The sequence below is a fragment of the Mycobacterium sp. ZZG genome, assembly GCF_054786995.1.
Window position 1 is genome coordinate 57,672 of record NZ_JBTBFV010000011.1, and the last position, 57,671, is coordinate 115,342.

48 protein-coding genes and 3 tRNA genes (2 of these 51 cut by a window edge) are annotated in these 57,671 nt (G+C 68.7%); 29 read left to right on the forward strand and 22 right to left on the reverse strand.

From position 1 onward, the window contains the following. Window positions 1-353, reverse strand: the start of a protein-coding gene (locus ACXMYJ_RS09285; protein WP_260757947.1) for a M15 family metallopeptidase. The gene continues 370 nt to the left of window position 1, outside the view; only the first 353 of its 723 coding nucleotides appear in the window; its start codon is at window positions 351-353; its stop codon lies beyond the left edge, outside the window. Window positions 354-527: 174 nt separating this feature from the next. Here ACXMYJ_RS09285 and ACXMYJ_RS09290 point away from each other — a divergent pair, with 174 nt between their 5' ends. Then, the gene (locus tag ACXMYJ_RS09290) at window positions 528-749 is read left to right on the forward strand and encodes a hypothetical protein (protein ID WP_260757142.1); all 222 of its coding nucleotides are present in this window, start codon (window positions 528-530) and stop codon (window positions 747-749) included. Between the two features lie 7 nt (window positions 750-756). Here the strand turns inward: ACXMYJ_RS09290 and ACXMYJ_RS09295 are convergent, their stop codons facing one another. The 9 genes from ACXMYJ_RS09295 to ACXMYJ_RS09335 form a co-directional block, all read right to left on the reverse strand. After that, window positions 757-1,947 (reverse strand): SfnB family sulfur acquisition oxidoreductase, encoded by a 1,191-nt coding sequence (locus tag ACXMYJ_RS09295; protein ID WP_260757143.1) that lies wholly within the window; start codon window positions 1,945-1,947, stop codon window positions 757-759. After that, window positions 1,944-3,119: an LLM class flavin-dependent oxidoreductase gene (locus ACXMYJ_RS09300; RefSeq protein ID WP_260757144.1), complete on the reverse strand. Its 1,176-nt coding sequence runs from the start codon at window positions 3,117-3,119 to the stop codon at window positions 1,944-1,946. Before ACXMYJ_RS09300 ends, ACXMYJ_RS09295 begins: the two co-directional genes overlap by 4 nt. A gap of 85 nt (window positions 3,120-3,204) precedes the next feature. Next, entirely contained in the window at window positions 3,205-5,925 is a 2,721-nt protein-coding gene (locus ACXMYJ_RS09305) for a cation-translocating P-type ATPase (RefSeq protein ID WP_260757145.1), read from the reverse strand. 51 nt (window positions 5,926-5,976) lie between these two features. Beyond that, on the reverse strand, window positions 5,977-8,364 hold the full coding sequence (locus ACXMYJ_RS09310; RefSeq protein WP_260757146.1) for a lysylphosphatidylglycerol synthase transmembrane domain-containing protein: 2,388 nt from the start codon (window positions 8,362-8,364) through the stop codon (window positions 5,977-5,979). A gap of 95 nt (window positions 8,365-8,459) precedes the next feature. Beyond that, window positions 8,460-8,771 carry a hypothetical protein gene (locus tag ACXMYJ_RS09315; RefSeq protein ID WP_260757147.1) on the reverse strand — a complete coding sequence of 104 codons (312 nt, stop codon included), beginning with the start codon at window positions 8,769-8,771 and terminating at the stop codon, window positions 8,460-8,462. A 165-nt stretch (window positions 8,772-8,936) separates the two neighbouring features. Continuing rightward, window positions 8,937-10,592 (reverse strand): exodeoxyribonuclease V subunit alpha, encoded by a 1,656-nt coding sequence (gene recD / locus ACXMYJ_RS09320; protein WP_260757148.1) that lies wholly within the window; start codon window positions 10,590-10,592, stop codon window positions 8,937-8,939. Beyond that, window positions 10,589-13,903 (reverse strand): exodeoxyribonuclease V subunit beta, encoded by a 3,315-nt coding sequence (recB, locus tag ACXMYJ_RS09325; protein WP_460355618.1) that lies wholly within the window; start codon window positions 13,901-13,903, stop codon window positions 10,589-10,591. Before recB ends, recD begins: the two co-directional genes overlap by 4 nt. After that, the gene (gene recC / locus ACXMYJ_RS09330; protein WP_460355620.1) at window positions 13,900-17,163 is read right to left on the reverse strand and encodes an exodeoxyribonuclease V subunit gamma; all 3,264 of its coding nucleotides are present in this window, start codon (window positions 17,161-17,163) and stop codon (window positions 13,900-13,902) included. The genes recB and recC overlap by 4 nt, the downstream gene beginning before the upstream one ends. 55 nt (window positions 17,164-17,218) lie before the next feature. Beyond that, entirely contained in the window at window positions 17,219-17,878 is a 660-nt protein-coding gene (locus ACXMYJ_RS09335; protein WP_460355623.1) for a DUF3060 domain-containing protein, read from the reverse strand. 42 nt (window positions 17,879-17,920) lie between these two features. On the opposite strand from ACXMYJ_RS09335, the gene ACXMYJ_RS09340 reads away from it, so the two are divergent. Next, window positions 17,921-19,042, forward strand: a complete 1,122-nt coding sequence (locus ACXMYJ_RS09340) for an NAD(P)/FAD-dependent oxidoreductase (protein ID WP_460355626.1) — start codon at window positions 17,921-17,923, stop codon at window positions 19,040-19,042. A 1-nt stretch (window position 19,043) separates the two neighbouring features. Here ACXMYJ_RS09340 and ACXMYJ_RS09345 read toward each other — a convergent pair whose 3' ends face one another. Then, window positions 19,044-19,745 carry a crotonase/enoyl-CoA hydratase family protein gene (locus tag ACXMYJ_RS09345; protein WP_460355628.1) on the reverse strand — a complete coding sequence of 234 codons (702 nt, stop codon included), beginning with the start codon at window positions 19,743-19,745 and terminating at the stop codon, window positions 19,044-19,046. A 167-nt stretch (window positions 19,746-19,912) separates the two neighbouring features. Here ACXMYJ_RS09345 and ACXMYJ_RS09350 point away from each other — a divergent pair, with 167 nt between their 5' ends. Continuing rightward, window positions 19,913-20,047 (forward strand): hypothetical protein, encoded by a 135-nt coding sequence (locus tag ACXMYJ_RS09350; RefSeq protein WP_460355631.1) that lies wholly within the window; start codon window positions 19,913-19,915, stop codon window positions 20,045-20,047. 23 nt (window positions 20,048-20,070) lie between these two features. On the opposite strand, the gene ACXMYJ_RS09355 is transcribed toward ACXMYJ_RS09350, so the two are convergent. Then, window positions 20,071-20,796, reverse strand: a complete 726-nt coding sequence (locus ACXMYJ_RS09355; protein ID WP_443187356.1) for an MBL fold metallo-hydrolase — start codon at window positions 20,794-20,796, stop codon at window positions 20,071-20,073. A 142-nt stretch (window positions 20,797-20,938) separates the two neighbouring features. Here ACXMYJ_RS09355 and ACXMYJ_RS09360 point away from each other — a divergent pair. The 11 genes from ACXMYJ_RS09360 (at window position 20,939) to rplA (ending at window position 25,647) form a co-directional block, all read left to right on the forward strand. Continuing rightward, window positions 20,939-21,011, forward strand: a tRNA-Thr gene (locus ACXMYJ_RS09360). A 49-nt stretch (window positions 21,012-21,060) separates the two neighbouring features. Then, window positions 21,061-21,134: transfer RNA gene (locus tag ACXMYJ_RS09365), tRNA-Met, on the forward strand. Window positions 21,135-21,172: 38 nt separating this feature from the next. Further along, window positions 21,173-21,340 (forward strand): 50S ribosomal protein L33, encoded by a 168-nt coding sequence (gene rpmG, locus ACXMYJ_RS09370; protein WP_003929651.1) that lies wholly within the window; start codon window positions 21,173-21,175, stop codon window positions 21,338-21,340. A 16-nt stretch (window positions 21,341-21,356) separates the two neighbouring features. Continuing rightward, window positions 21,357-21,836: a (3R)-hydroxyacyl-ACP dehydratase subunit HadA gene (hadA, locus tag ACXMYJ_RS09375; RefSeq protein WP_460355635.1), complete on the forward strand. Its 480-nt coding sequence runs from the start codon at window positions 21,357-21,359 to the stop codon at window positions 21,834-21,836. After that, complete coding sequence (gene hadB / locus ACXMYJ_RS09380; RefSeq protein WP_460355637.1) at window positions 21,823-22,251, forward strand: (3R)-hydroxyacyl-ACP dehydratase subunit HadB; 429 nt, start codon at window positions 21,823-21,825, stop codon at window positions 22,249-22,251. The genes hadA and hadB overlap by 14 nt, the downstream gene beginning before the upstream one ends. A 14-nt stretch (window positions 22,252-22,265) precedes the next feature. Next, entirely contained in the window at window positions 22,266-22,793 is a 528-nt protein-coding gene (hadC, locus tag ACXMYJ_RS09385) for a (3R)-hydroxyacyl-ACP dehydratase subunit HadC (RefSeq protein ID WP_260757170.1), read from the forward strand. Between the two features lie 125 nt (window positions 22,794-22,918). After that, window positions 22,919-22,991 (forward strand) — tRNA-Trp (locus tag ACXMYJ_RS09390). Between the two features lie 62 nt (window positions 22,992-23,053). After that, window positions 23,054-23,539, forward strand: a complete 486-nt coding sequence (secE, locus tag ACXMYJ_RS09395) for a preprotein translocase subunit SecE (protein WP_460355641.1) — start codon at window positions 23,054-23,056, stop codon at window positions 23,537-23,539. Between the two features lie 37 nt (window positions 23,540-23,576). After that, entirely contained in the window at window positions 23,577-24,392 is an 816-nt protein-coding gene (gene nusG / locus ACXMYJ_RS09400; protein ID WP_260757172.1) for a transcription termination/antitermination protein NusG, read from the forward strand. A gap of 54 nt (window positions 24,393-24,446) precedes the next feature. Continuing rightward, a complete protein-coding gene (gene rplK, locus ACXMYJ_RS09405; protein ID WP_260757173.1) occupies window positions 24,447-24,875 on the forward strand; it encodes a 50S ribosomal protein L11 in 429 nt (142 codons plus the stop codon). Between the two features lie 64 nt (window positions 24,876-24,939). Beyond that, entirely contained in the window at window positions 24,940-25,647 is a 708-nt protein-coding gene (gene rplA, locus ACXMYJ_RS09410; RefSeq protein WP_260757174.1) for a 50S ribosomal protein L1, read from the forward strand. A 413-nt stretch (window positions 25,648-26,060) separates the two neighbouring features. Here rplA and ACXMYJ_RS09415 read toward each other — a convergent pair whose 3' ends face one another. Next, the gene (locus ACXMYJ_RS09415; RefSeq protein ID WP_260757175.1) at window positions 26,061-26,360 is read right to left on the reverse strand and encodes a hypothetical protein; all 300 of its coding nucleotides are present in this window, start codon (window positions 26,358-26,360) and stop codon (window positions 26,061-26,063) included. A gap of 127 nt (window positions 26,361-26,487) precedes the next feature. Between ACXMYJ_RS09415 and ACXMYJ_RS09420 the strand changes: the two genes are divergently transcribed. Continuing rightward, complete coding sequence (locus ACXMYJ_RS09420) at window positions 26,488-28,062, forward strand: PE-PPE domain-containing protein (protein ID WP_460355646.1); 1,575 nt, start codon at window positions 26,488-26,490, stop codon at window positions 28,060-28,062. A gap of 69 nt (window positions 28,063-28,131) precedes the next feature. Here ACXMYJ_RS09420 and ACXMYJ_RS09425 read toward each other — a convergent pair whose 3' ends face one another. From ACXMYJ_RS09425 to ACXMYJ_RS09435, 3 genes are all read right to left on the reverse strand, one after another. Further along, the gene (locus tag ACXMYJ_RS09425; protein WP_443187353.1) at window positions 28,132-29,028 is read right to left on the reverse strand and encodes a cyclopropane mycolic acid synthase family methyltransferase; all 897 of its coding nucleotides are present in this window, start codon (window positions 29,026-29,028) and stop codon (window positions 28,132-28,134) included. 143 nt (window positions 29,029-29,171) lie between these two features. Next, window positions 29,172-30,041, reverse strand: a complete 870-nt coding sequence (locus tag ACXMYJ_RS09430; RefSeq protein WP_260757178.1) for a cyclopropane mycolic acid synthase family methyltransferase — start codon at window positions 30,039-30,041, stop codon at window positions 29,172-29,174. A gap of 107 nt (window positions 30,042-30,148) precedes the next feature. Next, complete coding sequence (locus ACXMYJ_RS09435; protein WP_443187352.1) at window positions 30,149-31,051, reverse strand: alpha/beta fold hydrolase; 903 nt, start codon at window positions 31,049-31,051, stop codon at window positions 30,149-30,151. 156 nt (window positions 31,052-31,207) lie between these two features. Between ACXMYJ_RS09435 and ACXMYJ_RS09440 the strand changes: the two genes are divergently transcribed. Next, on the forward strand, window positions 31,208-31,339 hold the full coding sequence (locus ACXMYJ_RS09440) for a hypothetical protein (RefSeq protein ID WP_460355650.1): 132 nt from the start codon (window positions 31,208-31,210) through the stop codon (window positions 31,337-31,339). A gap of 3 nt (window positions 31,340-31,342) precedes the next feature. Here ACXMYJ_RS09440 and ACXMYJ_RS09445 read toward each other — a convergent pair whose 3' ends face one another. From ACXMYJ_RS09445 to ACXMYJ_RS09455, 3 genes are all read right to left on the reverse strand, one after another. Continuing rightward, a complete protein-coding gene (locus ACXMYJ_RS09445; RefSeq protein ID WP_460355652.1) occupies window positions 31,343-32,698 on the reverse strand; it encodes an ABC1 kinase family protein in 1,356 nt (451 codons plus the stop codon). Window positions 32,699-32,772: 74 nt separating this feature from the next. Then, window positions 32,773-33,090 carry a hypothetical protein gene (locus tag ACXMYJ_RS09450; protein ID WP_260757181.1) on the reverse strand — a complete coding sequence of 106 codons (318 nt, stop codon included), beginning with the start codon at window positions 33,088-33,090 and terminating at the stop codon, window positions 32,773-32,775. Window positions 33,091-33,155: 65 nt separating this feature from the next. Next, window positions 33,156-34,166: an oxygenase MpaB family protein gene (locus ACXMYJ_RS09455; protein WP_460355655.1), complete on the reverse strand. Its 1,011-nt coding sequence runs from the start codon at window positions 34,164-34,166 to the stop codon at window positions 33,156-33,158. Between the two features lie 135 nt (window positions 34,167-34,301). Between ACXMYJ_RS09455 and ACXMYJ_RS09460 the strand changes: the two genes are divergently transcribed. Then, complete coding sequence (locus tag ACXMYJ_RS09460; RefSeq protein WP_443187417.1) at window positions 34,302-34,898, forward strand: TetR/AcrR family transcriptional regulator; 597 nt, start codon at window positions 34,302-34,304, stop codon at window positions 34,896-34,898. 90 nt (window positions 34,899-34,988) lie between these two features. Here ACXMYJ_RS09460 and ACXMYJ_RS09465 read toward each other — a convergent pair whose 3' ends face one another. Both ACXMYJ_RS09465 and ACXMYJ_RS09470 read right to left on the reverse strand, forming a co-directional pair. Continuing rightward, window positions 34,989-35,594: a DinB family protein gene (locus tag ACXMYJ_RS09465; RefSeq protein ID WP_260757183.1), complete on the reverse strand. Its 606-nt coding sequence runs from the start codon at window positions 35,592-35,594 to the stop codon at window positions 34,989-34,991. Between the two features lies 1 nt (window position 35,595). Continuing rightward, on the reverse strand, window positions 35,596-36,132 hold the full coding sequence (locus tag ACXMYJ_RS09470; protein WP_460355658.1) for a DinB family protein: 537 nt from the start codon (window positions 36,130-36,132) through the stop codon (window positions 35,596-35,598). A gap of 62 nt (window positions 36,133-36,194) precedes the next feature. Here ACXMYJ_RS09470 and ACXMYJ_RS09475 point away from each other — a divergent pair, with 62 nt between their 5' ends. Beyond that, a complete protein-coding gene (locus tag ACXMYJ_RS09475) occupies window positions 36,195-37,148 on the forward strand; it encodes a helix-turn-helix transcriptional regulator (RefSeq protein ID WP_460355660.1) in 954 nt (317 codons plus the stop codon). A 16-nt stretch (window positions 37,149-37,164) separates the two neighbouring features. On the opposite strand, the gene ACXMYJ_RS09480 is transcribed toward ACXMYJ_RS09475, so the two are convergent. Next, entirely contained in the window at window positions 37,165-37,515 is a 351-nt protein-coding gene (locus ACXMYJ_RS09480) for a hypothetical protein (protein ID WP_260757186.1), read from the reverse strand. Between the two features lie 161 nt (window positions 37,516-37,676). On the opposite strand from ACXMYJ_RS09480, the gene ACXMYJ_RS09485 reads away from it, so the two are divergent. The 11 genes from ACXMYJ_RS09485 to ACXMYJ_RS09535 all read left to right on the forward strand — a co-directional run. After that, window positions 37,677-41,801 (forward strand): glycoside hydrolase family 38 N-terminal domain-containing protein, encoded by a 4,125-nt coding sequence (locus ACXMYJ_RS09485; protein ID WP_460355662.1) that lies wholly within the window; start codon window positions 37,677-37,679, stop codon window positions 41,799-41,801. After that, complete coding sequence (locus tag ACXMYJ_RS09490; protein ID WP_460355665.1) at window positions 41,798-42,403, forward strand: DUF7158 domain-containing protein; 606 nt, start codon at window positions 41,798-41,800, stop codon at window positions 42,401-42,403. The genes ACXMYJ_RS09485 and ACXMYJ_RS09490 overlap by 4 nt, the downstream gene beginning before the upstream one ends. After that, complete coding sequence (locus tag ACXMYJ_RS09495) at window positions 42,403-43,326, forward strand: ROK family protein (protein ID WP_460355718.1); 924 nt, start codon at window positions 42,403-42,405, stop codon at window positions 43,324-43,326. Before ACXMYJ_RS09490 ends, ACXMYJ_RS09495 begins: the two co-directional genes overlap by 1 nt. A gap of 254 nt (window positions 43,327-43,580) precedes the next feature. After that, the gene (rplJ, locus tag ACXMYJ_RS09500; protein WP_260757190.1) at window positions 43,581-44,120 is read left to right on the forward strand and encodes a 50S ribosomal protein L10; all 540 of its coding nucleotides are present in this window, start codon (window positions 43,581-43,583) and stop codon (window positions 44,118-44,120) included. 40 nt (window positions 44,121-44,160) lie between these two features. Next, complete coding sequence (gene rplL, locus ACXMYJ_RS09505) at window positions 44,161-44,553, forward strand: 50S ribosomal protein L7/L12 (RefSeq protein ID WP_260757191.1); 393 nt, start codon at window positions 44,161-44,163, stop codon at window positions 44,551-44,553. A 188-nt stretch (window positions 44,554-44,741) separates the two neighbouring features. Beyond that, window positions 44,742-45,815, forward strand: coding sequence for an ABC transporter ATP-binding protein (locus ACXMYJ_RS09510; protein ID WP_460355668.1), 1,074 nt, complete (start codon window positions 44,742-44,744; stop codon window positions 45,813-45,815). A gap of 324 nt (window positions 45,816-46,139) precedes the next feature. Beyond that, window positions 46,140-47,819 carry an alpha/beta hydrolase gene (locus ACXMYJ_RS09515; RefSeq protein ID WP_460355671.1) on the forward strand — a complete coding sequence of 560 codons (1,680 nt, stop codon included), beginning with the start codon at window positions 46,140-46,142 and terminating at the stop codon, window positions 47,817-47,819. 70 nt (window positions 47,820-47,889) lie between these two features. Continuing rightward, window positions 47,890-49,530, forward strand: a complete 1,641-nt coding sequence (locus ACXMYJ_RS09520; protein ID WP_460355673.1) for a hypothetical protein — start codon at window positions 47,890-47,892, stop codon at window positions 49,528-49,530. 285 nt (window positions 49,531-49,815) lie between these two features. Beyond that, window positions 49,816-53,319 (forward strand): DNA-directed RNA polymerase subunit beta, encoded by a 3,504-nt coding sequence (rpoB, locus tag ACXMYJ_RS09525; RefSeq protein WP_460355676.1) that lies wholly within the window; start codon window positions 49,816-49,818, stop codon window positions 53,317-53,319. Window positions 53,320-53,384: 65 nt separating this feature from the next. Next, entirely contained in the window at window positions 53,385-57,335 is a 3,951-nt protein-coding gene (locus ACXMYJ_RS09530; RefSeq protein WP_460355679.1) for a DNA-directed RNA polymerase subunit beta', read from the forward strand. 128 nt (window positions 57,336-57,463) lie between these two features. Then, window positions 57,464-57,671, forward strand: partial view of a calcium/sodium antiporter gene (locus ACXMYJ_RS09535; protein WP_460355681.1) — the 5' portion only. The gene runs 779 nt beyond the window's last position; 208 of the gene's 987 nt are visible here — the first part of the coding sequence; the start codon lies at window positions 57,464-57,466; the stop codon falls past the right edge of the window.

The window sequence follows — 57,671 nt, forward strand, 5'->3', positions numbered from 1 at the left end:
TCGGCGAAGACGTCGATGACCGCCTGGGTGACGTCTCGGTGCACCACGAGCCGGCCGCGGTGTGTCTGCCCGTCGAAGCCCACGTAATCCAATTCGACACGGCGCAGGGCGTCGGGGTCCAACGGGCAGCCCGGGCGCCACGTCGCCCCGAGATCGGCGGCGGTGACCGGATGCACCTGGGCGGCGCGTGGCCGCGGCGGGGCCGCGGTGACGGTGCGGACGGTCTCCGGGGACAGCCGCGGGGACGCCGCGATGGACGACCCCGTGGCCGGGTCCCCTGACCGCGCCGGCGGCTCAGGCGCCGACGCGCACTGCACCAGCACCGCCGTCATGACCGCCAGCGCGGCCGGCATCGCGAACCTCACCGCCGACCAACCTACCCGAGCCGACGTCGCGGTTAGCAGCCCTAATCAGTTCCGTTGGTTGAGCTTTCGAATTTGACGGCTTGGTCACAACATCGCCGTCATTCATGTGATGTGCGTCATGCCTGGGCTATATTGTGGGCGTCATCACAGAAGGGCGTGGTCATGGTCGGAATGGGTGAGGGCGCGATGGTCCCACAGGGTGTCGAGTCGCACCGCGCATCGCACGCGTCCAGTTCGGTCAATTGGGCGCTCGTGCTGCTCATGGTGGCGCTTTTGATCGCAGCGATCGCCGGCGTAGTGGTTGCGCTGTACAGCGGGCTGCCGACCGTGGCGCTGGTGATCGCGCTGGTCACAGGCGCGGTGTTCGCCGGAGTCGCGTGCTGAGCACGCGTTAGATCTGGCCGTGTCGTGGCGGCCTGACCCCAGACAGGGTGTGGCGGCCGATGTGCTGCAGTTTCCACCGCGTCGGGTCGTGCAAGGTGTGCGTGCGCGCGTCGCGCCAGTACCGGGACAGGTTCGCCGCCGCTGACGCGCTGCGGGTGCCGCCGAGCTCGAACAGTACGTTCGACGCCTCCAGCGAGGCCCGCACCGCCGCGACCTTCGCGACGGCCGCCGCGATCGACGCGGCCGCCGCCGTCTCGTCGGTGAGGTTCTCGGTCGCGGCGTCCACCTGCCGCGCCGCGTCGGCCAGCAGCGCCTGTGCGCCGCGCACCGTGACCGTCGCCTCGCCGGCGAGATGGACCAGGGTCGGATCGTCGGCCGCCGCGTCGACCCCCGCCTCGAAGTGCGGCCGGGCCCGGCCGGCCTGGCGCACCCCCTCGGCGAGCGCCCCCGTGGCGATGCCGACGTCGATCGCGGCGTGCCAGAGCTGTGCCCGCGCGCCGTAGGTGGTCGGGCCCGAGAAGATCGGGGAGAACGGGACGACGTGCTCGCCGGGCACGGCGACGTCGGTGAGGGTCACGGTGCCCGAGGCGGTGGTGCGCTGGCCCATCCCGTCCCAGTCGTCGACGACCTCCAGGCCATCGGCGTCGCGTTGCACGAACGCCAGCGCCTTCGGCGTAGATGCGGTCGGGGTGTGGCCGGAGCCGTCGGCCAGTGACGCCCGCACGACGACCCAGTCGGCGAACAGCGCGCCGGTGGAGTAGAACTTGCGGCCCGCCAGCGTGTAGTCACCGCCGGGCCGGCGCACCAGCGTGGTGGTGTCCACGTCGACGGGGTGCGGCCCGCGTTCGGACTGGGCGTTGGCGAACAACGCGCCCTGGCGCACGTGGTCGTAGAAGCAGGCCTGCTGGGCCGCGGTGCCCTGCAGCCGCAGCGCCTCCAGGAACACGAAGTGCGAGTGCGGGATCTGGGCCAGCGACGGGTCGGCCTGGGCCAGCAGCCGGAACACCTCGGCCAGTACCGCGGCGGGCGCGTCGGGACCGCCCAGACTCCGCGGCACCGACAGCGTCAGCAGACCGGATGCCTTGAGCGCCTTGACCTGATCGTGGGGCAGGGTGCGGTCGGCGTCCCGCGCGGCCGCGTCGGCGGCGACGTCGGCGGCCAGGCGTTCCGCGACGGCGATCGCCTCGCCGGGTGTCACCGCGCCGCGCCGAGGAACGGAATCGAGCCCGGCGCAGCACTTTTCACGTCCGGCGCGAACAGCCCGCGCTCGCGCAGCAGCGGCACCACGCCCTCGCCGAGCCAGTACAGCTCCTCCAGATGCGGATAGCCCGAGAAGATGAACTCGTCGATACCGGCGTCGGCGTACTCGGCGATGCGGTCGGCCACCTCGGTGTGGCTGCCCACCAGCGCGGTGCCCGCGCCGCCGCGAACCAGACCGACGCCGGCCCACAGGTTGGGCGCTATCTCCAGTGTGCGGGCGTCGTGCCAGGTGCCGTCGGCGCGATGGGCCTCGTGCAGGGCCAGCATCCGCTTCTGGCCCTCGGACTCGCTGCGGCCCAGCCCGGCCTGGGCGCTGCGCACGGTCTCCTCGTCGAGCGCACCGATCAGCTTGTCCGCCTGTGTCCACGCCTCGTCCGCGGTGTCGCGGGTGATCACGTGCAAGCGGATCCCGAACCGCACCTGCCTACCCTGCTTGGCGGCGAGCCGGCGGATCCATGCGATCTTCTCGGCCACCGCGGCGGGCGGTTCGCCCCACGTCAGATACACGTTGGCATGGCGTGCCGCCACCGGGCCGGCGGCAGCGGAGCTGCCACCGAAATACAAGGGCGGCAACGGGTTCGGCAGCGTCGGGATGGTCGCGTCCTCGACCCGGATGTGTTCACCGTCGAGGGTCACCGTCTGCCCGTCCCACAGCCGGCGTACCACGTCGAGGAATTCGTCGGCGCGGGCGTACCGGCCGTCCTTGTCGAGATGGTCACCGAACGCGCGCTGTTCGTGGGCCTCGCCGCCGACCACGACGTTGAGCAGGATCCGGCCGGGCGCGTGCCGGGAGAACGTCGCCGCCATCTGCGCCGACAGCGTCGGGCTGACCAGGCCCGGCCGGAACGCCACCAGGAACGCCAGCGACGTCGTCTCCCGGGCCAGCAGCGCCGCCGTGATGAACGCGTCCTCGCACCACGCGCCGGTCGGGATCAGCGCACCGGTGAAACCGAACGTTTCGGCGGCGCGCACGATCGAGGCGAGGTAGTCGATCGACGCGTCGCGATCGCCGCGGGCCGCGCCGGCCGGCGTGCCGTGTCCTCCGCCGACGATCAGCCGGCTGTCTCCGTAGGTCGGAAGGAACCAGTGCAGTTTGATCGCAGAAGTCACCACGGGATGGTCCCCGCCGCGCGTCCGGCGCTCACGGGTTTACCTCACCGCGATTGGAAGCCCCCGAGGGAAAGGGGGCGGCGGGTCAGTAGCCGAGCCGCAGTCCGACGGCCTTGGCGGCTTCGACCATCAGGAAGATCATTACGGAGAAGAGCAGCGCGACGCCCCAGCCGAGCAGTGTGATCGGCGCCGAGTGGAACCACGCGTTCATGAACGGCGCGTAGATGAACACCAGCTGCAGCGCCAGCAGCGCGGCGGCCATCCGCCACACCCACGGGTTGCCCCGCAGGACGGCCGGACGCAAGCTCGATCGCGACACGAACCGGCAGTTGAACAGGTAGGCCAGCTGACCCATCGCCAGCATGTTCACCGCCGCGGTCTGCGCCACCGGCAGCGGATAGCCGTTGGCCCGGCCGATGAAGAAGATCGCCAGCGCCGCACCGGCGACGAGCACCGACACCAGCGCGATCATCGATACGTCGGCAAGCCGGACCACGGGCTGCGTGGCCGGCCGCGGCGGCCGGGTCATCAACCCGTCCTCGGCCTTCTCGAACACCAGCGCCAGTGCCAGCGTCACCCCGGTGACCAGGTTGACCCACAGGATCTGCACCGGCTGCAACGGTAGCGCGAAGCCGAACAGCACCGCCACCAGGATGACCAGAGACTGAGACCCGTTGGTCGGCAACAGGAACAGCACCGACTTGCGGATGTTGTCGTAGATCCGGCGGCCCTCTTCGACGGCGCGCTCGATGGTGGCGAAGTTGTCGTCGGCCAACACGATGCCGGCCGCCTCCTTGGTGGCCTCGGTGCCCTTGACCCCCATCGCGACGCCGATGTCTGCCCGGGTCAGCGCGGGCGCGTCGTTGACGCCGTCGCCGGTCATCGCGACCGCATCGCCCTCGGCCTGCAGCGCGCTGACGATTCGCAGCTTGTGCTCCGGACTGGTCCGGGCGAAGACGTCGACCTGGTTGACCACCTCCCGCAGTCGCGGCTGGCTCATGGCCTGCAGGTCGGCTCCGGTCAGCGCCGACGGCTCGCCCTCGGCGCCGATGCCCATCTCGCGTGCGATGGCCTTGGCGGTGCCGACGTGGTCACCGGTGATCATCTTCACCCGGATTCCGGCGCTGTGGCAGTTGGCGATCGCCTCGATGGCCTCCGGGCGGGGCGGGTCGACGATGCCAACGATGCCCAGAAACTCCAGCCCGCTGTCGACGTCCTCGATCGCGACGCCGTCGGCGGTGCCGGCGGGGCGCCGTGCCGCGGCGAGCACCCGCAGCCCCTGATGGCTGAGTTCGTCGACGCGCGCGTGCCAGAACGCGCTGTCCAGCGCTTCGGTCACACCGCCGCGAAGCTGTGTGGCCGCCCTTTCGAGCAGGCGGTCCGGAGCGCCCTTGACGTGCAGCCACCGTTCCCCGTCCGGTGCTTCGTCGAGGGTGACCATGAACTTGTGTGCCGACTCGAACGGGATCTCGGCCAGCCGGCGCATGGGGCGCCCGATACCGGCCTTGTGCGCGAGCGCGCGCAAAGCCCCTTCGGTCGGCTCACCGACCACCCGCCAGTGACCGTCGACCTCCACCAGCCGCGAGTCGTTGCACAGCGACATCGTGACGATCACCGCGTTCAGGTCGGGGTGCGCGGCCAGTCCTGCTGCGGCGCCGTCGAGTTCGAGATCGCCGTGCGGGGCGTAGCCGGCGCCGGTGACGGCATAGCGGTGGCGTGACGTGATGACGGTGCGCACCGTCATCTCGTTCTGGGTCAGGGTGCCGGTCTTGTCCGAACAGATCACGTTGACCGACCCGAGCGCTTCGACCGCGGGCAGCTTGCGGGTGATCGCGTTACGCCGCGCCATCTGCTGCACGCCGAGCGCCAGGGTCACCGTCACCACCGCCGGCAGTCCCTCCGGGATGGCCGCAACCGCGAAGCCGATCGCTGCGGAGATCAGGTCCTCGATGGAGAACTGATGGATGACCCTGCCGATGATCAGCATCACCGCGGCCATCGCGAGGATGAGCACCGACAGTTGGCGGCCGAACTGCTCCAGCTTGCGGGTCAGTGGCGTGTCGATGCCCTCGACCTCGGAGATCATCGTCTGGATGCGCCCGATCTCGGTGGCCGTCCCGGTCGCGGTCACCACGCCGACACCGGTGCCCGCAGCCACGATCGTGCCTGAGTACACCATCGAGGTGCGGTCGCCGAGACCCACATCGGACTCGACGTGGGTGACCCTCTTGGCGGTGGGCACCGACTCACCGGTCAGCGCCGACTCCTCCACCCGCAGGTTGTTCACCTCGAGCAGGCGCAGATCGGCAGGGATGCGGTCGCCCGAACCGATCCGCACCACGTCGCCCGGCACCAGGGTCGCGGCGTCGACATTCGTCCACTGTCCGTCGCGCAGCACCCGCGCCGACACCGACAGCATCTCGCGGATGCTGTCGAGCGCCTTCTCGGCCTTACCCTCCTGCAGGTAGCCCACGACGCTGTTGATGATCGCCGCCGCGCCGATGACCGCGGCATCGATCCACCCGCCCAGGATCGCCTTAAGCACGGCGGCGGCGATGAGGATGTAGATCAGCACGTTGTTGAACTGCGCGAGGAAACGCATCAACGGCGAGCGGTGAGGGGGCGCAGGCAGCCGGTTGGGGCCGGTTTCGGCGAGTCGGGTCTGCGCGTCCACCGAGGTAAGGCCGGCGGCGGTGGTGCGCAGCGCCGCCAGGATGTCGGCTCGGCTGCGGGCGTGCGCCAGCCCCGCGAAATCGGCCTCCTCAGCTACCCGCTGGACGTCGGCCGTGGTGGTTTCTCGCGCCATACCCCGATGCTGTCGGCTCGGCGGCCGGGCTGCAACCGGCGGACCGCAGGCTCAGATCATGTCCCTGCGGGTCAGCCAGCGCATGATCGGCCAGCCGATGAAGACCGGCAGCCAACAGGTCAGGATCCGGTACAGCAGCACCGCGGGCACCGCGACGGCCGCGGGTACCCCGAACGCGGCCAGCCCGCCGATCAGCGCGGCCTCCACCGCGCCGACGCCGCCGGGGGTGGGTGCCGCCGACGCGAGCGTCCCGCCGATCATCGTGACGATCGTGACGGTGACGAAGCTGGCGTCGCCGCCGAACGCCTCGATGCTCGCCCACAGAGCCAGTGCGCCACCGAGAGTGGTTGCGGCGCAGCCGATCACGATCAATGCCAGCCGCCGGGGTTCGCGGGCCAGTGCGAACAGGTCGTTGACGACCTCCTCCAGACGCGGGCGCACCGCGGTGGCCAGCCAGTGCCGCAGCTTCGGCACGAACAGGAAGATCCCGACGGCCCCGAGCGCCGCGCCGGCGACCAGGTAGATCACCGTCGCGCTCGGCACGAACCGCGACAGGTCCGCCGACACCCCGACCAGCGCGCTGAACAGGATCAGCAGCGTGATGTGGGTGATCACCTGGACCGATTGCTGCAGCGCCACCGCGGTGGTGGCCCGCAGCGCGCCGAGCCCGGCCTTCTGCAGGAAACGGGTGCTCAACGCCAGACCGCCGACACCGGCGGGCGTCGTCGTCGCGGCGAACGTGTTGGCCACCTGCATGATGGTCAGGTCGCGGAAACTGACCAGCCGGTCGGCGCACGCCCACAACGCCGCCGCGGCTCCGAGGTACTTCAGCGCCGACACCGCCAGACCGGCCAGCGCCCACCACCAGTTGGCCGACCGCAGCTCGGAGAAGAACACCGGCACCGAGCTGATGAACGGATAGGCGACGTAGACCAGTGCGACCAGCAGCACCATCTGGATCACCTGGTTGCGGGTGAACCGGGTGATCGTCGCGGTCTTGATCTGGTCGGCGCCGGTCTGGTTCTTCACCTCGTCGCGCACCGCCGACATCACCGCGGCGGCGTCGGGCACCGAGTTTCGCAGGCGTTTCGGGACGGCCGTCTTGGTCAGCCGCCGCGACGCGGCGAGTACCGGCTCGAAGCCGAACACCGTGATCGCGGCGGCCACCGCCTTGCCGACGCCGTACAGGTGCGCGGTGGTGAGCAGGAGCGCCGCGATGTCGCTGTGCAGGTGCGCGTCCGAGGCGCCGTACTCGGCGTGGGCGAAACCGCCGAACAGCGGGGTGCCGTCGACCACGGTGACGGACTTGGCGCGCAGGTCGCCGTGCGAGATCTGCTGGCTGTGCAGGACGCCGAGCGAGTCCCACACGCGGGCGACCGGGGTGTCGGCGGCGCAATCCTGCAGCGGTGTGCCGCGGGCCGGCTTGTGCGCGTACACCGTCCAGCCCCGGTCCAGTGTCGCGACCGCGAGCGGGGTGGTGTTGGCCATGCCGAGGTTGCCGACGGCCAGCGCCATCAGCGCGCGGTGTTCGACCGCGCGGCGCATCGAGGTCTGCAGCGGCGCGGTCTCGCTGTCGCGCAGCCGCAGCTTGCCCCAGAACTGGCGCAGGAAGCCGCCCCCGCGTTGGTGCGGTCCGTACAGTTCGACGATCGCGGTGCCGGGCACGGTGCCGGCGGGCACATCCTCGGTGGCGTCGAGCATCATCGGGCCCCGCCCCGCCGGCCGGACCACGTTCAGCGCCGACGCCCGGAACCCGCGGCGGGCCATCGCCCGCACGGCCCCGTCGAGCGGTACTTCCAGCGCCGGTGTGCCGACGACGAGCACCACCAGCGCGCCGACGAACCAGCCGACCGCCAGGCCCAGCAGCGAGCGGGCCGGTACGACGGCACTGACCACCAGATGGATCGGGACGAACGCCAGCAGCAGCGCCCACCACCAGCGCCGCCACCGGGCGGGAAGCCACGGACCCGACACCGTCAGCACGGCGGCGAGCATCGCGATCCACCGCGGATCGTCGAGGAACTGCGACAGCACGGTGTCGAGGCGGTCGTTGAGGTCCAGATGCCAGCGTGGCGCCGCGATGCCGTTGCCGGTGATCGACAGCGAAAGGATCGCGAGCAGGCCCGCCGCGGCGTACGCGCCGAGCAGCTTCCACTGCCGGGACAGGATCAACCCGATCAGGATGATGAACGGCAGCGCCAGGATCGCGACGCCGTAGATGAGGTAGACGGTGTTGGACTGCGCCGGACTCAGGACGCCGACGATCTCGGAGATCGACCGCTCCAGCGCCTCCCACTCGTAGCGGGTGATCAGCGAGCTGGTCACTACGACCACGAGGAACACCGCGGCCAGTGCCAGTCGCATGATGTCGTTGGTGCGGCGGGTCAACGGCTGCAGAAGGCTGCCTGTGACAGCGACGTCCTGCCCGTCAACTCGCATATGTCAACGATCTCTTTCGATTGGCTGCAAGCCGCCATCGGCTCACCGACAAAATAGCGACTGTTCGGTGACGATCGGTACACGCGCGACGGTGCTCAGCGAATGGTCACGTAATACACCTTGCCGACGACGCGAAGTTCCAGTCCGTCGTCTCCGCCCTCGTTGACCCACTCGGTGACGTTTCCGCCGGTGTGGATGCCGACGACCTCGGCCTCGGCGAGCGGCGCGCTGCCCAGCTTGTTGACGATCACGCGGTTGCCCTCGGCCTGCAGCCGGCTGATAGTGGACTGCGCGTCGCCGGTGGCCGTGGGGGCGGCAGCGGCGGCGCCGGCCAGGCCGAGCGTGGCGGCGGCCAGAGTGGTGGCGATACCCGTGGCGATCCCGGCGGTGGTGGTCAGGTTGCTCATGTCCGGGGAAACCGGCCGGCCGGCGCGGGCATTTCCGTTGGCAGCAATTGGCCGCGCCGTGGCAGAAAGCGATCACCGAGATTGCGTCTGCGGTGCGAAAAAGCGTGAAATGACCCCGTGGAATGCGATTTCGGCGGAGTTGTGGGGAAGGCGATTTCGGCGGGGTCAGGGGCGGGTGCGCAGCTGCTGGGCCAGGCCCGACGCGCGGGTGGCCCGACGGTCGATCGCCTCCCGCACCGAGGCCTCGGTCCCGACGACGTGCACGCGCTTCTTGGCGCGGGTGACCGCGGTGTAGAACAGCTCGCGGGTCAGCAGCCGGGACTCCGGCGGCGGCAGCAGCACGGTCACCTCGTCGGCCTGACTGCCCTGGCTCTTGTGAATGGTCATCGCGAACATCGTCTCGACCTCACCGAGCCGGCCCGGCGCGAACCGCAGGGCGCCGACGTGGGCGCGCAGCCCGTCCGGCGAGGCGACGACGACGCCGGTGTCGCCGTTGTACACCCCCAGCCCGTAGTCGTTCTCCGTCACCAGCAGCGGCCGGCCCGGATACCACTGCGCCCACAGCGGCTGCCCGGTGGTCTCGGCCAGCCAACGTTCCACCTGACGGTTCCAGTGCGTCACACCGAACGGCCCGCGACGGTGTGCGCACAGCAGCCGGTGACTGTCGAGCACCGCCAGCGCCGCCCCGGCGTCGCCGAGCAGCGCCGCCCGGCGCAGCTGCTCGGCGCGGGACGTCAGCGTGGGCCGCAGCGGGCCCGCGGCATCGTCGGTGTCCAGCCACGCCACCGCGTCGCCGCCCGCGCGCAGCACCGCCAGCGCGGCATCGGCGTCGCCGGCGCGGATCGCCTGCGCCAGCGATCCGATGGTCTCGCCGTAGCGGTGCGGCGTCTTGAGCTCGACCACCCCGGCGCTGCCCAGACCGTCCACCAGGTCGGCGAGCACCGCGCCGGCGTCCACCGACGCCAACTGGTCGGGGTCGCCGACGAACAGCAGCCGCGCGTCCGGGCGCACCGCCTCCAGCAGCCGCGCCATCATCGTCAGCGACACCATCGAGGTCTCGTCGACGACGATGACGTCGTGCGGAAGCCGGTTGTCGCGGTGGTGCCGGAACCGTGACGACGTGCCCGGTCTGCTGCCGAGCAGCCGGTGCAAGGTGGTGGCCCGCAGGCCCGCCAGCCGCTTCCGATCGACCTCGGTGAGCCTGCCGAGCTCGTCGTGCACCGCGTCCTGCAGCCGGGCCGCCGCCTTGCCGGTCGGTGCGGCCAGCGCCATCCGCGGCGGCGTGCCGCCGGCCACCTCGGCCTGCTCGGCGATCGCGGCCAGCAGCCGTGCCACCGTCGTCGTCTTGCCGGTGCCGGGCCCGCCGGTGAGCACCGTCAGCGATTGCTGCAGAGCAACTTTGGCGGCGGCGCGCTGTTCTTCCCAGCCGTTGGGAAACAGCCGCTCCAGGCCCGGGACAGGTCCGCGCGGCGCGGCGGCCAGCAGCGCCAGCACGTCGTCGCGGACCTGCTGTTCCTCCCGCCAGTACCGGTCCAGGTAGAGCAGGTCGCCGTGCACCCGCAGCACCTGTCGGTCGGCGAGCGCACTGGCCCGCACCGCGGTCAGCCACTGATCCGGTGACGGCCACGGCAGCTCCGGCATTCCGGCCTGCCCGGCGATCGTGCGCAGGTCGACGCACACCGAGCCGCCGCGCAGCGCGCGCACCGCCAGCGCGACGGCCAGCGCCACCCGGTCGTCGTCGTCCCGGACCAGGGTCGTGAGCCGTTGCGCCACCTGTACATCCGCGGGTTCGAACAGTGCGGCGAACGCGTCGACGGTCATGCGGCCGCCGTCCCGGCGTCCAGCAGCTCCGACAGGGCCTCGACCAGCGCGGCCGGCGGCCGCCAGCTGAACACCCCGGCTGGATGGCCGTCGACGGTCGGGGTCTGCGGACCGCACATGCCGCGCACGAACAGGTACAGCACCCCGCCGAGGTGCTGCTCCGGATCGTATCCGGACTGACGCCACCGCAGGAAGCGGTGCAGCACAACGCAATACAACAGCGCCTGCAGCGGGTAGTCGGAGTGCAGCATCGCTTCGGCCAGCCGGGCCCGGCCGTAGTCTGCGGCGGTCAGCGGGCGGGACGGATCGCCCAGCCAGTTGGTCTTGTAGTCGACCACCAGGTAGCGCCCCCCGATCCGCAGCACCGCGTCCAAAGACCCGGTCAGATAGCCCTTCAGCGACTGGGCGGCCAGGACGCTGTCGGTCAGCCGGTCGGCGTAGGGCGCCAGCGGGTCGCCGGCGGGCAGGTGCTCGGCGAGCAGCCGGCCGACGTCGGCCAGGGTGATCGACGGCGTCGAGGACCGGCGGTCCCCGCCGGCGAGCGGGAACTCGAACTCCATCTCCCGCAACCGGTCCCGCAGCCCGATGTCGCGCAGGGTGACTCCGGGCGCCAGCGGTCCGAGCGGGGTGTCGTGCATCGGTACGAGCGCGGCGGCAAGCTCCGCGGCCGGCACGTCGACGGGCCACCACAGCGAGTGGTCGCCGATCTTCGCCTCCAGCTCGGCGGCCAGATCGGGGGCGAACGGATCGGCGGTCTCCAGCACCGCGTGCACCAGCGTGCCGAACTTGGCGCCCATCGGCAGGTCTGCCATCGGGGACGGCATCGGCTCGCCGGCTTCGGCCGGCTCCTGCACCGGAACCTCACCGGTCTCGTCGTCGAGTTCGGCGACCTCGGGCTCACTGGTCACCCCGGCGCCCTGCTCGGCCTCCACCGCCCGGATGAGGCCGGAGTACGACGTCCGCCGCCACGACGTGTCGATCTGCCGGTGAAAGTGCCGGACGTCCAGATCATCTAGCGCAGTGGGCAGCTCGACCTCGACCGCAGGCGCGATGACCGACTCCTCCAGGGCAGGTCCGCCCGCGTCGGACCAGGCGCGCAGCAGCGCCATCGCGTCGGCGTCGTCGATGCGGGGCGGATCGCACCGGTCGGGCACGGCGGCCTCGCCGGGCGCACGCCCGCGGAGCAGCCGGGACAGCCCGCCGTTGGGTTCGTCGTGGGACGGCGCCCACCACGCGACCACCTGGGACTGCGCGCGCGTCATCGCGACGTAGGTCAGGCGCACGTCATCGCCGGCGGCCTCGCGCCGGCCCTGCTGCTGGGCCGCGGCGTGGTCGGGGCTGAGCTCGCCGCCGATGTGCAGACAGCGGACGTCGCCAGCCGGTGTGGACTCGTGGAACGTCACCACGTCGCGGGTCTGGACGTTGCGATTGAACGCGAACGGCAGGTACACCACCGGGAACTGCAGGCCCTTGCTCACCCACACCGTCATGATCTGCACGGCCGCGGCGTCGCTGTCGAGCCGGCGGTTGCGTTCGGGGGCGCCGCTGCGTTCGTCGCGCTGGGTGCGCAGCCAGTCGCGCAGCGCCGGCAGGCTGAAGTGCTCGCGGTGGGCGACGGCCTGCAGCACCTGGGTCAGGTGCGCGAGGTCGGTCATGTGCCGCTCACCGTCCACCCAGGACAGCACCCGCTCACCCATGCCGCCCAGCGAAGCGGCCTCGAACACCGCGGCGACCCCGCGTTCCCGCGCGAAATCCGCCCACTGCCTGAGTGTCTCGGCGACCCGATCGGTCAGTGTGTCGTCTTGGGCGGCAAGGGTTTCAGCGGTCTCGCCGAAGAACATCGTGGTGGCCGCGGCGCGCACCAGCCCGGACCGGTGCGGCTGGTCGAAGGCCTCCAGCAGGCACAGCCAGTCATCGGCGGCAGGGCAGGAGAACACGTCCGAGTCGCCGGTGTAGACCGCCGGGACACCGGCAGCGGTGAGTGCGTCGAAACACGCGTGGCCGTCGCGGTGGCTCTCCACGATCACCGCGATGTCGCCGGGGTGCAGCGGGTTCCCGCAGAACGTCGCGCCACCGGCCAGCAGCGCGGCGATGTCGGTGGCGAGGTCCTTCGGGATGTGCCGGCGGAGCCGGTCGATCGGAACGGGTTTGTCGGGATGGGTGCCGAACTGGTCACGGCTGACCACCCGGAGCCGGAACGGCGCGTTGTGCGGCGCGCCCTGCAGGCGGTGCTCCTTGTGGTGGGCGTGCACCCGGTGCACCACGATCCGCGGATCGCCGAGCTGCGCGTCCCGCATGACCGCCTGCAGGCTCTCGACCAGCGGGCCGTCGCTGCGGTAGTTGGTGCCCAACGTCTTCTGCTCGCCGGCGGTGGAGGCGGCGTGCAGATAGGTGACGATGTCGCCGCCGCGGAACGCGTAGATCGCCTGCTTCGGGTCCCCGATCAGGATCACCGTGGCGTGGCCGCTGAACGCGCGGTCGATGATCTGCCACTGCACGGGGTCGGTGTCCTGGAACTCGTCGACCATCACGATCGACCAGCGCCGCCGCATCCGGGCCCGCGCGGGGGAGTCCTGCGGCTCCAGCGCCCGGGCCAGCCGGGAGAGCAGGTCGTCGTAGTGCAGGATGCCGAGCCGGCGTTTGCGGGTCTCCAGTTCGGCGCAGACCGCGCGGGCGAACTGGACCCGCACGTGCGGGTCGAAGCCGGGCGGCGGGTCGGCGGGCCGTAACTCGGTGTGCGCGTTGCGGACCACCTCGTGGGCCAGGTTCAGCGCCGCGTCGTAGGACAGCAGCGGCTCGTCGCGCTGCTGCCCAAAATGCGCCAGGTACAGGTCGTCGACGATCTCGGTCACCAGGTCGTCGAGGCTTTCCACCAGCTCCACGCCGGAGTCGGTGTCGCCGGCGACGCCCAGCGAGCGCAGCACCAGCTGACAGAACTGGTGGGTGGTGGCGATGGTGGCGGCGTCGAAACCGGCCAGCGCGTCCCGGAGCCGCTGCCGGCGGTCGGCCAGTTCCTCGGCGGTGCCGTCGAGAAGGTGGGCGAGGACCTCGTTGTCGGCGGCGCCGGCGGGATCGTCGAATGCGCGCACCGCGTCCACGATCTGGCGGCGCACCCGCTCGCGTAGTTCCTGACTGGCGGCGCGGCCGAACGTGATGAGCAGCATCTGGTCCAGGGTCGCCACGCCCTCGGCGACGTAGCGGGTGACCAGACCGGCGAGCGCGAAGGTCTTGCCGGTGCCGGCGCTGGCCTCCAGCACCGTGGTGGTGCGCGGGGCGGGCAGCGGGCCGAGCAGCTCGAAGGGCTCCGTCACGGCGGTGTCCTCTCGGCATGCAGCAGCGGTGACCACAGCCGCGCGGCGAAATCGGGCAGGCCCGCCTCCACCAGACCCGACAGCGGGAAATTCGGACCCCACACCCGGACGTGGGCGCGGTCGGCGTCCTCGCCGGGAAAACGACCGGACCGCCACTTCCAGCCCGCTTCGCGCATTGGCGAACCGCGGTGGTGCTCGGTCTCGGCCCAGGCGTAGGACGTCTTGAGCGGCAACGGGATCGGGGCTCGGCGGCCGGCGTCGTACATCGCGACCAGATCCCGCAGCACCTCGACGGCGGAGTCCGGCGGGCCGAGCAGCCGCTGCCTGACGGCGCCGTCCCTGCCGCCCCGGCTGTTTCCCCGGCCGATGCACACCGCGGTCCAGTCGGTGCCGGGACGGTGAACGGTCAACGCCACCAGGCGGATCCAGGACTCCAGCAGGTGCCGGCCGTCGAGTTTGGAATACGTGACGGCCACCATGTGGTCGCCGTACAGGCGCGGCACGGTGCCGGTCAGCCGCCGCGACGGCCCCACCGCGACGTCGACGTCGACGGCCCGCGGGTCCTGGGTGCGGTGACGCTGTGCCTCGGCGGCCAGGGCGGCCGAGCGCGCCGCGATCTCCTGCGCCTTGCGCCAGCCCAGCCGGCCCGGCGGCAGCGAGCCGCGCCGCCATTCCGCCTGCTGCGCATCGGCCGTGCTCATGCCCCGCAGCATGTCGTCGAGCATGCGGTCGCCGATCTTCCATTCGGCCAGCGCGTCGATCTCCACGGGCATCGCGTCCTCGACTGCGTCGACATCCCACGGCAGCGTGTAGTCCAGCGCGCGGAAGAAACCCTTCACCGGATCCTTGAAGAAGCCGACCAGCTCATCGAGGGCGATGTCGGCCGGGGGCGGGGCGGGCAGCAGCGCACCGAGCAGCCGCGGCCGCTCGTCACGGTGCCCGGCCGCGGCCCGGGCGGCGGTCAGCGCGGTCGGGTCGAACGTGAACGGCAGGTCAGGGGGCATGCCGAGCCTGCCCGGGGTGACATTGTCGATGTCGAAGGGCTGCAACGGATGTTCGATCAGCACGTGGTCGCGCACCGGGGCGGTGGTGGTGAGGTCGAGGGCGTCGAGCAGCTCGATCACCGGGACGGCGGGCGGTTTGCGCTGACCGCTCACCTCGTCGGCGCCCGTGTAGGTGATCACGAGTCTCTCGGTCGCCGCCCCGACCGCGTCGAGCAGCAGCTGCCGGTCCTCGGCGCGCAGGTCACGCTCGCCGGTCATCGGGTCGCGGGCCAGCACGTCGTCACCGTCGACCACGCCGACGCGCGGGAACACGCCGTCGTCCAGACCCACCAGGCACACCACCCGATGGGGGACCGAACGCATCGGCACCATGGTGCAGACGGTCAGTGTGCCGGTGCGGAAGTTGGCCCGGGTCGGCCGGCCCGCGAGATGGCGGTCCAGCAGCGCCCGGACATCGGAGAGCCGCAACTCGATCCCGGCATGGGCGCCGGCGACGGTGCGGATGCCGTTGAGCTCGCGCTGGACCTGAGCGGTCTGCCACAGGTCGGCATCCGACACCGCGGTCAGCATGTCCAGCCCGTCCGACAGCCGGGTCAGCCAGCTGCTCAACGACGCTGTGCCCGTGAGTGATTCGACCACCCGGTGCAGACAGTCGACGTAGTCGGCCAGCCGGCCGGCCAGTTCGACGCAGTTGCTGCTGACATCGTCGAGCGGCAGCGTGGTGTCCAGCCAGGCGCGGGAGTCGTCGGACATCGCCACGCCGGCCAGCACCCGGTCGACGCCGAACCGCCAGGTGTTCTGCACGAAGTCGACGCCGTAGGGGCGGCGGTGGTCACGGTCGAAACCCCAGCGGATGTTCGCCTCGCGCACCCAGTCGCCGATCGCGTCGAGGTCGTCGTCGGAGAACCGGAAGCGCTCCCGCACCGGCGCGGCCTCGGCCAGGTTCAGCACCTCACCGGCGGTGGCGCGCCCACCCGCCAGCCCGAGCAGCTGGCGCGCGACGCCGAGCAGCGGATTGGTCTGCGTCAGCGCCCGGTCGGCGAGCTTGACCCGCAGCCGGTGCGCCGGATGGGCGTCGGTGACGACATCGCCGAGGCCGAAGCCGGCGACGATCAGCGGGGCGTAGGTCTCGATGTCGGGGCACATCACCAAGATGTCGCGGGGTTCCAGGGTGGAATCGTCGGCGAGCAGGCCGAGCAGCACCTCCCGCAGCACGTCCACCTGGCGGGCGGCGCCGTGGCAGCTGTGCACCTGCACCGACCGATCGCCACCGCGATACGAACGATCTTGCGGCCGCACCGAATTCGCGATGAGGTCGGACTGCAGCCAGCCCAGCAGGGTGTCCGGCCGGCCGGCCGGGCCGACGGTCTCGTCGGTCCCGACGTCTGCGGGCAGCCCGCGCTGCAGTTCACGCAGATCCCGCCCGAGGGTGGCCAGCAACGGATGCCCGACTCTGCGGTGCGAGGTGTCGGTTCGGCGGGCAGCGACGCCGTGGATGTCGGCGAGCGCATCCCACAGTTGCGCGCTGGGGTGCGGCAACCACAGGTGCAGCTCGTGATGGGTGCTTACCGCGTCCAGCAGCTCGATCTCGGTGACCGGTAGCCGGGTGTGCCCGAACAGCGACAGCCGCTCCGGCAGCTCGGTGGCGGAATGACGCAGCCGTGCCACGGCTTCCGCCTGGCGGACGTGCGGCGGGTCGGCGGCGACGGCGCGCAGCAGTGCGCGGTAGAGCTCGGGCTGCCACTGCAGGTCCTCGTCCAGATCTTCGGTGCGGCCGTCGATCCAGTCGATGAGCAGCTGCGGCCGCTGCCGGGCATAGGAGTCGAACAGGCCGGCGAGGCGGCGTGCCACGGCGTACCGCCGGCCCTGCCGCAGTGACCTCTCCTCGCCGTCGGCGAAGTGGCCGAGGTGAGTGGCCAGCGTCGCGCACCAGGGTTCGGCGATGCAGCGGTCGATGACGTCGAGCAGCGGCCACACCATCGCCTCGGGAGACCACGGGTCCTCCTCATCGGTGCCCGTCAGCTCGGCGATCAACGACCGCGGATGGCGAAACGTGATCCCCGCGCAGATACCGTCCTCGCCGGCGCCGCGGCCGAGCAGGTGGGAAAGGCGCTGGCTCAGCCAGCGCTCGGTGCCGCGCGCCGAGACCAGCACCAGATCCTCGGCGAACGGGTCGGCGGGTGGGCTGGCCAGCATCGCGCCGAGGCCGTCGGCTAGCAGGTCGGTGCGGTCGGCCCGGTGCAGGTGCAGCGCCATCGTGGGTCAGCCTACGACGGCGGCGGTCGCCCACGGGATCGCGGGGGAGACGGCCTCAGCCCCGTTCGACGACGTTGCCGACCCCTGACTTCGAGATCTCGGGGTCACCGGAGCGGTAGGTCACGCGGTTGTCGAAACCGGATGCGTGAACAGACCCCGCGGACTCGATGGTCACGGAATTCTCGACGCCCGACACGTTGACCAGCAGGCAGCCACCCTGGATCTCGATGACGTTGCGCACGCCGGAGACGCTCACCGTGCCGTCCTGGCAGATGACCGTCCGCCTGGTTTCGACGCCGCCGATGCTCAGAAAGCTGCCGGCTTCCACCGTCACGATCTGCTCGGTGGAGTCGATACGGGTCTGCGCGCCGAGACCCGGTGGCGGGTCGAGGGGTCCGCCCCCGCCGGCGATCGGCACCGGGCGGCCGTCCGAGTCGGCGGTGTCGAAGAACATCACCGCGGCGGCGACCGCGCCGGCGATCACGGCGACCAGCGCGACCGGGATCAGCCACAGCGCGGTGCTGTGCGGGCGCTTGTGCACCACTCGCTGCGGGGGAGCGTAGTACGGCGAACCGTTGTAGAGGTTCGGCTGTGCGCCGAGCTCGTTGGCCCGGGCCTGATCGGCGAGGGGCCGCTCCAGATCCCGGATACGGGCTTCAGGGTCCCCGAACGGCTCCATGGGCAGATGCTCGCACACCAGGTCAGCGCGGCTCAACGGTTCGGATTGGACGACCGGCCGAAGTGGTATCCCCAGCCCATGGTGGCACCCGGGTTCCTGGCCATCGGTAGTGGACCCGCGGGCGTCAGCGCGGCCGAGACGTTCCGCAGCAGGCATCCGCGCATCCCGGTGTGCATCGTGTCGGCTGACCCGGCGCTGCCCTACGCGAAACCGCCGCTGAGCAAGGAGTTCCTCGGCTGCGGGCACACGGATCTGGACCTGCACAGCGCCGGCTGGTTCCGGCGCCACGACATCGACCTGCTGCTGGGGGTCACGGTCGAGCACATCGACGTCGACGCCCGGGAGGTGGTCACCACCGGCGGCGCCCGATATCCGTACTGGCATCTGGTGCTCGCACCCGGCGCGGCCGCGGTGCCGCTGGACGTTCCCGGCGGGCATCGCGCCCAACGGTTGCGCACCTTCTCCGACGCCGTGGCGCTGAAGATGGCCGCCCGGCACGCGTCGAGCGCGGCGGTGATCGGCGGCGGGCTTGTCGGTTGCGAGGCCGCCGCCCGCCTGGCCGGGCTCGGGCCGGCGACCACCGTGGTGGTGCCCGAATCGGTGCCGCTGCAGCGCCGGTTCGGGGTCGAGGTCGGCAAGCGCGTCGTCGAGATGCTCTCCGATGCCGGTGTGCGAGTGGTGCTGTCGACGACGGTGACCGCGGTCGACGACGCCGGGGTGACGCTGTCGTCGGGGGACCGGGCCGGCGGGGAGGTGGTGGTCGCGGCCACCGGAGTGCGCCCCGACATCCGACTGGCCGCCGACGCGGGCCTGGCGCTCCGCCGGGGCCGGGTGGTGGTCGACGAACACATGCGCACATCGGTGCGCAACGTCTATGCCGCAGGGGATGTCACGATCGCGCACAACGTCGCGGCGGGACGGCCGATCGTCGCGGAACACTGGCGGGACGCCACCCAACAGGGGCTCGTCGCCGGGCTCACGGCGGCGGGCCGGCCCGCTGTCTGGAACACGGTGCCCGGATTCACCTGCCGGATCGGGGATTTCGTGCTGACATACCGGGGTTGGGGCGACGGCTACGACACGTCGACGGTGACGGACAAGGACGGCGGCTTCTCCGTCGTGTACGCGGCCGGCGGTCGGGTGGTCGGCACGCTCGACGTCAGATCCAGTCCCGCTTCGTCAACGTCAGCCCGGACGTAGCTCACCCCAGCGTGAATTCCGTTGCCAGGCCGTCGATTCCGGCCTGAATGGCATCGAGGGCGGTCTTGCGTGCCTTGAGCTTGGTGGCCAGGTGCGCGCCGGTGTGCAGGGTGGCGGCCGCCTCGGCCGCGACCTGCTGGGCGCGGGGCAGCACCTGGTCGGCCTCGACGATCTCGTCGAGCCAGCCCGCTGCGATCGCCTCGTCACCGGCGAACGTCGCCGCCAGCGCGGCGGCCCGTTCGAACGCCGCCGGGGTCAGCCGCATTCGCATGATCTCCAGCGCCGAGATCGGGATGGTCATGCCGATGGCCACCTCGATGGCCTGGCAGCGCGACTTCGGCTGACCGACACGGTGATCGGCCGACAGCAGCAGGAAGGAACCCATCGCGATCGCCGGGCCGGTGGCCGCGATGATCACCGGGACCGGGAACGTCAGTGTGCGCTTCGACAGTTCGAAGCCGCCGGAGAGCATGCCCAGCGCCGCGGCGGCCTCACCGGACTGGAACACCCCGAGGTCGAAGCCGCCGCTGAAAACCCGCGAATTCCCGGCGAGCACCACAGCCTTGGCCTTGTCGGCTTCGGCGCGGTCGAGCGCCTCGTTGATCGCGGCCTGCATCGCGGGCCCGAGCACGTTCACCTTGCCGTCGTCGAGGGTGATGGTGGCCACGGAGTGTGCGAGTTCGTAGGAGACGCTGCTGGTCATGGCTCGAACCTAACAGCGGGCCACGCGCCACTACGTAGCCGGGATTGCCGGCGACGGGCCGGAAACAGGTAGCCGACTACGCGGTCCGGCGCCGACACGCATTCGTAGCGTCGAGAGCAGGCGCGGTGCTTGAGGGGGGTATCGCGCCCAGACCTGAGGAGGAAGCCATGCGTGCGAAGCGGAATCGGCCTGCGGAGCTGGTGGAGTCGGAACGGCGTGCCCGGCGTCGCCGGGAGCGACCGTCCAGCGGTGTCCCGAAGCTGGGGCTGTGGGAGTGCGGGATCGGCTCGGCGTTCAAGTAGTAGACGGCCCGGGAAACCGGTCGTCAGCCACCCATCAGCATGCGCCACTGGTCGAGGTTGCTCGCTCGGTAGACGTAGTTGGTGTTGCGTACCTGCGACAGCGATGCGCTCGGCTCGGCGGAGTACCAGTGCCCGGGGAACACGGTCGGATCACCGGGCAGCTGCGCGAGCGCCTGCAGGCTGCGGAACATGTCGTCGACGTTGCCGCCGGGAAAGTCGGTGCGGCCGCATCCTTCGAGAAACAGCGTGTCGCCGGCGACCAGCCGTCCGTCCAGCAGGAAGCACTGGCTGCCCGGGGTGTGGCCCGGGGTGTGCAGTAGTTCGATCTCGATGTCGCCCACGGACACCTTGTCGCCGTGCTGGTGCGAGGTCAGCTCGCTGGGGGCGATGCCGGTGATCCGCGCGACCCAGTCCACCTCGTGGGCGTTGACGTGAACGGGGACGCTGACCCGCTCCAGCAACTCGGCCAGACCCTTGAGTTCAAAACCCATCATCGACCCGCCGACGTGGTCGGGGTGGTGGTGGGTGACGAGCACGCCGGACAGCCGCATGCCGTCGGCCTCCACGGCGTCGACCAGATCCTGGGCCGCATAGGCCGGATCGACGACGACGGTGTCGCCGGTCTCCCGGTCGCCGATCAGATAGGCGAAGTTGCGCATCTGCTGGGCGATCATGTCTCCGGCCGCGAAGTCCCGGCCGGACAGCAGCTGTCTGAAGTAGAGGCGGTCGGTGTGGTCCGTGGCAGCCATGAAGTCAGCGTAGGCAGTGCCGGCCCGCGCCGCCGCGAGCAGCCCCGATTCGGGGTCTAACAGCGGTTATGACCAGCGGTTTGGCGCGGTAAACGCAGAGAATGTACCCTCTTTAAGGCTCGCGGCACTTCAGCGAGCGAAGGCCCCCTTAGCTCAGTCGGCAGAGCGTTTCCATGGTAAGGAAAAGGTCAACGGTTCGATTCCGTTAGGGGGCTCGGTGGAGAAGGGTGGAGCGACCGTGTGCGCCGGCCCGGATCCGTCCGCGGCGGTGTAGCTCAGCTGGTTAGAGCGCACGACTCATAATCGTGAGGTCGGGGGATCGAGCCCCCCCACCGCTACACAAACGAGTACGAACGTTTAACGAAGGACGACTGACGTGGCCTCCAGTACTGACGTACGGCCCAAGATCACCTTGGCCTGCGAGGTGTGCAAGCACCGCAACTACATCACCAAGAAGAACCGCCGCAACGATCCCGACCGGCTCGAGATCAAGAAGTTCTGCCCGAACTGCGGCAAGCACCAGGCGCACAAAGAGTCGCGCTAAGCGACGCGACTGGGCCGTGTCTTTTCTGGACGGATACGTCGGGACGCACTTCCGTTATCCCGACCACTACGTCGTGGGGCGAGAGAAGATCCGCGAGTACGCGACCGCGGTCAAGAACGACGATTCCGCCTTCTTCGACGAGCAGGCCGCTGCGGACCTGGGTTACGACGCGCTGCTGGCCCCGCTCACCTTCATCTCGGTGTTCGGCTATCAGGCCCAGTCGGCGATGTTCGCTGCGGCCGGAATCGGTATCACGGACGCGCAGATCGTCCAGGTCGATCAGGTGCTCAAGTTCGTCCGCCCCATCAAGGCCGGTGACGAGCTGTACTGCGACGTGTGGATCGAGTCCGTGCGCCAAGCCCACGGCGCCGACATCATCGTCACCAAGAACGTCGTCAGCAATCGCAGCGGCGATGTTGTGCAGGAGTCCTACACCACCCTGGCGGGGCGTAGCGAAGAAGACGGAGAGAGTGGCTTTTCACATGGCACTGCGTGAGTTCAGTTCGGTCAACGTCGGCGATCAGCTGCCCGAGAGGGTCATCCCGCTCACCCGGGCCGACCTGGTCAACTATGCGGGCGTATCGGGCGACCTGAACCCGATCCACTGGGATGACGAGATCGCCAAGCAGGTCGGTCTGGACACCGCGATCGCGCACGGCATGCTCACCATGGGTCTGGGCGGTGGCTACGTGACCGAATGGGTGGGTGATCCGGCCGCGGTCACCGAGTACAACGTGCGCTTCACCGCCGTCGTGCCCGTCCCCAACGACGGCAGAGGCGCCGAGATCGTGTTCAACGGCCGGGTGAAATCGGTTGATCCCGAGTCCAAGTCGGTCACGATCGCGCTCAGCGCCACCGCCGGTGGGAAGAAGATCTTCGGCCGCGCCGTCGCTGTCGCGAAGCTCGCATAGGCAGGTTTCGGACCATGGCACTCAAGACAGACATCCGCGGGATGGTCTACAAGTACCCCGATCCCTACGTGGTGGGCCGCGAGCAGATCCGCCAGTACGCGAAGGCGGTCAAGGCCACCGATCCGGCGTCCCACGATGTGGAGGCCGCCGCCGCGCTCGGTCATCCGGGTCTGGTCGCCGGGCCGACGTTTCTGTCGATCTTCGCCGTGATGATCCAGCGCCACTTCTTCCAGCACGTCGACGTCGGCTTCGAAACCATGCAGATCGTGCAGGTGGACCAGAAGTTCCTGTTCCATCAGCACATCAAAGAAGGCGACGAGGTCACCGGTGTCATGCACATCGAGACCGTCACCGAGCGTTTCGGCGCCGACATCGTGACCACGCGCAACGTGCTGACCAACCAGCACGGCGAGGTCGTGATGGAGGCGTTCACGACCTTGATGGGCCATGAGGGCGACAACTCGATCTCGGCCGGCTGGGATCCCGAAACCGGCCAGGTGGTCCGCAAGCCCGTCCAGCACGACCTGGAGGACGTGGATTAGTAACTCGGGACCCCGGCGCGCTACACTCGGGCGTCCGGGGTTTTCCCAGTTAAGCGCGCTGTCCGTCGGCTCAGATCGACCGAACGGGGAGCGCGCGAATTGTGTGGGCCTCTAGGGACCCGTGAAGGGGCGTAGCTCAACTGGCAGAGCAGCGGTCTCCAAAACCGCAGGTTGCAGGTTCAAGTCCTGTCGCCCCTGCTCAAACTGAATACTCGACAAGTGTGGTCACCCGCCGGGTCTGGATACTGGAGGGTGTCGACATGAAACGACGATCAGATGGGATGCATGCGGTGAGCGACGAGCGCGACGGTGTCAGCTCCGCTGACACCGACAGCGGCGCACAGACCGACGACGGTGACACCCGCGGCCAGACCGCGGTCGTGACGCGTCCGCTGCGTCCCACGGGCAAGCGGTCGCGGCGCCCGGCCGGGACCGAGGGCGCCGACACGGACACCGAGCAGGCGCCCGACACCGAGGCTTCTGATTCCAAGGACGGCGGCAAGGGGCCCAAGGCCAAGAAGAAAACGGCCCGGAAGCCCAAGGACGGCCCGTCCCGTAATCCGTTCCTGTTCGTCCTCAACTACCTGAAGGAAGTTGTCGGCGAGCTGCGGAAGGTCATCTGGCCCAACCGCAAGCAGATGGTGACCTACACGACGGTCGTGCTGCTGTTCCTGGTGTTCATGGTGGCGCTGATCGGCGGCGTGGACCTGGGCCTGGCCAAGCTCGTGACCTGGATCTTCGGCTGACCGCGGGCCAGGCAGACAGTGAGAGAGGACTGAACACGTGACTAGCTTCGACGGCGAAGCGCCTTCGGGCGACACCGTCGACACCATCGACGTCGACGAGACCAACGCCGAGGTTCGCGCTGGTGCCGACGCCGAGGCCGTGGGCAGCGACGAGGACGCCGCACCCGCCGCTGAAGGTGCCGATGACGATGTCGCCGAGGCGGCTGGCGAGGACGCCGAGGACGAGGATCCGGCTGTCGCGCTCAAGAAGGAGCTGCGGCTGCAGCCGGGCGAGTGGTACGTGATCCACTCCTACGCCGGTTACGAGAACAAGGTGAAGGCCAATCTCGAGACCCGCGTGCAGAACCTGGACGTCGGCGACTACATCTTCCAGGTCGAGGTGCCCACCGAAGAGGTCACCGAGATCAAGAACGGCCAGCGCAAGCAGGTCAACCGCAAGGTGCTGCCCGGCTACATCCTGGTCCGTATGGAGCTCAACGACGAGTCGTGGGGCGCGGTGCGCAACACGCCCGGCGTGACCGGCTTCGTCGGCGCGACGTCGCGGCCGTCGCCGCTGTCGCTCGACGACGTGGTGAAGTTCCTGCTGCCGCCCGCCGCGGCCAAGAAGCCCGGCAAGGCGGCCGCGTCGTCCGCCGCGGCTGCGGCGTCGGAGACCGGCGGCATCGAGCGGCCCGTCATCGAGGTCGACTTCGAGGTGGGCGAGTCCGTCACCGTCATGGACGGCCCGTTCGCGACGCTGCCCGCGTCGATCAGCGAGGTCAACGCCGAACAGCAGAAGCTCAAGGTGCTGGTGTCGATCTTCGGACGTGAGACCCCGGTCGAACTGACCTTCAACCAGGTCGCCAAGATTTAACGCGGGCCCCAAGCCGCACTTCGGATAGAACGAGAGAAGAGAGAAAGCACAGCCATGCCCCCGAAGAAGAAGGTCGTCGGGCTGATCAAGCTGCAGATCCAGGCCGGGCAGGCCAACCCCGCCCCGCCGGTCGGACCCGCGCTCGGCCAGCACGGCGTCAACATCATGGAGTTCTGCAAGGCGTACAACGCCGCGACCGAGTCGCAGCGCGGCAACGTCATCCCCGTGGAGATCACCGTCTACGAGGATCGCAGCTTCACGTTCGCGCTGAAGACCCCGCCGGCCGCCAAGCTGCTGCTCAAGGCCGCCGGTGTGCCGAAGGGTTCGAGCGAGCCGCACAAGACCAAGGTCGCCAAGGTGACGTGGGATCAGGTGCGTGAGATCGCCGAGACCAAGAAGGAAGACCTGAACGCCAACGACATCGATCAGGCCGCCAAGATCATCGCGGGCACCGCCCGGTCGATGGGGATCACGGTCGAGTAGGACCGCATCCCGTGGAAGGGCTGGCATCGGCCCGCACCACAACTTCTGAATTAAGGAGAAATCAATGAGCAAGAACAGCAAGGCTTACAAGGAAGCCGCCGAGAAGGTCGACCGGAGCCGGCTCTACACGCCGCTGGAGGCCGCGAAGCTGGCCAAGGAGACGTCGTCGAAGAAGCAGGACGCCACCGTCGAGGTCGCGATCCGGCTCGGTGTCGACCCCCGCAAGGCCGACCAGATGGTCCGCGGCACCGTGAACCTGCCGCACGGCACCGGTAAGACCGCGCGGGTGGCCGTGTTCGCCGTCGGCGACAAGGCCGAGCAGGCGCAGGCCGCCGGCGCCGACATCGTCGGCAGCGACGACCTGATCGAGCAGATCCAGGGCGGCATGCTCGACTTCGACGCGGCGATCGCGACGCCGGACCAGATGGCCAAGGTCGGCCGCATCGCCCGTATCCTCGGCCCCCGCGGTCTGATGCCGAACCCGAAGACCGGCACGGTGACCCCGGACGTGGCCAAGGCCGTCGCGGACATCAAGGGCGGCAAGATCAACTTCCGCGTCGACAAGCAGGCCAACCTCCACTTCGTGATCGGTAAGGCGTCGTTCGACGAGAAGAAGCTCGCCGAGAACTACGGCGCCGCGCTCGACGAGGTGCTGCGCGCCAAGCCGTCCTCGTCGAAGGGCCGCTACCTGAAGAAGGTCGTCGTCTCCACCACCACGGGCCCCGGAATCCCGGTCGACCCGGCGGTGACCCGGAATTTCACGGAGGAGTAGGCGGAGCCGGATCCGACCATGAGGCCGGAGGAGTAGGCGGAGCCGGATCCGACCACGCTCGACAAGAAGCCCCGCACCTGTCCGGTGCGGGGCTTCTTGGTATTTGGCTTCTGAGAGTGCTCCTCGGTCGCCGGCTTCCTGGCCCTGCCGGAGTGCCGTCCCCCACGAACGGAGACCCGGGCATCTCGGCCAGAAGTCGACGGTGTCCCCCTGGCCTACCGCGACGACGACCGAAGAGCACCCTCGCGCAGCAACATAGCACCGTGGCCGTCAATTCGGTAATCGATCGTCAAGAAAATTTCACCGACGGCCAGAAGTGGGATCTTCCAGTGCTTTCACGGGCCACAGTGTGGGACCGGCGCCGGAGCGCCCGAGGAGTGAACGCGGGGGCAAAGTATTGGCACTGCGTGCCTTTAGGCTGCTCCGGTGCTGACGAAGCGGGCCACCACGTGTGTGGATAACCGCTGATGGGGGACTCCTGCGCGCCGGCAGGCGGCGCCGACAGCATCGGGGGACTCGGCGTCGAACACGCCGTAGAGCACCTCGTCGGTGGGGACCGACAGCGTCACCACCAGCCGGACACGCCTGCCTTCATCCGAGACGGCGGCGGTGGCCGCGTCGAGCCGCGAGACGATGTCGTCGACCGTCGTCTCGGCGAGATCGGGCAGATACCACTCCGCGAGAAAGTTCGTCGCACCCCGCACGTCGGCCATGCTCCGACGGTAAGCGAACGTCCGATGGGACGAATCGGGAATTTCCCTATGCTTTGCGGCCGGATCGGGGTCTGGCGAGATCGCAAAATCGCCGCCGACGTGGCCCGCGGTATGTGATCGTTGTCACGTGCGTTCTCAGGCCCGTGCACTGGTGCTCGTCATCGTCTCCTTCGTCACTGTCATGGCATTGGGCGTCGCCTCCGCCTTCGTATCGGCGCTGGCGTACGGCGCCACGGCGCTGATCGTGCCGGGCACCGGGACACCGGACCCCGATATCGAGGGTTACCGAGAGAACGCCTGGAGCCGGTACATCGGACCGCTGGTGTGCACCACCGACTGTGCCGATCCGGATCTGGTCGGCATTCCGTATCCCGCCTCGTTCTGGCCGATGTCCTTTCTTCCGGGGTGGTGTGTTCCGGGCCGGTGTGAGAAGTGGGACGTCTCGGTCGACGAAGGCGTCGACCACCTGATGGCGGCGCTGGATCCGTTCCTCGGGGACTCCGACGAGGACGTCTACATCTTCGGGTACTCCCAGGGCGGCGCCGTGGTCGCCAACGCGCTGGCCGAAATCGCCGGTCGCGATCTTCCCGACGCCGTGAAAGACCGGCTCAAGGTCGTCACCATCGGAGGGATCCAGAATCCCGACGGCGGGTTGTGGCAGCGGCTGGCCTGGCTGCGCTTCCTGCTTGGGGATCCCGTGCCGATCCTCGACCTGTCCTTCGAACCGCCCATGCCGACCGATACCGGAATCGCGACCACCACAATAGGTTTCGAATACGACCCGGTAGTCTACGCCCCCCGCTACTGGGGGAACCTGTTCGCCATCGCGAACATGATCGCCGCGTTCGACACGGTGCACGGGTACTACCTTGCGCCGAACGCCGAAGATGACCTGCCGATGCCGTACGGCTACACCGACCAGACCCTGGCGCCGCAGCTCGACTGTGGGGTCAACCCCGGCAACTGTCGCTTCGACGACTTCGGCAACAGCTACATCATGATCCCTGCGACGAGCCTGCCGCTCACCGATCTCGTCCGCTCGCTGGCCGACTCGGCGGGGCTCGGCTGGCTGGCCAAGCCGTTCATCGACCTGGCTGAACCGGTACTGCGGGAGCTGGTCGACCTCGGCTACGACTGGAGCGGCAATCCGGCGGTGAGCCGGGGTTCGACGATACTGCCGTTCAACCTCTTCCAGAACTGGCTCAAGGTCGGTGTCGACCTGGTGGTGGCCGCCGTCAAGGGCGTCGAGGCCTTCATCCAGAACTTCATCCCGAAAAATGAGGTGCAGTCGCCGGACGTCGGCGAGAGCACCGAAGACGCCGCCGCGGCGATCGCATCGCAGAGTCGGTCGACGATCATCCAGACCGACGTCGGAAAGACTGCCGTCACTGAGGGCACCGTGGAGGAAGAAGCCGCGGGTACCGGGAAGGAGACCGCCACCGGCGACGAGACCACCGGCGACGAGACGGTGATCGACGAGGACGAAGTCACCACCGGTGAAGAAACAGTCACCGACGACGAGACGGTGATCGACGAGGACGAGGTCACCGTCGACCACGATGCGGTGGACATCGACGACGCAGACCAGGATGCCACCGACGCCGACACCGAGACCGCCGACCCCGACACCGAGACCGCCGACACCGAGACCGAGACCGCCGACACCGAGACCGCCGACACCGGCACACCGGCCGCGGCCTGAGGGCCGACAGGAGGAATCCCCCGCATTCAGGCGTGCGGGGGATTCTTCTTGTCCGGCTCTGCGGTCTGACTAGGCGGCGACGGCCGGCTTCAGGTAGGTGACGAGGCTGACGTCGATCGACTCGTCGATGAAGTAGTACTGGCAGCCCTTGAGGTAACGCATGTAGCGCTGGTAGTTCTCTTCGTCGGTCGCCGCGATCGCCGCGTCCTTGTTGGCCTCAAGGCGGTCGGCCCAGATGCCGAGCGTCTTGATGTAGTGGTTGCGCAGCGACATCGTCTCAGGCACCACGAACCCGGCCTTCTCGCCGTGCTCGACCATCATCTGTGTGGTGGGCAGACGGCCGCCGGGGAAGATCTCGGTGATCATGAACTTGATGAACCGGGCCAGTTCGAACGTCAGCTTCTTCCCGCGTTCGGCCAGGTCGTAGGGGTGGTACCCGACGCTGCTCTGGATCGTCATCCGGCCGTCCTCGGGCAGGACGTCGTAACACATCTTGAAGAAGTCGTCGTAGCGCTCGAAGCCGAAGTGCTCAAACGCCTCGATGGACACGATGCGGTCGACGGGGGAGTGGAACTGCTCCCAGCCCTCCAGCCGGACATCGAACGTGCGTTCGGAGTCGAGCTTGCCCAGCAGCTGATCGCAGTAGGCCTTCTGGTTCTTCGACAAGGTCAGGCCGATGACGTTGACGTCGTACTTCTCCATCGCGCGCTGCAGGGTCAGGCCCCAGCCGCAGCCCACCTCGAGCAGCGTCATGCCGGGCTTGAGGTCGAGCTTGTCGAGGTGCTGGTCGACGTTGGCGATCTGTGCTTCCGAGAGGGTCACATTCGGCCCGGTGAAGTACGCACAGCTGTACTTACGGGTCGGGTCCTGGAAGACACCGAAGAAGTCGTCGGACAGGTCGTAGTGAGCCTGGATGTCCTCGAAATGAGGCGTCAGATCCTTCGTGCCGCTGGATTGGTCAGACATATTTCCCCTGCTTCGCCGCTTCCGGTCCATATCAACTGTGCAAGACCGTACCGAAGACGCGGCTCGGCGCTTCTGCAAACACGCGTCCTGAAGGCATCAGACTAGCGTTCGGCGTGGCACGGGAGCCAACCCGCAGGCCCGCGCTACTTGGCCAGGGTGAACTGGTTGACGTCGATGTAGCCCACCCGGAAGCCCTTTGCGCAGCCCGTCAGGTAGTGCATGTACCGGTCGTAGACCTCTTCTGACTGCACCGCGATCGCCTCGTCCCGGCGCGAGCGCAGAGCCGCGGCCCAGCAGTCCAGCGTGCGCGCGTAGTGGGGCTGCAGCGACTGCGTGCGGGTGAGGTCGAAACCCGCTGGTCTCGCATGCTGTTCGACCTTCTCGATGGACGGCAGCCGACCACCGGGGAAAATCTCGGTCAGGATGAACTTCACGAACCGGGCCACCTCGAAGGTCAGCGGCATCCCGCGCTCGGTCATCTGGGGCATCGTCAGCGCGGTGATGGTGTGCAGCAGCATTACGCCGTCCTCGGGCAGTGCCCGGGCGGCCATGGCGAAGAAGTCGTCGTAGCGGTCGAACCCGAAGTGCTCGAACGCGCCGATCGAGACGATGCGGTCGACGGGTTCGTCGAACTGCTCCCAGCCGGTCAGCAGGACGCGTTTGCGTCTGCTGTCGCCTGATTCCGCGAACAGCCGCTCGACGTGAGCCTTCTGGTTCGCGCTGAGCGTCAGTCCGACGACGTCGACGTCGTAGGACTCCACGGCGCGCATCATCACCGACCCCCAGCCGCAGCCGACGTCCAGCAGCGTCATTCCCGGCTCCAGACCGAGTTTTCCGAGTGCGAGATCGACCTTGGCCAGCTGCGCTTCCTCCAAAGTCATGTCCTCGCGTTCGAAGTACGCGCAGCTGTAGGTCTGGGACGGATCGAGGAACAAGCGGAAGAACTCGTCCGAGAGGTCATAGTGCGCCTGCACGTCGTCGAAGTGAGGCGTGAGATTGCGTTTCGAGGCCAAGACGGCCTTCCCCGGACACAGCCCGAAGAGAATCTCCTGTAAGACGGCGCGTCGTGCCCTGCCGAGGATGCTACGCGCACTTCACCGAACGTGCTTTGACGCGAAAGTCAGGGAGCTTCGGCGAACGTGGTCTTCAGTTCTCCGACGATGTCGTCCCACAGGGGCTCGGGCAATTCGTGGCCCATGCCGTCGAACAACACGAGGCGGGCGCCGGGGATCGCCCGGGCGACGGCCCGGCCGCCCGACGGCCGCATCAGCTTGTCCGCCTTGCCGTGGATGACCACCGTCGGCGCGGTCGTCTGCCGGTTGTAGCGCCGGAGGCTGCCGCTGCCCAGGATCGCGGCGAAGTGCCTGGCGACCCCGGCCGGGTAGTAGCTGCGGTCGTACCCTTCGATCGCATCGGCGCGCAGCCGCTCCTCGGCCGCCGGATAACCCGGGCTGCCGATGATCCGGGCCACCCGCACCGCGTTCTCGATGACCGCCTCGCGATCAGAACCCTTGGGGCGCTGCAGAATCGCGGCGAGTTGGCGTGGTCCGGGAGGCGGCAGTGCCGCCTGGTTGTTGCTGGAGAAGATTACCCCGAGCGATCTGGTACGGACCTGGTGGCGGGCGGCGAAGATCTGGGCGATCATGCCGCCCATCGACCCGCCCACCACGTGCGCGCTGTCGATGGACAGGTGGTCGAGCAGCGCCGCCGCGTCGTCGGCCATGTCTTCGAGCGTGTACGCGGCGGGGCTCGGCAGCCCGACCAGTGACCGCGCCATCCGCGGCACCAGCGGGGCACCGGAATGGTGGTGGGGCAGCTTGCTGGACAGGCCGACGTCGCGGTTGTCGAACCGGATGACCCGCAGGCCCTGGTCGGTGAGCTTCTCGCAGAAACCCTTGCGCCACAACAGCAATTGGGCGCCCAGGCCCATGATCAGGAGAACGGCCGGGTCGTTCGGGTCGCCCATGTCCTCGTAGTGGATGTCCAGCTCACCCGACTTCGCCGTCCCTACCCGGACCTCCACCAAACCTCCAGTGTCTTGTCGCTGTTCATGTGCCCGCTTACCACTATGACAATGTGTGACATCTGCGGCGAACAGCAGGTACCCCGTGAGGAAAGAGATGTGAGAGTGCGCCTGCCCGTGTAGCGTTTTGCGCGGCCGGCTGAGGCCGGTGAGCTGTTGCCCGAAGTCGCCGTCGAGTCGTGCTTCGGCACGTCGTGGAACCGGTACGGCATGGAGCACCGGTTTGCCCGCGTCGCGAACATGGACTGGACCGACGTCACCGACGTGCTCAGCGTGCGGGCGCGATAGCGGTCAGGTTTCCAGTTCGTCGGAATGCTCGCGACTGACCTCCACCATGAAGTTCGCGAAGTACCCCGTCAGCGCCGGATCGCTCATCATCTGCCAGTTCGGCGCCAACAGCTTCATGTAGCGCTCCACGTAAAGGAACTGTTTGCCGATGAGCACCAGCTCGCGCGGCAGCTTCACGTCGTACGCGTCGGCAAGTGCGGAGAGCTGCTTGCCGATCTCGGCGTAACTCAGATCGCCCAGCGACTTCAGTGTCAGCGGGGTGGCAAACTTCTCCAGGTCCTTGGCGGCCTCGGCTTCGGGCTTGACGGTCCCGACCGCGCCCATCAGCACGACGATCTTGCCCGCGGCGGCGTGGTCCTTCTTGACCAGCAGCGCGTACACCAGTTCGCGCAGCAGCCATCGGGTGCGCGGGTCGATGCGGCCCATGATGCCGAAGTCGAAGAACACGATCTTGCCGTCGTCGTCGACGTACAGGTTGCCCGCGTGGAGATCGCCGTGGAACAGGCCGTGGCGGAGGCCGCCCTCGAACACGCTGAACAGCAGCGCCTTGACCAGCTCCGTGCCGTCGAACCCCTTCTTGCGGATCGCGGCGACGTCGTCGATGCGCACACCCGTCACGCGCTCCATCGTCAGCACCCGCTCGCTGGTCAGGTCCCAGTACACCTGCGGCACCCGGATGTTCTTGCCGAGCGGGGAGGCGTGCATGTGCGCGACCCACGCGTCCATCGACTGCGCCTCCAACCGGAAGTCGAGTTCCTCGGCCAGATTGTCGGCGAAATCGGCTACCACATCCTGCGCGGAGAGCCGCTGCCCGAGCTTGGCGAACTCGACCAGGCAGGCGCCGCGCTTGAGGATCTGCAGGTCGGCGGCGACCCGGCGGCGGATGCCCGGCCGCTGGATCTTGACCACCACCTCCTCGCCAGTGTGCAGGGTGGCGTAGTGGACCTGGGCGATGGAGGCCGACGCGAACGGCTTCTCGTCGAACGACTTGAACAGATTCTGCGGCTCGTTGCCGAGTTCCTCCCTGAACAGTTTGTGAACGGCGTCGGTGTCGGCCGGCGGCACCCGGTCCAGCAGGCTGCGGAACTCGCGGCTGAGTGGTTCACCGAAGGCACCCGGGCTGGATGCGATGATCTGGCCGAACTTGACGTAGGTGGGTCCGAGATCGGCGAATGCCTGCGGGACCTCTTTGACGATCTTCTGCGCAAGAGAGCCGCGTCCGGTGAGTTTGGTCAGGACGCGCGCGCCGGTCCGGGTGATCTGCCAGCCGGTCGCTCCGATGCGGGCTGCCTCGGCCGGAAGCGGTACCCGGTCCAGCCTGGCAACGTCGCGGTGGGATGGTTTCCGCGGTGCAGTCATCTCTGCAGTGTCTCAAAAGCCGCGAGGCGGGCGAAAAAGCTGTGGATCAGGTCACACGGCAGAAAGCGCGTCGCTCAGGCGGCGCACATGCCGGGCGGGGCGACGGCGACCGCGGCGGAGGTGCTGTCGGTCAGCTTGGCCCCCGGTGAGGGTTTCTGACCGCACACCTCCCACGTCGCCGGGTTCATCGGCGTGTGCGCGGTGGTGTTGATGACCCTGGTGCCGAGTTCGCGACCGGTGATCCCGGAAAACATCTCCTTGGCGGTCTGCAGCGTCATGCCCTCGAACGAGGGCATTTCCATCGGCTCGGGCTGCGCGGTGGCGCTGGCCATTCCCAACGCTGCGGCGGTGAGCGTGGCTGCGGTACAGCCCGCGGCGAGGAACTTTCGCATCGATCTCCCCCTCGGTGACTGGTTCGGCCCCCCGGCCCTCACTCACGCTAACCCATGTGCCGCGCTCAGGCGAAGGCGTCTTCGAGTTCGGTCCGGGTCCGCACCGGATCGTCGCCCGGCCGGTAGGACGGCAGTGTGTGCGGCGCCAGCTCCGGGTCGAGACCGTCGGTGACGCGCGCTCTGGCCTGTTCGAATTCCGGGACCGGGCCCGATGCGGCGTGCAATCCGTTGATGACAGACCACACCATGGCGCGCCGCGCCGTGCGCTCCAGGATGTTCGGATCGCGATGCTGGATCAGGCCTTTCGCCCAGGACGGCATCGCGTCGCGCATCGCCCAGTTGAGCGCGGCCTGCGGCAGCGGCAGATTCGGGCCGGTGGCCATCGCGGTGCCGTAGGTGACCGCCAGCTTGGGTAGATAGGACTTCAGGCAGTCCAGTGTCTCGGCCTTGGAGGTGGGCAGGTCGGTGCCGCCGAGCGCGTGCCCGACCCGAACGAACTCCCCGTAGTAGCGGTCGAGCTTCTTACCGCGCAGCGGCTGCGGGTGGTAGAGCTCGTGAGCGGTGGCGATACCCCACACCACCGTCGCGTAGTTCCAGCGCAGCCACTCGGGGTCGTCGGCGTCGTACCTGGCGCCGTCCGGACGGGTTCCCTTGACGGTGTGGTGCATCGAGCGCACCGCCAGCGCGAGGCGTTCCGCGGTCGCGGTCGAGCCGTAGGCGGTGCCGATGAAGAACGCGACCGAATGGCCGAGCCGGACCAGCGCGCCCTTGGGGTCGATCTCGGGCATCGGATCGTCTCTGGACTCCGGCTTGACGAGGCGCGAGTGGTGGATGCCCATCCAGTAGATCGACGGGTCGAGACGCTCGATGAACGCCGCGCACTGCAGTCCGAACACCAGCGCCTCCATGTGCGAGTGCACGTGCCAGACGGCGCTGCCGGGCCCGAACCAGCCGGGATCGCCGAGCGGACCGGCGAAGTCCATCCCCTTGAAGAAGTGCCGACGGATGTCCTGGTCGAACCGTTTGTCCACCACGTTCTGCACGGCCTGCTGGGCGATCTGATGCGGCAGGAACATTCGGGCGCCTCCGAAAAGTTGGTCACGGGTGTGCCCAGAATATCGTCTGGGTACGCCTGTGGCCAGAACCACTACGCTGTAGCGGTGTCCAATGCCCCGTCCAGATCGGCGGCGACCCCGCCGGCGGCCAGTCCGGTGGCGAGCCCGACGAGGTGGGCCGGTGTGTCGCTGGCCGACCGACGGGCCGAGCGCCGCGCGCTGCTCGTCGAAGCCGCGTTCCGGCTGTTCGGCGACGGCGGTGAGCCCGCGGTGTCGGTGCGCTCCGTGTCCCGGGAGGCCGGGCTGAACACCCGTTATTTCTATGAGAGCTTCCGTGACACCGACGACCTGCTGGGCGCGGTGTACGACCGGGTGAGCGCCGAACTCGCCGCGGTGGTCGAGGAGGCGATGTCCCGGGCCGGAGAGTCCCTGCCCGCGCGCACCCGCGCGGGGATGACCGCGGTGTTGCACTTCAGTTCCGCCGACCCGCGTCGCGGACGGGTGCTGTTCACTGATGCGCGGGCCAACCCGGTGCTGACGGCGCGACGGGCCGCCACTCAGGATCTGCTGCGGGAGGCGGTGCTGACCGAAGGGTGGCGGCTGCACCCCGACTCCGACCCGACGGCTGCGGTGGTGGGCGCCGCGATGTACACCGGCGCGATGGCCGAACTCGCCCAGCAGTGGCTGGCGGGGCACCTCGGTGACGACCTCGAGGCCGTGGTCGGCTACGCGCTGCGGCTCGTGCTGCGCTGACTCCTCTGCCGCCGAAATTGCACCCAGCGCGATGATTCGGCGACTTGACGCGCGTGGAATGCGATTTCGGCGCTTGGGGAGGGTGGCTTGTCAGGCTGGGGAAGACGCCGGGGTGAACGGCTTGAGCCACTCGGTCTCGGGCCAGCCCTCCAGCCCGGCGACCAACTCGTACAGGGTGGCGCCGTCGATGCTCTCCCGGATGATGTCGCCCTGGCCGGCGTGCCGGGCGAGCTCCTCGATCATGTGGAAGAACACCCAGCGCACCGACCAGGCAGGCACGTCCTTGGGAAACCACGGCACCTGCTGCGGAATGGGTACTGCTGCACCGAGGTCGCATGTCTGCAACAGGTGCAGCGTCTCGGTGTTCTGCCGGTCGAACGCGGTCAGGAGGTCGGCGAGGGTCTCGTCGTCGCGCATCACGAACTGGTCGTCGTAATCGGCGGCCTGATCCTGAATCGGACGCGTGTCGCTCTCGCACATGTGCGGCGCGGCGGCCACCCGCTCCATCCAGCCGCGTTGGCAGAAGGTGACGTGCTTGATCAGCCCGCCGATCGACATCGCGCTCACCGACGGCTTGGACCGCGCCTGGGCGTCGGTGAGGCCGTACGCGATCGCGTGGAAAGCATACTGCTGCGCGCGCAGGTACTCGGTGAGTCCGGCTCGCTCGTCGGCGATCGGAGGGGGCATTGCAGGCATATCAGTTCTCCTTGGAGGTGTGGATGAAAAGGTCACGGAGCAAAGCGATTTCAGCTCCGTGGTGGATCACTTCGCGGTTGATGTGCAGCACCAGCGTCGCCATCGGCTCGTCGGCGTACGGACCCTCGGCGGGGCCGCACGGCGCGGCGAGGTCGGAGTCGGTGAGGACGCGCACGCCCGACGTCCAGCCGCGGTACGCGTCGTCGAGCTGGCGCAGTGCGGTCTCGGCGTCGGCGGCGTAGTCCCACGTCTGGTAGTCGGCCGGCGGGCCGCCGAAATGTGAGTGGGTGCGCATCGCGAGCACGCCGACGATCACGTGTGCCATCCGCCAGGCGATCGTGGTGAACGGCTCAGGCCGCGGCGGTGGATATGCGAAGTCCGGAAACACCCGCGCGCCGTCGCTGCGCACGGTCCAGCAACCGGGCACCGGCTCCCAGAAGTACTCCTCGTCGGTGAGGCCGTCGAGGCGGGGCCGGAGCTGACGGGTCCAGTGCCAGTCGAGCTGCTCGGCCAGGGAGGAGGCGACGTCGGTGCTCATGGAGTACACCCTCGCAGCCATTGAGGACAGTTTCTGTCCTACAACTGAGGCAGACTGTCGACATGGCGGAGACGACCGGCCGGATACTGCAGCTGCTGGGTCTGTTGCAGTCGCGCCGGGTGTGGAGTGGCGAGGAACTCGCCGAGCGGCTCGGGGTGACGACGCGCAGCGTGCGGCGCGATGTCGACCGGCTCCGGGAGCTGGGCTATCCGGTGCACGCCAGCACCGGGCACGGCGGCGGCTACCAGCTCGGCGCCGGCGCCGCGCTGCCGCCGCTGCTGCTCGACCCGGACGAGGCCGTGGCCATGGCGGTGTGTCTGCGGGTGGCCGCGGGAGGCAGCGTGGCCGGGGTGGGCGAGTCGGCGCTGCGGGCACTGAGCAAGCTGGATCAGGTGATGCCGGCGCGGCTGCGCTCGCAGGTCGCCGCTGTCCACGACACGACGGTGACGCTGGGATCGGCGACCGACACCCCGGTTGAGCCCGACGTGCTGATGACGCTCGCGCGCGCCAGCCGCGATCACGAGCACGTGACCGCCGGCTACGTGGACGTCCGCGGGAACGTGACGCGGCGGCGGCTGGAGCCGTATCAGCTGGTGACGACCGGGCGGCGCTGGTATCTGCTGTGCTTCGACCGAGACCGCGACGACTGGCGCAGCCTGCGGCTGGACCGGATGTCGGACGTGCACGCGGTGGGAACGACGTTCACGCCGCGGGAAGCGCCCGACGCCGCCGCCTACGTGCAGCACGCGATCTCGTCGTCGCCCTACCCGTACGTGGCGCGGGTGCGGTACTTCGCCCCGCGGGACGCGGTCGCTCGGGTGTTCCCCGCGGCGTCGGTGACCGTGCAGTCCGACGGGCCGCACGCGTGCATCCTGACCACCGGCGCCGACGACCCTGAACGCATGGTGCCGTGGCTGGCCATGCCGGGCTGCGACTTCAAGGTGCTGGAACCGCCCGAGGTCATCGCCGCGGTGCGGGTGGTGGCGGACCGGATCGCGCGCGCGGCCCGCAGATGACGGTCAGCCCGTCAGATCACCAGTCCCCGATGGCCGGGCCGGTCGGGAAGCCGCCGCGGAACGGCCGGGACTTGCTGCCCTGGACCGCTTTGGTGCTGTCGCGGACCTCGCCCTGCGCGTGCACGATCCCGGCGTCGGCGACGCGCGCCTCGGAAATGCCGCGCGCGACACCGAAGTCGTTGATCCGGATCACGGAGTTCTCCGAGGCCTGCCGGCTCTTCACGGTCGGGCCGGGGGCCACCTTCCGAACGTCCGCCTCTGCCGAGCCTGCGCCAAGGCCGATGAACGCGGCCGCGCCGAACGCGCCGATAGCTGCTATTCCGAGCACTTTCGCGGTGCGGGCGAGGGCTCGGGAGGGGGCGGTCATCGGCAATCTCCTTCAATCACGGGTCAGCGAGCGTTTCGTACCTGGTAGCCGCCAAGGATGCCACAGAATGTCTCATCACATACAGCTAATCCACAGCCACGCGGGTCACAGGCTTAACTGATCGCCGATACACGGCGTCTCGGACGCCGTAGGGTGCTGGCGTGGACGTCACCTCCGCCGAGTCGACGGAGCTGTTCACCGGGCCGCCCGGCGCGCCGTGTCAGGTGGTGCGGGTGAGCTACCGGGACTGCTCGGTCTCGGCGCCGGTGCGGGTGATGGGACCGGGTCTGCAGACCGTCGGCGATCCGCCGGCGCGTCCCGGAGAGTCGACCGTCGAGGTGTCCGTCCGCGTCAGCGATCCCGTGCCGGGCCGGCGTCGCGCCGCCCGCGCGGAGGCCGACGGCAGCTGGGCCGAATTCGACTTCGTCGACGCCGAACCCGGCTGGACCATGTTCATGGTCAGCCACTTCCATTACGACCCGGTGTGGTGGAACACCCAGGCCGCCTACACCAGCGTGTGGACCGAGGACCCGCCCGGGCGCTGCCGGCAGACCAACGGCTTCGAACTGGTCTGCGCGCACCTGGAGATGGCCAGACGTGAACCGGAGTACAAGTTCGTGCTCGCCGAGGTCGACTACCTCAAGCCGTACTGGGACACCCATCCGCAAGACCGGGCTGACCTGCGCAGACTCGTCGCCGAGGGCCGTGTGGAGATCATGGGCGGCACCTACAACGAGCCCAACACGAACCTGACTGGACCGGAGACGTCCATCCGTAACTTCGTGCACGGCAGTGGCTTCCAGCGCGACGTGCTGGGGGCCGCGCCGGCCACCGCGTGGCAGCTCGACGTGTTCGGACACGACCCCCAATTCCCGGCGATGGCCGCCGACGCCGGCTTGACGTCGAGTTCGTGGGCACGCGGACCGCACCACCAGTGGGGTCCGATGGCCTCCGAGAACGGCCGGGCCGGCGACCCCGGGCGCATGCAGTTCGCCAGCGAGTTCGAGTGGATGGCGCCGTCCGGGCGCGGACTGCTCACCCACTACATGCCCGCGCACTACGCGGCGGGCTGGTGGATGGACTCGTCGGCGTCGCTGCGTGACGCCGAGGTCGCGACCTACGAGCTGTTCACCGGGATGAAGAAGGTCGCGCTGACCCGGAACGTGCTGCTGCCCGTCGGCACCGACTACACCCCGCCCAACAAGTGGGTCACCGACATCCACCGGGACTGGAACGCGCGCTACACCTGGCCGCGGTTCGTGTGCGCGCTGCCCCGGGAGTTCTTTGCTGCGGTCCGGGCCGAACTCGACGCCACGGGCAGGTCGGCTTCCCCACAGACCCGGGACATGAACCCGATCTACACCGGCAAGGACGTGTCCTACATCGACACCAAGCAGGCCAACCGCGCCGCGGAACTGGCCGTGTCCGAGGGCGAGCAGTTCGCGGTCTTCGCCGGTCTGCTGACCGGTGCCACCTACCCCGAAGCCGCGCTGGCCAAGGCCTGGGTGCAGTTGGCGTACGGCGCCCACCACGACGCCATCACCGGATCGGAATCCGACCAGGTCTACCTCGACCTGTTAACCGGGTGGCGTGACGCGTGGCAGCTGGGGTCGGCGGCCCGTGACGGGGCACTGGCACTGCTGTCCAGGGTGGTCGGCGGGTCGATCGTGGTGTGGAACTCGTTGTCGCACAAACGCTCCGACGTGGTTACGCTTCACGTCGACGAGCCGCTCGCCGGGCACCTCGTCGACAGCGACGGCCGGAACGTGCCGGTGCTGGTGGAGGACGACGGGCACACGCTGACCTGGATCGCCCGTGACGTGCCGTCGATGGGCTGGTGCTCCTACCGGCTGGTGCGTGACGGCGTGTCCTCATCGTGGGAAGCGGCCGAGGGCGCCGACATCGGCAACGAGCATTACCGGCTCGCCGTCGACGGCGCCCGCGGAGGCGGGATCAGCTCGCTGCGCGCCGGCGGGCGGGAACTGATCGCCGACGGCCGCGTCGGCAACGAGCTGGCCGTCTATCAGGAGTATCCGGCGCATCCGGTGGCCGGGGAGGGTCCCTGGCACCTGCTGCCGATGGGGCCGCTGGTCACTTCCGCCGAACATCCGGCCACCGCGGTGCGCGCCTTCCGCAGCGACCTCGGTGAACGCGTCGTCGTGCGCGGCGCGATCCCCGGACTGCTGCGCTACACGCAGACAGTGACGTTGTGGCGCGGTGTCGACAGGGTGGACTGCCGGACCACGATCGACGACTTCCGCGGTCGGGACCAGCTGGTGCGGTTGCGCTGGCCCTGCCCCGTGCCCGGCGCGATGCCGGTCAGCGAGGCCGGGGCCGCGGTGGTCGGCCGCGGTTTCGCCCTGCTCCACGAGCCCGGATCCGCCACGTCGGTCGACACCGCGGTGCATCCGTACACGCTGGACAATCCGGCCCACGGTTGGTTCGGCCTGTCCTCGGCGATGCGGGTGCGTTTCCGCGGGGGCGCGGTGCGCGCGGTGTCGGTCGCCGAGGTGGTCTGCCCGGTGGTCGACGACGACGTCCGCGCTCTGATCGCCGCCCTCGGCCGTGCCGGCGTGACCGCGACCTGCAGCTTGGCCGACGCGCCGCGCTACGGTGACCTGTCGGTGGACTCCAACCTGCCCGATATGCGCATCACCGTCGGGCATGTCGACGAAAACTCTCTCACTGCACAGGTTCTCGACGATGCCCCGGCGGCCGCGCGGCTGTGGGTGCCGGCCGCGCAGCCGTTGCGCGACGTGTGGGTGCCCGGAGCCGACCTACGTGATCCCGCCGCGCTGCCGGTACTGGTCGTCGGTGCCGTCGGGGACACCGCGGCGGCGGTGGCGGCGCTGGTCGAGGATCTGGCCGACGCGGAGATCCTCGTCGACCAGGACGTCGTGGAACCCTTCGAAGCCCGCACCGTCGCGCTGATGAACCGCGGTGTGCCCGGGTTCGCCGTCGAGTCCGACGGCACGCTGCACTCGTCGCTGATGCGCTCGTGCACCGGATGGCCGTCGGGCACCTGGATCGACCCGCCCCGACGCGCCGCCCCCGACGGATCCGGCTTCGGGCTGCAGCACTGGACTCACCGTTTCGACTACGCACTCGTCGCCGGCGACGGCGACTGGCGGGACTGCGGCATTCCCTCCCGCAGTGCTGAATTCAGTCAGCCGCTGGTCGCCGTGTCGGCCCGCCGCCACGCCGGCGCCGGCGGCCTGCCGCCCTGGGGTTCGCTGCTGGAGGTGCAGCCCGAGGGGGCGGTGCGGGTCACCGCGCTCAAGGCGGCGGGCAATCCGACGGCGCGCGGCAGTGCCCGGCACGCCGACCCGGCCGACGGCGTCGTGGTGCGGATCGCCGAGACGCTGGGCCGCCCGGCCCGGGTCTCGCTGCAGTCCGGACTGCGCCACATCGCCGAACCCCAGCGGCTGAACCTCGTCGAAGAGCCGCTGACAGCAGCGCACGGCCCGCTCGACGGATACGAGATCGCCACCCTGAGAACGCAATTGAACTTTCCCCGGGTGGCGCACGCCGATCAGGTGTCACTGGCCCCGGATGCCGAACCGGTGCAGCCCCTTTACGCCAGGTACTGGCTGCACAACCGCGGGCCGGCGCCGCTGGGCGGACTCCCCGCGGTGGCGCACCTGCACCCGCACCGCCTGGACGTCGCCGCCGGTGCCCTCGTCCCGCTCCGGCTCACCGCCGTCAGTGACGCCACCGACACCGCGCTGCACGGCATGGTGCGCGTCCTCGCGCCGCCCGGCTGGGACACCGGGGTTGTCGACCTGCCGTTCATGCTGCCGCCCGGAGATCATCTGGAATCGACTGTCGATGTCGCGGCGCCCGCCGACGTCGCGCCCGGCCTGTATCCGGTGCGCGCCGAGCTCGCCGCCACCGGCGCGGCGATCCCCACGTCCTGGCATCAGACCGTCGAGGACGTGGCGGTGCTGTCGGTCGGGCGCCACGACGACCGGCTGCTGCGACTGGTCGCCGACCCCGGCGACGTCGACGTCGAGGCGGGGTCAGCTGCGCGGCTGAGCGTCACGGTCGGCACGGACGCCCACACCGACCTGACCGTGGAGGCGCACCTGATTTCACCGTGGGGAACGTGGGAGTGGCTGACGCCCAACATCACCGGCGGCGTGATCCCCCCGCGGGGCACGTGCGAGCTGGTCTTCGACGTCGCCCCCCCGAGATGGACCGAGCCGGGGCAGTGGTGGGCGCTGATCCGCGTCGCGGCTGCCGGGGAGCTGGTGTACTCCCCGGCGGTCCGGGTGAGGGTGTCGTGACTGCCATCGCGGCGACGGTCGGAGCGCACACCGTCACCGTCGCCGACATCGACGCGCGCGAACAGGCCCTGCGCGCCGGACCCCGGCGGTACGCGCTGCCGCGGGCCGGCACCGCCGAAGCGAGGCAACTGCGCCGTTGGCTCACCCAGGTGCTCGTCGCCGAACGAGTCGTGGCGGCCGCGTCGGCCGGACTCGATGCGGCGGCCGTGCCCACCGAGGACGAGCTGCTGCCCGACACCGTCGCCCGCCTGGAGATCGGCAGCGTCGCCGCGGCCACCCTGGCCGACCCCGCTGCCCGCGCGGTGTACGTCGCGGTCACTTCCGACGTGACCGTCACCGACGAGGCCGTCGCCGCCTATCACGCCCGAAATCCCCTGCGATTCAGCCACACCCAGCCAGCCGGAGGTGGCTGGCGCCGTCCGTCCACCGCGGCGGCACTCGGCGATGTGCGCGCGGAGATCGCCACGCACCTGCTGGCCGCTGCCCGGCGGCGGGCCTATCGCAGGTGGCTCGATTCCCGTTGTGCCGAAATGGTCACGCTCTACGAGGGATATGAGCACCCCGGGGATCCCCGGCAGCCCGACAACACCCATAGGCATTGATTTCCGATCTCACCCTCGCGCTCGACATCGGCGGCACCAAGATCGCCGCCGGTGTCGTTGCCGCCGACGGCACCCTGGTCCACCGCGCCCAGCGGCCCACCCCCGACGGCGACGCCGAAACCGTGTGGGCCGTCGTCGCGTCACTGCTCACCGAGACCGTGGACGCCGCACCCGGCCCGGTGTCGGCGGTCGGCATCGGGTCCGCCGGACCCATCGACGTCCCGGCCGGAACCGTCAGCCCCATCAACATCCCCGAATGGCTGCGGTTCCCGATCGTCGAGCGCGTCGCCGAGCTCACCCGGTTGCCGGTCACGCTCGGCGGGGACGGGTTGTGTATGACGCTGGGCGAATGGTGGAGGGGCGCCGGGCGGGACGCCCGTTTCCTGCTGGGGATGGTGGTGTCGACCGGGATCGGCGGCGGGCTGGTGCTCGACGGCGCCCCCTACCGGGGCCGCAGCGGCAACGCCGGACATGTCGGGCACGTCGTCGTCGAACCCGGCGGTGCGCCGTGTGCGTGTGGCGGCCGCGGCTGCGTCGAGACCGTTGCGTCGGGTCCACACCTGGCCGCGTGGGCCCGGGAGAACGGATGGGCGGGCGGAACCGATGCCCGAGCACTGGCCGACGCGGCCGGCCGCGGGGATCCGGTGGCACTGCGCGCGTTCGGACGCGGCGCGGACGCCCTGGCGCGGATGATCGTGTCGGTGGGCGCGGTGTGCGACCTCGATCTGGTGGTCGTCGGCGGCGGGGTCGCCAAGGCCGGCGCGCTGTTGTTCGACCCGCTGCGCGCGGCGGTGGCCGGCTACGCCGGCTTGGACTTCTTGCACGGTCTGCAGGTCGTGCCCGCCGCGCTCGGCGGCGACGCCGGCCTGGTGGGGGCCGCCGCACTGGCGCGGCACAGCGCGCGATTACACCGTTTTGGCTGATCGCGGCACGGCACGCTATCCTGGCTCGGTTCCACCGAAGACCGTCGGTCACCGATGAGCGCTTGCTTCGAGTGCTCAAGTATCGGTTGAAGGTCCCGGGTTCACCCGGGCGGCCCACGCAGGAGGACGAGGCCGGCACGTTCTGACGTGCCTCTGTATGCGCCCCGACCTGTCTGCGTCGGGGCGCTTGTGTTTTCCCGGACCCTCGTGATCTGCCGGTTGGTGGACGTCCCAACCATCACGAGGAGGCAAGCATGGCCAAGGCTGACAAGGCCACCGCGGTCGCCGACATCGCCGAGAAGTTCAAGGAGGCGACGGCCACCGTCGTCACCGAATATCGCGGCCTGACGGTGTCCAACCTTGCCGAGCTGCGTAGGTCGCTGGGTTCGTCGGCGACCTACACCGTCGCCAAGAACACCTTGGTGAAGCGTGCCGCGGCAGAGGCCGGCATCGAGGGGCTCGACGAGCTCTTCACCGGCCCGACCGCGATCGCGTTCATCGAAGGTGAGCCGGTTGACGCCGCCAAGGCGCTCAAGAAGTTCGCCAAGGACAACAAGGCGCTGGTCGTCAAGGGCGGCTACATGGACGGTCGCGCGCTGTCCGTCTCCGAGGTCGAGAAGATCGCCGACCTGGAGTCGCGCGAGGTGCTGCTGTCCAAGCTGGCCGGCGCGATGAAGGCGAAGCAGTCCCAGGCCGCGGCGCTGTTTGTGGCGCCTGCGTCCCAGGTCGCTCGCCTGGCCGCAGCTCTGCAGGAAAAGAAGGCCGCAGGGGATTCAGCAGAATCCGCTGCTTGATACCAAGACCACCCACAGAAGTAACTAGGAAGGACCAATCATGGCCAAGCTGTCCACCGACGAATTGCTCGACGCGTTCAAGGAAATGACCCTGCTGGAGCTCTCTGAGTTCGTGAAGCAGTTCGAGGAGACCTTCGACGTCACCGCTGCGGCTCCGGTCGCCGTCGCCGCTGCCGGCCCCGCCGCCGGTGGTGCCCCCGCCGAGGCCGCCGAGGAGCAGTCGGAGTTCGACGTCATCCTCGAAGGTGCCGGCGACAAGAAGATCGGCGTCATCAAGGTCGTTCGCGAGATCGTCTCCGGCCTGGGTCTCAAGGAAGCCAAGGACCTCGTCGACAGCGCCCCCAAGCCGCTGCTGGAGAAGGTCAACAAGGAGGCCGCCGAGGACGCCAAGGCCAAGCTCGAGGCTGCCGGCGCGTCGGTCACCGTCAAGTAGTTCGCCGCAATCGCGAAGCTGTGGGGCCGGTCTGGCAAACAGACCGGCCCCACAGTTGTCTGATCGGAAAGCGGGCAGGCGGTCTCGGCGGACCGAGTGTTGCCGCGCAAGCGCGTAGGTTACAGTGACTCAAGCCACAGGTGTGAAATTCTGTGGCGACACGTTCGGCTTTGGTGGAAGGAATTCGCGTGGGCATTGGCATTCAGATTGAGGGGCTGACCAAGTCCTTCGGAGCCCAGCGAATTTGGGAAGATGTCACCTTCGACCTGCCCGCCGGTGAGGTCAGCGTGCTGCTGGGCCCGTCCGGTACCGGTAAGTCGGTGTTTCTGAAGTCGCTGATCGGCCTGCTGCGCCCCGAGCGCGGCAAGATCATCGTCGACGGCACCAACATCATCGAGTGCTCGGCCAAGGAGCTCTACGAGATCCGCACGCTGTTCGGCGTCATGTTCCAGGACGGCGCGCTGTTCGGCTCGATGAGCCTCTACGACAACACCGCGTTCCCTCTTCGTGAGCACACGAAGAAGAAGGAAAGCGAGATCCGCAAGATCGTCATGGAGAAGCTGGACCTGGTCGGTCTGGGAGGTGACGAGAACAAGTTCCCCGGTGAGATCTCCGGTGGTATGCGCAAGCGTGCCGGCCTGGCCCGTTCGCTGGTGCTCGACCCGCAGATCATCCTCTGTGACGAGCCGGACTCGGGCCTGGACCCGGTGCGTACCGCGTATCTGTCGCAGCTGCTGATCGACATCAACGCCCAGATCGACTGCACGATTCTGATCGTCACGCACAACATCAACATCGCGCGCACGGTGCCCGACAACATGGGCATGCTGTTCCGCAAGAAGCTGGTGATGTTCGGGCCTCGCGAGGTGCTGCTGACCAGCGATGAGCCGGTGGTCAAGCAGTTCCTCAACGGCCGTCGTATCGGCCCGATCGGTATGTCGGAGGAGAAGGACGAGTCGACGATGGCCGAAGAGCAGGCCATGATCGACGCCGGTCACCACGACGGTGGTGTCGAGGAGATCGAAGGGGTGCCGCCGCAGGTCCAGGCCACCCCGGGTATGCCGGAGCGCCAGGCCGTGGGCCGTCGCCAGGCCCGCGTGCGCGAGATCATGCACACCCTGCCGCCGGCCGCGCAGGCCGCGATCCGCGACGACCTCGAAGGCACACGCCAGTACCCCACCCACGAGTTCGCTGGGGAACCGGCACACCGCCACGACGACGACGCTCCGACCGGCCGTATCCCGGTCGCCGGCGAGCGCTGATCGCCGTCCTTAGGTAAGTCCCTGCGCCCGGCGTCTGCTGGGCTGCGCTGACGCGCGCGTCCCTGTGGCGCGCGCGTCTTTTTTTGTGTCCGTCTAGCGCGTTGTCCCGCCATTGCCCGACGCCGGCGTTGCTGATTCTGTGTCGATGGAATCGAAATCCGCATCGGACCTGCTCCAGGAGTAGGTGCAGTCGGCTTCAGCAGCGCGTAGAACACTGGTTTCAACCGACATGAGCATCAGCGTCAATTTCCTCTTGAAAATTTAAGCCGCTTGCCTATACAGTTTGCCAGAATCGCATGTCGGCGCACGAAACCCGGGAGAGAGATGGTCGACCGCTATCGAGTGTGGCTGGGAGCAGGCGTCCTCGCAGGCGGGGTTTCGGCGGCGATGCTGGCCGGGGCCGGCGTCGCGGCCGCCGATGACGGCGCCCCGTCCGCGGGCGGCAGTCAGGCCTCGACCGGGGCCGACGACAGCGACAACGCTGCGCCGAACGCGGGCCCGTCCGAGGACGGCCAGACCGAGACCGAAGGCGGCGACGAGACCGAGGGCGACGAGGACGAGTCCAGCGACGAGACCGAGGACGACGACGAGACCGAGGTCGAGGACGAGGACGAGGTCGAGGACGAGTCCAGCGACGACGACCAGGGCGGCGACTACGGGAAAGACGCCCCCGCCGGGGAGTTCCCCAAGCCCGACGATGCGATCCCGGCGACCGACCCCTCCGCCGAACCCGAACCCGAGCCCGCGACCGAGGCCGAGGCCGAGCCTGTCGCCGTAGAACCGGTGCCGGCCGCAGAACCGGCGCCCGATGGGGTGGAGTCCGCGCCCGAGGCGCCGTCGACGCTGGTGGAGTCCATCGAGACCGACCTCGCGGCGCCCGAAGGCGCCGCGGTCATGCGGGTCGCCGCCGCCGGGTCGCCGTGGACCGGCGCCTCGGCGTTCAACCTCTTCGACGTCGTCGAGGACCTCAGCACGATGTTCTACAACTGGTACACCGGCACGATGCAGTTCCTGGCCGGGCCGCCACGTGCACCGTTCGGGAGCCGGGTCCGGGTGGAGCGGTCTTCGCTGACGCTGGCCAACGGCGTCGTGGTCTCCGCCGACTGGTACTTCCCGCCCGGTAAGACCGAGCCGAAAGGCCTGATCTACCTGCAGCACGGCATGCTCGCGAGTGCTGCGTTCTACAGCGCCACCGCGGCGTATCTCGCCGAGAAGACCAACAGCATCGTGGTCGCGCCGACGCTGACCTGGAACGTCTTCGACACCGACGACTACCCGTTGATGTTGCCGAGCACGCACCGCGTCGTCGCCGACCTGTTCACCGGTGACCGCGCCGCGCTCACTGCCAGCGCGCGCGAGGCCGGTTTTCACGGCGTGCTGCCGACCAGGCTGGTGCTGGCCGGCCACTCTGCCGGCGGTGGCCTGGCCGTCGGTGCGGCGCGATACCTGGTCGAGCGCGGTGGAGCCGACGCTCTCGCGGGGGTCGTGATGCTCGACGGTGCGGGCCTGGTCGGCGTGCTGAGCGCCGACCTGGCGAAGATCCCGCGATCGATTCCGGTGTACAACCTCGCCGCCGTCCCCGATTCGTGGAACAACCGCGGGCATGCGAGCGCACGCCTGCAGCAGGCCCGGCCCGACATGTTCACCGGCGTGCTCGTGCAGGGCGGGCACCACTCCGACTCGATGCAGAGCGCCAGCGGGATCGTGCAGTTCATGGCCTATCTGGCGACCGGTTTCTCGTCACCGTGGAACGTGGAGGCCAACGAGATCCTGACCGCCGGCTGGATCAACGACATGCTTGACGGCACCTACACCGAACGGCTGTACCGGTCGTCGGTGTCACCGGTCAGCCTGGTCACCGGATCCTGGTTCGCGCCGCCGTCGAGCGTGCAGCTCAACGGCCCAACCCCGTATGCGGCAGCCGCGATGGACGTGTGCCCGGTGGCTCCGGTCGTGGCCGTGTGCACGGATCCACTGCCGCGCCGCGATCCCGTCCGGGTGTGATTTAGGCAAACCACGTCGGGGCCCCGGCCACCGCGATAAGTTTCTGCCCGATCGGACGAAGGGGTCAGCGATGGGCGACCGGCTGTCGGTGTTGGTGGGTGCCGGCGTGATCACCGCCGGGGTGTCGGCGGCATTGCTGGCCGGCGCCGGCGTGGCGGCCGCGGAGTCCGAAACGGCCGAGGCGACGGCGACGTCGGAGTCCTCGCAGGCAGAACCGAGTGCGCCCACCGACACCGACAAGGACAAGAGCGCCGACGAAGCCGAAGAACCCGCGGAGGTCGAAGAACCCGCGGAGGCCGAAGAACCCGACGAGGCCGAAGAACCCGACGAGGCCCAAGAACGCGCGGAGGTCGAAGAACCCGACGAGGTCGCCCCCGAGGAACCAGCCGAGGAACCCACGCAGCGGCGGACCGACGTGATCGCGGCTTCCGAACGCCGCGATGACATTGCGGTGGCCGAGCCCGCTCAGGAGGCCGGCCAGACGACGCTGGCCTCGTTCACCGCGACTCGACCCGAAGTGGCCGCGGAGTCCACGGCCGCGGCCCCGAAACAAGAGACACTGCTCAGCGCCCTGGGCGCCGTCGTGTTCAACATCTATACCTTCGCCGTCCGCGTCCTCGGCGGTCCGCCGCTGCTGCCGTGGAGTAGCACCGTCACCGTCCGCAGCTCGTCGCTGACGATCGACTGCGGGGACGGCTACGAGGTTCCGGCCGACTGGTACGTGCCCGCAGGTACGCCGCCGACGCGCCTCATCCATCTGCAGCACGGCTTCCTCGCGTCGGGCGCGTTCTACAGCCACACCGCGGCCCGGCTGGCCGAGGCCACCCACAGCATCGTCGTCGCCACGTCGCTGACGTCGAACTTCCTGGCCTGTGACGGCTGCTGGGTCGGGGGATCGCCGATGCACAAGGCGATGGCCGGCCTGTTCATCGACGGCAACACCGCGCTGGCGCAGAGCGCGCTGGCCGCCGGCTACAGCAGCACACTGCTCGATGGCGTGCGCAAGGTCGCGCTGGTGGGCCACTCCGCCGGCGGCGGGCTCGCAGCCGGCGTCGCGGGATACATGAGCCAGAACGCGACGTTCACCAAGCTCGCCGGCGTGGTCATGCTCGACGGTGTCGGCTTCGGCGACGTCACTCCGCGCGCCCTGGCCAAGCTGCCCGCCGACTTTCCCATCTACAACCTCGGGGCGAAGTCCTACTACTGGAACCTGTCCGGGGCGACCAACACCGCGCTGGAGCAGTGGCGGCCCGGCGGCTTCAACGGCGTCAAGCTCGCACACGGATCCCACGGTGACACGATGACCGGCGGCAACCTGCTGATCCAGGCGTCGATGAACCTGATCACCGGATGGCCGAGGCTGGCGAACGTCAGGGCCGCCGAGATGATCAGCGCCGGGTGGCTCACCGACATGTTCGCCGGGGCGCCGTCGCCGTCGTCGGGCTACTACGGCGCTCCCGGTGACACCCTGACGATCCACACCAGCCGGGGCGCGGCGACCGCGTACGTGCTTCCCGGACCGGCCGAGCGTCAGACCTTTCTCGACTGGCTGTTCAGCTACGGTGCGACGATCTTGTTCGGGATCGACTTCGCCACCTGCGCGGTCGACCCGGACGAAGTCTTCACAGAAAACTCCACAAACACCGCGTCATCTCTTGACGGAAGGGCGAAACCGCGCCAATCTATTGGCCAGCAATGTGTGCATGGATGACAGCAGTTGGGACCGCCGGCCAGCGACCGGAGTTCCGTAGCGCACCGTGCTGCCTCGAGGGTTGAGGAATAGGCCGTCCTGCGCTATCGTTGGACGTTGCGCTGGCTGAATCCTGCCCACCTCGCTCTTTCCGACCCGCACTAATCATGTGGTCCTAGCCTGAGCCCCCGCTCAGCGATCTAGACGCATGCCGTGCGTCCGGGTGGTTGGTGAAGCCGGCCGAACCGACGCAGAAACGCGGCGAATACGGGATCGGCTTCTCCGGTTCCCGAACAGCCGCATTAGGTGCTGGAAGGATGCATCTTGGCAGGGTCCCGCCAGATCGAGTCAACCACTAACAACTCCGTTCCCGGAGCACCAAACCGAATTTCCTTTGCCAAGCTCCGCGAACCGCTTGAGGTTCCGGGGCTTCTCGACGTTCAGACCGAGTCGTTCGAGTGGCTGATCGGCGCCGAGGACTGGTTCCGGCGCGCGGCCGAGCGCGGCGACGTAGACCCCAAGGGCGGTCTCCAGGAGGTTCTCGAAGAGCTCTCGCCGATCGAGGACTTCTCGGGCTCGATGTCCCTGTCGTTCTCCGATCCGCGCTTCGACGAGGTCAAAGCGCCGGTCGACGAGTGCAAAGACAAGGACATGACGTACGCGGCACCGCTGTTCGTCACGGCCGAGTTCATCAACAACAACACCGGTGAGATCAAGAGCCAGACGGTCTTCATGGGTGACTTCCCGATGATGACCGAGAAGGGCACCTTCATCATCAACGGCACCGAGCGTGTCGTGGTGAGCCAGCTGGTGCGTTCGCCCGGTGTGTACTTCGACGAGTCGATCGACAAGTCGACGGAGAAGACGCTGCACAGCGTCAAGGTGATCCCCGGCCGCGGCGCGTGGCTGGAGTTCGACGTCGACAAGCGCGACACCGTCGGCGTCCGCATCGATCGCAAGCGCCGTCAGCCCGTCACCGTGCTGCTCAAGGCGCTCGGCTGGACCAACGAGCAGATCACCGAGCGCTTCGGCTTCTCCGAGATCATGATGAGCACGCTGGAGAAGGACAACACCGCAGGCACCGACGAGGCGCTGCTGGACATCTACCGCAAGCTGCGGCCGGGCGAGCCCCCCACCAAGGAGTCCGCGCAGACCCTGCTGGAGAACCTGTTCTTCAAGGAGAAGCGCTACGACCTGGCCCGCGTGGGCCGCTACAAGGTCAACAAGAAGCTGGGGCTGAACGCCGGCCAGCCGATCACGAGCTCGACGCTGACCGAAGAGGACGTCGTCGCGACCATCGAGTACCTGGTGCGCTTGCACCAGGGCGACCACACGATGACCGCCCCCGGCGGCGTCGAGGTTCCCGTCGAGGTCGACGACATCGATCACTTCGGCAACCGTCGCCTGCGCACCGTCGGCGAGCTGATCCAGAACCAGATCCGGGTCGGCCTCTCGCGTATGGAGCGCGTCGTGCGTGAGCGCATGACGACCCAGGACGTCGAGGCGATCACGCCACAGACCCTGATCAACATCCGTCCCGTCGTGGCGGCGATCAAGGAGTTCTTCGGCACCAGCCAGCTGTCGCAGTTCATGGACCAGAACAACCCGCTGTCGGGTCTGACCCACAAGCGCCGCCTGTCGGCGCTGGGCCCCGGCGGTCTGTCCCGTGAGCGTGCCGGCCTCGAGGTTCGCGACGTGCACTCCAGCCACTACGGCCGCATGTGCCCGATCGAGACTCCCGAGGGTCCGAACATCGGCCTGATCGGTTCGCTGTCGGTGTACGCCCGGGTCAACCCGTTCGGCTTCATCGAGACCCCGTACCGCAAGGTCATCGACGGTGTGGTCACCGACCAGATCGACTACCTGACCGCCGACGAGGAGGACCGCCACGTCGTGGCGCAGGCCAACTCGCCGCTGGACGCCGACGGCCGCTTCGAAGAGGAGCGCGTGCTGGTCCGCCGTAAGGGCGGCGAGGTCGAGTTCGTGTCGGCCGCCGAGGTGGACTACATGGACGTCTCGCCGCGCCAGATGGTGTCGGTCGCGACGGCGATGATCCCGTTCCTCGAGCACGACGACGCCAACCGTGCCCTGATGGGTGCCAACATGCAGCGCCAGGCGGTTCCGCTGGTGCGCAGCGAGGCCCCGCTGGTCGGCACCGGTATGGAGCTGCGCGCCGCGATCGACGCCGGCGACGTGGTCGTCACCGAAAAGGCCGGTGTGGTCGAGGAGGTCTCCGCGGACTACATCACCGTGATGGCCGACGACGGCACCCGGCACACCTACCGGATGCGCAAGTTCGCCCGCTCGAATCACGGCACCTGCGCCAACCAGCGTCCGATCGTGGACGCCGGGCAGCGCGTCGAGGCCGGTCAGGTCCTCGCCGACGGGCCCTGCACCGAGAACGGTGAGATGGCCCTGGGCAAGAACCTGCTCGTGGCGATCATGCCGTGGGAGGGTCACAACTACGAGGACGCGATCATCCTCTCGAACCGTCTGGTGGAGGAGGACGTGCTCACCTCGATTCACATCGAGGAGCACGAGATCGATGCCCGCGACACCAAGCTGGGCGCCGAGGAGATCACCCGGGACATCCCGAACGTCTCCGATGAGGTGCTGGCCGATCTCGACGAGCGCGGCATCATCCGCATCGGCGCCGAGGTCCGTGACGGCGACATCCTGGTCGGCAAGGTCACCCCGAAGGGCGAGACCGAGCTGACCCCCGAGGAGCGCCTGCTGCGCGCCATCTTCGGCGAGAAGGCCCGCGAGGTCCGCGACACGTCGCTGAAGGTGCCCCACGGTGAGTCCGGCAAGGTCATCGGCATCCGCGTGTTCAGCCGCGAGGACGACGACGAACTGCCCGCCGGCGTCAACGAGCTGGTCCGCGTCTACGTGGCCCAGAAGCGCAAGATCTCCGACGGCGACAAGCTCGCCGGACGCCACGGCAACAAGGGCGTCATCGGCAAGATCCTGCCCGTCGAGGACATGCCGTTCATGCCCGATGGCACCCCGGTGGACATCATCCTGAACACCCACGGTGTGCCGCGTCGTATGAACATCGGCCAGATCCTGGAGACCCACCTCGGGTGGGTCGCCAAGGCCGGCTGGAACATCGATGTGGCCGGCGAAACCCCGGATTGGGCGGCCAAGCTGCCCGAGCACATGCTCTCGGCCCCGGCCGACAGCATCGTGGCCACGCCGGTGTTCGACGGTGCGCAGGAAGGCGAGCTGCAGGGCCTGCTCGGCGCGACGCTGCCCAACCGTGACGGCGAGACCATGGTCAACGCCGACGGCAAGGCGGTGTTGTTCGACGGCCGCAGTGGCGAACCGTTCCCGTACCCGGTCACGGTCGGCTACATGTACATCCTCAAGCTGCACCACCTGGTGGACGACAAGATCCACGCCCGCTCGACCGGCCCGTACTCGATGATCACCCAGCAGCCGCTGGGCGGTAAGGCGCAGTTCGGTGGTCAGCGGTTCGGTGAGATGGAGTGCTGGGCCATGCAGGCCTACGGTGCGGCGTACACGCTGCAGGAGCTCCTGACGATCAAGTCCGACGACACCGTAGGCCGCGTCAAGGTGTACGAGGCGATCGTCAAGGGCGAGAACATCCCCGAGCCGGGCATCCCGGAGTCGTTCAAGGTGCTTCTCAAGGAGCTGCAGTCGCTGTGCCTCAACGTCGAGGTGTTGTCTTCTGACGGCGCGGCGATCGAGATGCGTGACGGCGACGACGAGGACCTGGAGCGCGCCGCTGCCAACCTCGGAATCAACCTGTCCCGCAACGAATCTGCCTCTGTCGAAGATCTCGCCTGACTCGCGGCACCGCCGCGGCGCTAAGTGTTATTGGCTACAAATCCCGCAAGGGGAAAGGGAGTTACGTGCTAGACGTCAACTTCTTCGATGAACTCCGCATCGGTCTCGCGACCGCGGACGACATCCGCAACTGGTCCTTCGGTGAGGTCAAGAAGCCGGAGACCATCAACTACCGCACGCTCAAGCCCGAGAAGGACGGCCTGTTCTGCGAGAAGATCTTCGGACCGACTCGCGACTGGGAGTGCTACTGCGGCAAGTACAAGCGCGTCCGGTTCAAGGGCATCATCTGTGAGCGCTGCGGCGTCGAGGTGACCCGTGCCAAGGTGCGTCGTGAGCGGATGGGCCACATCGAACTGGCCGCACCCGTCACGCACATCTGGTACTTCAAGGGCGTGCCGAGCCGGCTGGGCTACCTGCTGGACCTGGCCCCGAAGGATCTCGAGAAGATCATCTACTTCGCGGCCTACGTGATCACCGCGGTCGACGACGAGATGCGGCACAACGAGCTGTCCACGCTGGAGGCCGAGATGGCCGTCGAGCGCAAGGCCATCGAGGACCAGCGCGACGCCGATCTGGAGGCCCGCGCCCAGAAGCTCGAGGCCGACATGAAGGAGCTCGAGGAAGAGGGCGCCAAGTCCGACGTCAAGCGCAAGGTGCGCGACGGCGGTGAGCGCGAGATGCGCCAGCTGCGCGACCGGGCTCAGCGTGAGCTCGACCGGCTCGACGAGATCTGGACGACGTTCACCAAGCTGGCTCCCAAGCAGCTGATCGTCGACGAGCTGCTCTACCGCGAGCTGCAGGACCGGTACGGCGAGTACTTCGAGGGTGCCATGGGCGCGGAGTCGATCAAGAAGCTCATCGAGAACTTCGACATCGACGCCGAGGCCGAGTCGCTGCGCGACACCATCAAGAACGGCAAGGGCCAGAAGAAGCTGCGGGCGCTCAAGCGACTCAAGGTCGTCGCCGCGTTCCAGACCAACTCGAACTCGCCGATGGGCATGGTTCTGGACGCCGTGCCGGTGATCCCGCCGGAACTGCGCCCGATGGTGCAGCTCGACGGTGGCCGCTTCGCGACGTCGGACCTCAACGACCTGTATCGCCGCGTCATCAACCGCAACAACCGGCTCAAGCGACTGATCGATCTCGGCGCGCCCGAGATCATCGTCAACAACGAGAAGCGCATGCTTCAGGAGTCGGTGGACGCGCTGTTCGACAACGGCCGCCGCGGCCGTCCGGTGACCGGGCCGGGCAACCGCCCGCTCAAGTCGCTGTCCGATCTGCTCAAGGGCAAGCAGGGCCGCTTCCGGCAGAACCTGCTCGGTAAGCGCGTCGACTACTCGGGCCGTTCGGTCATCGTGGTCGGCCCGCAGCTGAAGCTGCACCAGTGCGGTCTGCCGAAGCTGATGGCTCTCGAGCTCTTCAAGCCGTTCGTGATGAAGCGTCTGGTCGACCTGAACCACGCGCAGAACATCAAGAGCGCCAAGCGCATGGTCGAGCGTCAGCGCCCCCAGGTGTGGGATGTCCTCGAAGAGGTCATCGCCGAGCACCCGGTGCTGCTGAACCGTGCACCTACGCTGCACCGCCTGGGTATCCAGGCCTTCGAGCCGCAGCTGGTGGAGGGCAAGGCCATCCAGCTGCACCCGTTGGTGTGTGAGGCGTTCAACGCCGACTTCGACGGTGACCAGATGGCCGTGCACCTTCCGCTGTCGGCGGAGGCGCAGGCCGAGGCCCGCGTCCTGATGCTGTCCTCGAACAACATCCTGTCGCCGGCGTCGGGCCGCCCGTTGGCCATGCCGCGTCTGGACATGGTGACCGGCCTGTACTACCTGACCACCGAGATCGAGGGTGACAAGGGCGAGTACACCCCGGCAGCCGACGATCAGCCGGAGAGCGGTGTGTACAGCTCGCCGGCCGAGGCCATCATGGCGATGGACCGTGGCGCGCTGAGTGTGCGGGCCAAGATCCGGGTGCGGCTGACGCAGCTGCGCCCGCCGGCCGACGTCGAGGCCGAGCGGTTCCCGGACGGCTGGAACCCGGGCGACGCCTGGACCGCCGACACCACGCTGGGCCGTGTGCTGTTCAACGAGCTGATGCCACGGGGCTATCCGTTCGTCAACGAGCAGATGCACAAGAAGGTGCAGGCGCGGATCATCAACGATCTGGCCGAGCGCTACCCGATGATCGTGGTCGCGCAGACCGTGGACAAGCTCAAGGATGCCGGCTTCTACTGGGCCACCCGTTCGGGTGTCACCGTGTCGATGGCCGACGTGCTGGTGCCGCCGGAGAAGCAGGAGATCCTCGAGCGCTACGAGGCCGAGGCCGACGGCATCGAGAAGCAGTACCAGCGCGGCAAGCTCAACCACGACGAGCGCAACGAAGCGTTGGTGAAGATCTGGCAGGACGCGACCGAAGAGGTCGGTCAGGCGCTGCGGGCGCACTACCCGAAGGACAACCCGATCATCACGATCGTGGATTCGGGTGCCACGGGTAACTTCACCCAGACGCGGACGCTGGCCGGCATGAAGGGTCTGGTGACCAACCCGAAGGGTGAGTTCATCCCGCGTCCGATCAAGTCCTCGTTCCGCGAGGGCCTGACGGTGCTGGAGTACTTCATCAACACCCACGGCGCCCGTAAGGGTCTGGCGGACACCGCGCTTCGTACCGCCGACTCGGGCTACCTGACCCGTCGTCTGGTCGACGTGTCGCAGGACGTCATCGTCCGCGAGATCGACTGCGAGACCGAGCGCGGCATCACCGTCACGCTGGCCGAGCTGCAGGGCGACTCGCTGGTGCGCGATCAGCACATCGAGACCTCCGCGTACGCGCGGACGCTGGCCACCGATGCGGTCGACGCCGACGGCAACGTCGTCGTCGAGCGTGGGCACGACCTCGGTGACCCGGCCATCGATGCGCTGCTGGCCGCCGGTATCACCGAGGTCAAGGTCCGCTCCGTGCTGACCTGCGGCACCGGCACCGGTGTGTGCGCGATGTGCTACGGCCGTTCGATGGCGACCGGCAAGCTGGTCGACATCGGTGAGGCTGTCGGCATCGTGGCCGCGCAGTCGATCGGTGAGCCCGGCACGCAGCTGACCATGCGTACCTTCCACCAGGGTGGCGTCACCGGCGGTGCCGACATCGTGGGTGGTCTGCCCCGCGTGCAGGAGCTGTTCGAGGCGCGTATCCCGCGCAACCGGGCTCCGATCGCCGACGTCTCCGGCCGCGTGCGCCTGGAGGAGAGCGACAAGTTCTACAAGATCACCATCGTTCCCGACGACGGGGGCGAGGAGGTCGTGTACGACAAGCTCTCGCGTCGTCAGCGCCTGAAGGTGTTCAAGCACGACGACGGCTCCGAGCGTCTGCTGACCGACGGCGACCACGTCGAGGTCGGCCAGCAGCTGCTGGAAGGCTCGGCCGACCCGCACGAGGTGCTCCGCGTCCAAGGCCCGCGCGAGGTGCAGATCCACCTCGTCAAGGAGGTCCAGGAGGTGTACCGCGCCCAGGGTGTGTCGATCCACGACAAGCACATCGAGGTCATCGTCCGGCAGATGCTGCGCCGCGTCACGATCATCGACTCGGGCTCGACGGAGTTCCTGCCCGGTTCGCTGACCGAACGTGGCGAGTTCGAGACCGAGAACCGTCGGGTGGTCGCCGAGGGCGGCGAGCCCGCGGCCGGTCGTCCGGTGCTGATGGGTATCACCAAGGCGTCGCTGGCCACCGACTCGTGGCTGTCGGCGGCGTCGTTCCAGGAGACCACCCGTGTGCTGACCGATGCGGCGATCAACTGCCGCAGCGACAAGCTGCAGGGTCTGAAGGAGAACGTGATCATCGGCAAGCTGATCCCGGCCGGTACCGGCATCAACCGGTACCGCAACATCCAGGTTCAGCCGACCGAGGAGGCCCGGGCCGCGGCGTACACGATCCCGTCCTACGAGGATCAGTACTACAGCCCGGACTTCGGTCAGGCCACCGGCGCTGCGGTGCCGCTGGACGACTACGGCTACTCGGACTACCGGTAAGTCGACGAAAGAGCCCTCACCCCGCCGGGGTGGGGGCTTTTTCGTGCGCGGGCACGGTAGGTGTGACCGGGCTGCGGCAGGTAAACGGTCCGCGGCAGGTACCGGGCTGCGGCGAGTAATCTTCCGGAATGCTGGTCGATGCGCTGTGGTTCCTGATCGGACTGGCGGTGCTGATCGCCGGCGCGGAGATCATGGTCCGGGGCGGCGCCGTGGTCGCGGCCCGGCTGGGCATCAGCCCCATCATCATCGGGCTGACCGTGGTCTCGATCGGCACCAGCATGCCCGAGCTTGCCGTTGGCGTGGTGTCGGCCGGTGGAGGCAACGGTGCGCTGGCGG

What these genes read in the sequence shown, in the direction of transcription:
- rplK (WP_260757173.1), top strand. Translation starts at nt 24,447, where the DNA reads ATGCCCCCGAAGAAGAAGGTCGTCGGGCTGATCAAGCTGCAGATCCAG.
- hadC (WP_260757170.1), top strand. Translation starts at nt 22,266, where the DNA reads ATGGCACTCAAGACAGACATCCGCGGGATGGTCTACAAGTACCCCGAT.
- ACXMYJ_RS09515 (WP_460355671.1), top strand. Translation starts at nt 46,140, where the DNA reads ATGGTCGACCGCTATCGAGTGTGGCTGGGAGCAGGCGTCCTCGCAGGC.
- ACXMYJ_RS09305 (WP_260757145.1), bottom strand. Translation starts at nt 5,925, where the DNA reads ATGGCGCGAGAAACCACCACGGCCGACGTCCAGCGGGTAGCTGAGGAG.
- rplL (WP_260757191.1), top strand. Translation starts at nt 44,161, where the DNA reads ATGGCCAAGCTGTCCACCGACGAATTGCTCGACGCGTTCAAGGAAATG.
- ACXMYJ_RS09425 (WP_443187353.1), bottom strand. Translation starts at nt 29,028, where the DNA reads ATGTCTGACCAATCCAGCGGCACGAAGGATCTGACGCCTCATTTCGAG.
- ACXMYJ_RS09520 (WP_460355673.1), top strand. Translation starts at nt 47,890, where the DNA reads ATGGGCGACCGGCTGTCGGTGTTGGTGGGTGCCGGCGTGATCACCGCC.
- ACXMYJ_RS09415 (WP_260757175.1), bottom strand. Translation starts at nt 26,360, where the DNA reads ATGGCCGACGTGCGGGGTGCGACGAACTTTCTCGCGGAGTGGTATCTG.
- ACXMYJ_RS09355 (WP_443187356.1), bottom strand. Translation starts at nt 20,796, where the DNA reads ATGGCTGCCACGGACCACACCGACCGCCTCTACTTCAGACAGCTGCTG.
- ACXMYJ_RS09465 (WP_260757183.1), bottom strand. Translation starts at nt 35,594, where the DNA reads ATGCCTGCAATGCCCCCTCCGATCGCCGACGAGCGAGCCGGACTCACC.
- secE (WP_460355641.1), top strand. Translation starts at nt 23,054, where the DNA reads ATGAAACGACGATCAGATGGGATGCATGCGGTGAGCGACGAGCGCGAC.
- ACXMYJ_RS09290 (WP_260757142.1), top strand. Translation starts at nt 528, where the DNA reads ATGGTCGGAATGGGTGAGGGCGCGATGGTCCCACAGGGTGTCGAGTCG.
- ACXMYJ_RS09345 (WP_460355628.1), bottom strand. Translation starts at nt 19,745, where the DNA reads ATGACCAGCAGCGTCTCCTACGAACTCGCACACTCCGTGGCCACCATC.
- rplJ (WP_260757190.1), top strand. Translation starts at nt 43,581, where the DNA reads ATGGCCAAGGCTGACAAGGCCACCGCGGTCGCCGACATCGCCGAGAAG.
- ACXMYJ_RS09315 (WP_260757147.1), bottom strand. Translation starts at nt 8,771, where the DNA reads ATGAGCAACCTGACCACCACCGCCGGGATCGCCACGGGTATCGCCACC.
- recD (WP_260757148.1), bottom strand. Translation starts at nt 10,592, where the DNA reads ATGACCGTCGACGCGTTCGCCGCACTGTTCGAACCCGCGGATGTACAG.
- recC (WP_460355620.1), bottom strand. Translation starts at nt 17,163, where the DNA reads ATGGCGCTGCACCTGCACCGGGCCGACCGCACCGACCTGCTAGCCGAC.
- ACXMYJ_RS09340 (WP_460355626.1), top strand. Translation starts at nt 17,921, where the DNA reads ATGGTGGCACCCGGGTTCCTGGCCATCGGTAGTGGACCCGCGGGCGTC.
- ACXMYJ_RS09470 (WP_460355658.1), bottom strand. Translation starts at nt 36,132, where the DNA reads ATGAGCACCGACGTCGCCTCCTCCCTGGCCGAGCAGCTCGACTGGCAC.
- ACXMYJ_RS09450 (WP_260757181.1), bottom strand. Translation starts at nt 33,090, where the DNA reads ATGCGAAAGTTCCTCGCCGCGGGCTGTACCGCAGCCACGCTCACCGCC.
- ACXMYJ_RS09455 (WP_460355655.1), bottom strand. Translation starts at nt 34,166, where the DNA reads ATGTTCCTGCCGCATCAGATCGCCCAGCAGGCCGTGCAGAACGTGGTG.
- ACXMYJ_RS09480 (WP_260757186.1), bottom strand. Translation starts at nt 37,515, where the DNA reads ATGACCGCCCCCTCCCGAGCCCTCGCCCGCACCGCGAAAGTGCTCGGA.
- ACXMYJ_RS09310 (WP_260757146.1), bottom strand. Translation starts at nt 8,364, where the DNA reads ATGCGAGTTGACGGGCAGGACGTCGCTGTCACAGGCAGCCTTCTGCAG.
- ACXMYJ_RS09445 (WP_460355652.1), bottom strand. Translation starts at nt 32,698, where the DNA reads ATGACTGCACCGCGGAAACCATCCCACCGCGACGTTGCCAGGCTGGAC.
- ACXMYJ_RS09350 (WP_460355631.1), top strand. Translation starts at nt 19,913, where the DNA reads ATGCGTGCGAAGCGGAATCGGCCTGCGGAGCTGGTGGAGTCGGAACGG.
- rplA (WP_260757174.1), top strand. Translation starts at nt 24,940, where the DNA reads ATGAGCAAGAACAGCAAGGCTTACAAGGAAGCCGCCGAGAAGGTCGAC.
- ACXMYJ_RS09475 (WP_460355660.1), top strand. Translation starts at nt 36,195, where the DNA reads ATGGCGGAGACGACCGGCCGGATACTGCAGCTGCTGGGTCTGTTGCAG.
- hadB (WP_460355637.1), top strand. Translation starts at nt 21,823, where the DNA reads ATGGCACTGCGTGAGTTCAGTTCGGTCAACGTCGGCGATCAGCTGCCC.